The organism is Candidatus Nitrosarchaeum limnium BG20 (assembly GCF_000241145.1).
GTDB lineage: Archaea > Thermoproteota > Nitrososphaeria > Nitrososphaerales > Nitrosopumilaceae > Nitrosarchaeum > Nitrosarchaeum limnae.
The window spans coordinates 1-52,448 of the sequence record NZ_AHJG01000193.1 but is presented as its reverse complement, the minus strand read 5'-3'; the positions used below and the strand labels follow the sequence as shown (position 1 = coordinate 52,448).

The following is a 52,448-nucleotide window of genomic DNA, read 5'->3' as shown; positions in this document are numbered from 1 at the left end:
CGGTTCATCATTACTAACAATTGACAATAATGAGAATCTTTTGAGTGGAATTGGAAAATCAGTTAGAGCATGGATGAGTCATGGTGATGAGGCAGAACAAATTCCACCTGGATTCAAAGTGATAGGACATACGGAGAGTGCAAAAGCAGCAGCAATTGCTTCATATGAAAAGTCAATTTATGGAATCCAGTTTCATCCTGAAGTAGTTCACACAGAACAAGGAACTGAAATTCTCAAAAACTTTGTCCTAAAAGTTTGTGGTGCAAAACAAGACTGGACCATGGAGGGATTTATCGACAGTGCTGTTGAAAAGATCTCAAAAATTCAAGGAAACGTATTGTGTGGTGTGAGTGGAGGCATAGACTCTACAGTTGCTGCTTTATTGATTCATAAAGCAATTGGAGATAGACAAAAATGTGTTTTTGTAAATAACGGTCTTTTACGATTAAATGAGGAAAAAGAAATTGAGGAGATGTTCAAAAAACAACTTTAATGTAAATTTCACATCAGTTGATGCTGTACAAGTATTTTTGTCCAAACTAAAAGGAGTGGAAGATCCTGAGAGAAAAAGAATGATAGTGGGTGAAGAGTTTATTCATGTTTTTACTAAATTTGCAAAAGAAAATGGTCCCTTCAAATGGCTTGCACAAGGAACACTATACCCAGATGTGATAGAGAGTGGAGTTTCAAAAGGTCCAGCTGCTGTAATAAAGTCACATCACAATGTAGGTGGACTCCCAGATTGGCTTGATTTACAAATATTGGAGCCATTACGGGAGTTATACAAAGATGAAGTAAGAAAAATTGCCAAAATTTTAGGTGTTCCAGAAAAACTTTACATGCGCCATCCATTTCCAGGCCCTGGACTTGCTGTAAGAATTATTGGTGAGATAACTCCAACAAAGTTGCAAATAGCAAAAGTTGCAAGCAAAATTGTGGAAGATGAGCTGATTGTATATGGACTTTATGGTAAAGTATGGCAGGCATATGCTGCAGTAGGAGATGATAAGGCAGTAGGAGTGGTAGGTGATGAAAGAAAGTACGGAAATATTGTGATGATCAGAGTGGTTGATTCCATTGATGCGATGACTGCTGATTGGACCAGACTACCTCACGAATTACTAGAGAAGATAAGCAATAGAATTACAAATGAGGTAGAAGATGTAACGTGGGTAACATACGCAATTTCAAGCAAACCCCCAGCAACTATTGAACCGCAATAAAAAGGGAATCCCCTGTTGTGAGTAAAAATATGACGCTATTCAGAGATAATTTATCTAATATAATATTACATTCATAAGGATTGGAAAAATTGATGAATTAAAAAACGAAGATTCAAGATTTTAAAGAAAATTAATAGTGATTCATATGATAATAAATTTACTTCAATGTCTGATTTACAAAAATCTCTTAAATTAAAACATGATGAGATTATATCTGAAACTAGACATTTTGAAGATCTTGATTGTTTAGATAAAACAATTAGAGATGAAGGAAACTGAAGACATAGAAATACTAATTTCAGATTATGTTATGCTCTTCAACTCATACAAAAAATTGGATTATACAACTAGTATATTTTGATTCAGAACATCCAGAAAAACCACATGGGGTAAACCATGTTACAGTATCATAGATATTGGCAAAAAATCATACATCCTAGAATTTACTACAAAAGATGAAAATACCACGAATATTTGGAATGGTGAAACTATCTTTGGAGGGTGAAAAGGTGTATAAATATTTAAAATCTATTTTGATAAAAAGGATATTTGATATAAAGAAATTTAATTTATCATTACGTTAAATGTAATAATAAATTAAATGTTAATGTTCCGTTTTTTTTACCACTCTTGCAGGGTTTCCAACTACAACACAATAATCTGGAACATCTTCAGATACTACACTGCCTGCACCTACTAATGCATTTTCACCAATTGTTACTCCAGCTGTTATAATACACCCTGGAAACAAAACTGCCCCAGATTTTATATGAACAGATTTTACATGTCTTGGGTAAATTTTTTTTAAAAAGAGATTTGCAGTAGGATTTACATGTGCAAAAATCATTGTGTTACTGCCAATTGTTACATTATTATCAATTTTCACTAGTTGAGGGTAAACCAAATCGATAAGAACATAGGGGGATAAATGACAGTTTTTTCCTATTTTGACTCCTCTAGATCGTTGCATTTTAATTGAGAAATTAGAATCTGGTGATGAATATGCAAGAAAATGGAGTATCCAGGTTCTCAAAAACTTGAGGCGTAATCTTAATTTCCCAAATCTTCCATGTAGATGATAATATTCTAAAATCTCTGATTCGTTTGTAGTAAAAGCATCTAATTCGTCTTTCATGAGTATATAATACATCAAAAAGAACTCTTTGTCTAAAACCTTTCTGAAAATTCCTACGAGTCACAATAATTAATTAATACAGAATGAGAAAACATAATACAGCAAATTATGACAACAGAGCAAAAACTATCATATTATATCAATAAATCGAGGGAGCTTTTGGGTAAACCATTAGGAGTAAAAATACGCGTTGGAATCCTTTGTAGTTTTACAATAAACGGTCTTGATGAAACCATACGAGTAAAAGCTGCAGAAAAAAATATTGACTGTACTACATACGTTGGTGGATATAATCAATATAATCAAGAAATTCTAAACAATGAAAGTGCTTTATACAAATTTTCTCCAGACATTACATTTTTAATTATAGATACAAGAAATATTTTAGGAGATTTGTATCATTTTCCATATTCAGTTTCCTCATCAGAAAGAAAAAAATTTGTAGGAAAAAAACTGAAAGAAATACAAGAATTAGCTAATACCTATACTAGTAGAACAAAATCAAAATTAGTTATTGCAAATTTTAATCTTCCAACGTATTCCCCACATGGAATATTTGAGACAAAAACTGAATACGGGTTTCATCAAATGATTAAGGAAATTAATCGTGGATTGATTGACTTATTTGTAAATTCTGATTTTATTTTTGTTTATGATTTTGATAGATTCGTATCACAATTTGGTGAAGATAACGTTTTTGATTATAAACAGTTTTTCTTTGGAGATATGAAAATATCTCTTGAACGAATACCGTATTTGGCAAACGATTTAATGGGGTATATTATTGGCCATCTAGGATTATCAAAAAAATGTATTGTGTTGGATTTAGATAATACGTTATGGGGAGGAATAGTTGGTGAAGATGGATTTAATGGAATTAGATTAGGACCAGAACCTTCCGGAAATACGTATTTTGAATTTCAGAAAATTTTGCTTTCACTTAATCAACGTGGAATTATTCTTGCAATAAACAGTAAGAACAATTATGATGATGCATTAAAAGTAATTAAAGAACATCCGTACATGGTTCTAAGAGAAGAACAATTTGCATCTATGAGAATTAATTGGAATGACAAAGTGTCCAATATGAAAGAGATCATAAATGAACTGAATATAGGTGCAGATAGTGTGGTATTTTTTGACGATGATCCAGTAAATCAAGAATATATGAAACTAAACATGCCAGAAGTTTTGACAGTTAATCTACCGAAGGATTCATCTCAATATGCACAGATTATTAAAAAAATGAATGAGTTTAGTGTTTTGAATATAACAGATGAAGATGTAAAACGAGGAAAAATGTATTTTGAACAACGTCAAAGAAATAATTTTGAGAATTCTATACCAGATTTGAAAAGCTTTCTAAAAAATTTAGAACTAAAAATATTGATTAAAAAAGCTAACGAGTTTACAATTCCAAGAATATCACAACTCACATTAAAGACAAATCAATTTAATCTTACAACAAAGCGTTATCAAGAATCTGAGATTATAAAATTTTCTAATGATGAAAAATATCTCGTTGGATGTGTGCAGGTTGAAGATAAATTTGGTGATAATGGAATTACAGGTGTCTTTATTATATACAAAAATAATCCTAAAGAATGGTTTATTGACACATTTCTTTTAAGTTGTAGGATTATGGGTAGAGAAATAGAAAAAGGAATGCTAGGACATATTATCAATATTGCAAAAGAAAATGGAGTTGAACAAATAACAGCACAATTCATTGCATCAAAAAAAAATAAACCGATTGAAGACTTTTTACAGAATAATGGTTTTCATAAGGATGGCAATAATTGGATTTATTTATTAAAAGAACAATTTACAATTCCAGAATATCTCACAGTTAGTGTTGAATAATGTCCGAACGACTATACAGTGTAATAGCAAAAGTAATGAACATACCAATTTCTTCTATTTATGATGAATCTGGTCCTGAATCAATTGAAAATTGGACGTCCTTTAATGGATATGTTTTACTGTATGAGCTTGAGTCTGAATTTAAAGTTAAATTCACAATTGATGAAGCTATGGATGTGAAAAAAATATCAGATATCAAAAGGCATCTCAGAAATCATGGGATAGTTTTAGATGACTGAATACACATTTGATGAGATCGTAGTTGATATGAAAACAAAATTTACCATAAAAATTGAAGAGTCTATAGTAAATGAATTCGCAAAAATTACAGGAGATTATAATTCACTACATATGGATGAAGAATATGCAGCCAAAACTAAATTTGGTAAAAGAATATGTCATGGAATGTTATTATCTTCATTTTTTTCTAGATTGGTAGGTATGTACATTCCAGGAAAAAATGCCCTGTATTTTTCACAGACACTTAATTTCCAAGCACCTTGTTTCATAGGTGATATAATTACAATTGAAGGAAAAGTCATTGAAAAAAGTCAGTCAACTAAAATAATAACAATCAAAACTACAGCACACAATCAAACAGGCAAATGTTTAGTTGATGGAATTGCTAAAGTTATAGTAAGAGAAAGTATCAAATAAAATAATGATTGAAAAAATTGGAATTGGAATAGACATTACTGACATTGAGCAATTTAAAAAAATATCTTACTTGAAAAAACCAAATTTTTATAAAAAAATATTTCTTCCATCAGAAATAAAATATTGTTTAAAATATAAGAATTCATATGAACATTTTGCGGGTAAATTTGCTATAAAAGAGGCCGTTAAAAAAGCAATTAACAAACATGTATCAATGTTAGACATAGAAACATCTCATTCAAATTCAAAACCTATTGTAAATCTAAAAGGAAAATTGAAAAATAAGTATAAATTTCTTGTCTCAATATCACATGAAAAAAAAATTGCAATAAGCATAATAATTTCAGAAGAGTTAGAATAATTATTATTTTGAATAGTTTACTCCTTAATGGTCAGAAAAAAATTATTCAATCATACTCCATTTTAATTGGGTTTCAAATTTAATTTCTTTTTTCAGTTTTTTTCCTAAAATTTTACATATATTTTGTTCAAGAGGAAGAATACCATAAATATTTCCTCTTTTTGCATTAAGTAGATTAGAGGTAATTGTAGAGCCTTTTTTTGCAGGCTTGATAGTTAAAATTTTTCTCATTGTAAGATTTTGTTTTTCAGAATTTGTAATAAATTTATTTTTACTTCCTAAAATTATTTCCATAGATCTAACATTTTTAATCCAATTTTTAAGTTCGATGGGATCTAATGATGAAGATTGATCAGGACCGCTTAATTTTTTATTTAATGTGAAATGTTTTTCTAAAACACATGCACCCATAGCAACAGCACCTAAACTAGCAAGATAGTCAGGAGTGTGATCAGATAAACCAACAGGTAGATCATAACGTTTAATGTATTCAGGAATTACTCTTAAATTAACATCTTCGTAAGGAGTAGGATAATCTGAAGTGGTTTGTAACAAAATAAGTTTATTTCTCATTTTTAATTTTGTCAACAATGCAACAGCATTATCAACATGTTCAGATGTTGATAGTCCTGTTGATAATATTATTGGTTTTTGTTGTTTTGCAACATATGTTAAAAATAAATGATTAGTAGTATCAGATGCTGAAATTTTAAAAGCTGATATTCCCATATCGACTAAAAAAATTCACACTCTCTTCATCATATGGGGTTGAAAGAAATAATATTTTCTTTTTTTTACAATAGTTAATTAATTTTTTTTGAAAATCAAATGAGCTTTCAGATTTTTTCAATTGTTCATAATAGCTCCAAGGTAATTTGTTTTGATAACGAGGTTTTTTTGATTCTTTCAATTGCATGTTATCGGTAATAAATGATTGAAATTTGATTGCGTCAGATTTACATTTGGCAGCTAAATCAATCATCTTATATGCTAATGAAAGATTATTGTTATGATTTACACCTGCTTCTGCAATTATAAATACAGGATTTAATGGTCCAATTTTCTTTGAACCGATTTTCATATATCAATTGATTTAAACCCATATTATAATTATTACAACAGTAGCAAATAATTTAATTTATAGAGATAGAGTAAAAAATTATGATTTATACCTCAACAAGTTGTTTAAAAAATCCTCAGAACATAATTAAAGTATTAGATGAATATGAAAAAGGAGGAATTCAAAATGTTGAGCTAGGTTCGGTTCATAGTTATTTTCAAACAAAAAATTAAAAAAATACAACTTTAATTATATCGTACATGGTTATTTCCCTCCACCAAAAAGTCCTTTTAATTTCAATTTAGCATCACAGAATAAAATCATTAGAGATAAAAGTATCAAATTGGGAGAAAAGGCAATAGATGTATGCTGTGAAATTGAAAGTCCAATATTTACATTTCATGCTGGATTTACAGTAGATCCAATAGAACTAGGTAAAAGATTTCCTAGAACTGGAGTAGTTGAAAGAAAAATTGCTATTGATACATTTATTGATTCATCTTATAAAATATTAGATTATGCAAGATCCTTTGGAATAAAAATTGCAATGGAATTAAATGTGGTTCAAAAATTTAATTTAGATCATGGAAAAAATAAACTACTACTATTTGCAGAGTATGATGAAACAATGATATTTTTAAAAAATTTCAAAAAAAATGAAATTGGGATACTCCTAGATTTGGGACATACTTCTGTAACGTCTCATTGGTTAAATTTTGATAAAGATGAATTTACAGAAAAAATAAAAAAATTTGTGTCTGTAATACATATAAGTAACAATAATGGATTACAAGATCAACATAAACAATTAACAACAGATTGTTGGCAAGTATCCAAATTAAAGAGATTTAAAAATAAACCAATTACTTTAGAAACAATGAATTTAACTATAGACGAAATCAAAAATAATATCAATATTGCAAATAAAGCTATAAAATGAATAAATTAAAAATATCTTCAAAATGTGAGAAAAAAGATTTTAAAAATATGTTACTTGGATTAAGTCAAAAAACATTGAATGATTTTACATATTTTGGTAAAATTTCGAAAAAAAATGTTGAAAAAATAATTTTCTCAGAATTAAAAGATAATAAAAAAATTAGATTTTTTATTTTTTTAGAAAATGAATTAATTGGATATAGTTTTTTATCAAAATTTATACGAAAATCAAAAAAACATGTTTGTACTTACGGAATTGTTATTGGAGATAAATGGCAAGGTAAAGGGTTTGGTTACCAAATTTGTAAACATATGATAGAGACTGCATGGAAGAAAAAATTTGAAAAAATATGGTTAACCACATATTATGATAATAAAGCTGCATTAAAAGTGTATAAAAAATTAGGATTTATTGTGGAAGGAATTTTTATTAATGAAGAAAAAATTCATGGTAAACCTAGACATGTTATAAGTATGGGATTATTTAAAAATAATAAAAATATTAGAAAAACTCATCAGAAAATTTTTAAGATTTTAAATTAATATTGTTGCAGCATTCTATAACATAATCAGCTTCTTCATCAGTCATACCATTGAATATCGGTAACATTAATGCAGTATCAGAAATAATTCTTGTATTCTCATGAATATTTTTATTTAATTCAGAATTAGCTGGTTGACTATGTAAAGGCGGCCAAGGTAATTTTGCATCAACTCCATTTTCATGTAAAATTTTAAAATTCTTATCTCTAATTGTTTTATTTGGATACACTGTAAAAAACATCATATTACTGTGTTTTATTGAATAAGTTGGATTTTGTTGAAATCCTACATTTTTAATTTTATCTTTATATTTTTTTGAGATAGCGTTTCTTTGTAAAATATATATTTCAATTTTTTTAAGTTGCTCTATTCCAATGCTTGATTGTAAATCAGTTATTCTGAAATTTGAACCTATTATATTATGAATATAGTTTTTTGTATCAATTCTTCCATGATCTCTTAATTGTTTTATTCTTTTGGAAATATTTTCATCATTAGAGGATACACATCCTCCTTCAATTGTGGTGATTTGTTTTGCAATGTGAAAACTAAATGTAGTAGTATGATTAAATGAACCTACTTTCTTATTTTTATATTCAGAACCAAGTGCTTGTGCAGCATCTTCAATCAATGTAAATTTATATTTTTTTGCAAGATCTTCAAAAGCATCAATATCGATAGGTAATCCTGCAATATCTACCACAATAACAAATTTAATGTCATTACTTTTTACAATTTCTTCTACTTGTTCTGGTGAAATATTAAAAGTGGTGGGATCTACATCTGCGGTCATTACTTTTGCACCTAGAAATTTTGGTGCGGACAACGTTGCAAAAAATGTAAAATCTGGAACTAGTACTCTATCACCAGATTTGAAATTATTAGCTAATAGTGCACAAAGAATAGCAGATGTTCCATTATTTACTACTGAGACATTTGAATTTAAATAAGTTGATAAGTCATCTTCAAATTTCTTGGTTAATGGTCCCTGACTGTACCAATCACTTTCCATTACACGAAGAATGGCATTTTTTTCATTATCTGAGATATCAGGTTTACTCCAAGGAATTTGAAATTTTTTAGGCAGAATATCACATAAAATTATTTCCTATAATAAGGATTCAATTTAGTATTTATACAAAATCCATGTGTTAATTTTATGATTGGTTGTATAGTTCAGGCAAGAATGAATTCCACTAGATTATATGGAAAAGTTTTAAAAAAATAGATATAGAAAATACTGTTTTAGATTATGTTGTTAATCAGATAAGTAATTGTAGAAAATTAGAAAAAATTGTAATAGCAACAACAGAACTATTTGAAGACAATGTAATAGAAGAATTTTGTAAAAAAAAAGAGATTTCCTGCTTCAGGGGAAGTGAAAATGATGTTTTGGATAGACATTATCAATGTGCAAAAAAATATTCTTTTGATCCTATTGTTAGAGTTACATCTGATAATCCATTAGTAGATCCAGAGATAATTGATTTAGCTGTTGAAAAATATGAAAAGGGTGGTTTTGATATGGTTACTACATGCAATAAACGTAGTTTTCCTTATGGTATATCAGTTGAAGTTTTTTCTTTTGATGCACTAAAAAAATCTTGGAATAACGCGGTTTTATATTCTGAAAGAGAACATGTAATTCTATATATTCAAAATAAAAAAATAATTTTAAAATATATAATTTGATTAATCCTGTTGATTTAACTCATATTAATTGTACAGTTGATAATGAAAATGATTACAAATTAGTGAAAAATGTAGTCTCTGAAATTAAAGAACGACCAATTTTAATGAGACATATAGTGGAATTATTCAATAGAAAACCAGAATTAATCAATATTAACAAAAATTCAGATCCATATGAAGGTCATAAAAAATCTATTAAACAAGATTCAGTTATTAAAAATAATTTAAAATGATCATTAGTAATTGCCATAAGTTTGTGTATGTAAAATAGAATAACATTTGATCAATTCCTTTATTCCAAAATCTATGGAATATTTTGGTTTAAATCCTGTACTTTCGATCTTTTCATTTGAAACTATATAATCTCTTTTATCTGGATCTTTACCCAAATTCGATTCAATGAAAACGAAATCAGAAATATGTTCTTTTATTTTTTCACATAATTCTAACTTTGATAGATTTGCATCAGAGAGTCCAACATTATAAGATTCATTTTTCATTTCTTCAAAATTTTCAATTCCATGTAGAAAAACTCTTGCTACATCCTGAATATGGATGTAATTTCTTTGAAAATGTCCTTCAAAAAATTCCAATAAATTTTTCATTTAATGCTTTGTAAACAAAATCATTTACTAAAAGATCAATTCTCATTCTTGGCGAAACACCAAATACAGTAGCTAATCTAAAACTTATAGAATTATAATCATTCAGTATTGCTTTTTCAGCATTAACTTTTGTTTGACCATAAAATGAAATTGGTTGTAAAGGAGTTTTTTCAGTACAAAATTTTCCTTTTTGACCAATTCCATATCCACTATTTGTACAAGGATAAAGAATTTTTTGTTCCTTTTTACGAAGTTTTAAAAGAAGTTTAGTGGATTGAAAATTAGTAGATAATGCTTCATCTTTATTTATATTACAAATTGGTGCTCCAACTAAGGCAGCGAGATGAATGATAAAATCCTGGTCATGAATAGATTTTGCCAGAGTGTGTTCATCTCTAACATCTCCTCGAATAACACTAAAGTTTTCATCATAACAACAATTCAATAAACTGTTTTGATTATATCTAAAATTATCTAGTACAGTAACCGAATATCCATTATTTAATAGATATTTAGATAAAACTGAACCTATATAGCCCCCGCCACCTGTAATCAGAATTTTTTTCAAGATAATAGGAATAGGAAGATTACATTTGTTTTAATGTTTAGGTTTAATTAATATTTGAAAAGCATCATAGAATATTATTGATTGGTTGTATAGTTCAGGCAAGAATGAATTCCACTAGATTGTATGGAAAAGTTTTAAAAAAAATAGATAAAAATCCAGTGTTATATTACGTATTAAAACAAATTAATGAGTCAAAATTAATTAAGAAAGTTGTTGTTGCAACAAGTGAATTAGAAATAGATGATGCAATTGAAAAATATGCTAAAAAAATGAATGTTGAAGTTTTTAGAGGAAGTCCAACAGATGTTTTGGATAGACATTATCAATGTGCAAAAAAATATTCTTTTGATCCTATTGTTAGAGTTACAGCTGATAACCCATTAAATGATCCTCAGATAATTGATAAAGCAATTGAAAAAATGAAAAGTGGGAAATTTGATTGTATTACAACTTCATTATTACAGACATTTCCTAAGGGCATACATGTAGATGTTATTTCAATGGACATATTAAGAAAAGCATGGAAGAATTCTTCGATTCCATATGAAAGAGAATATGTAACACCATATATTTTTAATAATAGTAAAAAATTTAAAATTTACAATCTTGTTAATCCAGTGAACCTATCACACATTAATTTTACAATTGATAAAAATAGTGATTTAAAATTTGTTCGCAATATTGCTTTAAAAATTCAAAAACGACCTATATTATTAAAAGACATATTGAAATTAATAGATAAAGAACCAGAATTATTAGAAATTAACAAAAACCATTCTTTTAAAAGGTCATATTTGAAAATAAGAAAATAGATGTTAATTAAAAATGAGAAAATCCACTGTAGAGTACCATTAAGAATTAGCTTTGCAGGTGGAGGTACAGATCTTCCATTTTATTATGAAAAATATGGGGGAGCTGTGATTGGTTCAACTATTGATAAATTTGCATATTCAACATTAACCCCACATAAATTTGATAAAAATAAAATTTTAGTTAGATCAACAGATTATGATATTGAAACAGTTTTAAAAATTAAAGCAAAGTTTTTTGATTTGGAATATGATGGGAAATTAGATCTTGCTAAAGCTGTTCTCAATGTAATGAAACCAAAAAAACTAGGATTTGAGATGGTAACAGCTAGTGATTCTGCACCAGGTAGTGGATTAGGTTCTTCCACATCTATAGTAACATCAATTGTAGGAGCATTGAAATCATACATGAGATTATCATTAACATCATATGAAATAGCTGAATTAGCACATAAAATAGAAAGAGTAAATCTATCAATAAAAGGGGGTATTCAAGATCAATATGCATGTACATTTGGAGGATTTTATTTTATAGAATTTAATAAAAACAAGATTATCGTTAACCCTTTAAAAATTCGAAGTGATATAATTCATGAATTAGAAAGTTGTTTGGTATTAGCAGATACAAATATTTCACGTGATTCATCTGAAATTCATTCAATACAGGCAAAATCAATAAATGATAAGACCATAGAATCTTTACACGATATGAAAAAACATGCATATAATATGAAAACACAATTACTGAAAGGAGATGTTGAAGATTTTGCTAATGAATTACATGAATCATGGTTAACAAAAAAGAAGATTTCAGATATTATTTCAACAAAAAAAATAGAAAAAATTTATAGTAATGCTAGAAAACACGGAGCGATAAGTGGAAAAGTTTTAGGGGCAGGAGGTGGAGGTCATATGCTGTTTTATGTCAATTTAGAAAAAAGAAGGGAATTAGAAAAAAATTTAATACGTTCTGGATGTCAAATAATTCCTTTTTGTTTTGAAAATCATGGACTACAAACTTGGAAAGTAAGTGAAAAAGGAGTTAAACCAGGTTAGCCTTTTAAAATAGATAAAAAAATTATTTATCATAGAATGGAAAAAAAACCAGTATTATTTTTAGATAGAGATGGAGTAATTAATAAAAAGAAAAGTGATTATGTAAAAGATATACATGAATTTGAATTTCTTCCAGATATTTTTAATGCAATTAGAAAAATAAATGAGTTGGGAATAATCATAATAATCATAACTAATCAATCTGTAATAAATCGTCAAATTATTTCTGAAAAGAAATTAAATCAAATTCATGATTATATGTTAGCAATTCTTGCAAAAAATTCATGCAAGATATCAAAAATTTACTATTGTCCACATCATCCAGATGAAAATTGTGATTGCAGAAAACCAAAAACAGGTATGATTAAACAAGCTGTAAAAGATTTTAAAATTGATTTATCTAATGCTTTGTTAATTGGAGATTCTGATTCAGATATACAAGCAGCTAATAGTATGAAAATTAAATCGATAAAAATTAAGACTAATGGAAAATTGAATGAATTGATAAAAGATATAGAACATATATTTTTTAAATAAGTTGATACAACATGAAAAATCAGTGCCCATTATGTAGATCTAAAAAAATAAATTTTAAACTTGTAGACTACAAAATGAATCAATATTGGGAATGTGATGATTGTGAATTTTTATTTCAAAATCCAATTACAGAATATTCATACAATGAAGATTATTGGACAAATGCAATTGATCCTGATGGTAAAGAAAAAGACCAAACAATTATGAGAGAATTTAAAATTAAAAATTGGTATGGAGAAATATCTAAATTTATTAAAGAACAAAAACCAGGGACAATATTTGATGTAGGGTGTGGATTAGGATATTTACTTTCAGATATTCCAAACAGTTGGGAAAAACATGGATGTGATGAATCTGAATTTGCAATATTGTTTATTAAAAATAAATTTAAAGAGATCATTATAAATGAATTAGATTTAAAAAATCCGCCACCAGAAAATTTAAGAAATTTTGACATTGTTGTATGTTATCATGTGATAGAACACATTGAACAACCTGATATTTTTTTCAAACATCTTTCAATGATGGTTAAAAAAAATGGAGTTTTAATAGTAGGGACACCAAATGTTGGATCATTTGTGGCAAGGAGATTTAAAGGGAATTTTAGATTGTTAGGAATTGGTCATCTTAGTTTATTTAACAATAATAATTTGAAAAAATTATTTGAAAAAAATGATTTTAAAATCATTAAAGAAGAATTTCCTTTTTTTAAAACTGATTATTTTAATATTAAAAATTTATTAAAAATATTTAATACAAAAAAAATATCACCTCCATTTTATGGAAATATAATGACATTTTATGGAAGAAAAATGGTTAAAGACACAAAGTAAAAAGATTATTTTTTAAAATTATCTTTTACTTTAACAAATGATTTAGAAGTAATACTAAACGTATCTCCTACCCTAAATAAATTAGGATTATGGGTGTCATTTTTACACATATTACAAATTGTAAATTTAGTCATCTCTTTATTATTAGAAAATTCAGATCTTGCTGAAACATAATATTCATTATTCCATATTTTTTCTAAGCCCTCTTCAAAAATATTCCCAAAATCTGAATCAGAATCATCAACTATACAACATGGAGCAATATCGCCACTCCAATTAACAACAAAACCACTCCATGGCCAATGACATGGTTCAACCGTTCTAGATTTATCATAAGACGCATACCTATACTCAGGGTTATTAGGAAGCCAAGATTTTGCAGTATTGGGGTTAATTTGAATATTATTTAATTCAATTTCATCAACATCTAATTCTTTTGATAATTTTTTAAAATCATCTATCTGATGTTCATTATGTTTCATGACAAGCATTTTAGATGCAATTATTGGAAATTTCAAATTATTTTCTTTTTTAAATTTTACTGCAGTACGTATATTTTTTAAAACGGTTTCAAGTTTTCCACCAATACGATATTTTTCAAAAATTTCTTGTGTTGTTCCATCTACATCTATAACTAATTTACCTAGACCAGATTTTAAAAGATTTTCAAGATATTCATTTGAGTAATCAATTGAAAAATTAGTAGAAAGGTTAACAAAAATTTTATTGTCTGAAGCATATTTTATCATATCAGGTAAAAGTTTCACAAGTGTCGATTCTCCCCAATTTTGTAAATAAAGTTCTAATGCAACATCTTTAATTTGATCAATTAAAATTTTAAATTTTTCTAATGTTAATGTTCCTTTAGATCTTGTTTCTGCATTAATTCCAGTAGAGCATAATGGACAATGAAGATTACAAATGTTAGTTGGTTCAATTACATAATGGTATGGTTTAGATTTTAATCGAATTTTTCTTTCTTCTTCTTCTTTTCGTGCAAGAAGAAAATTTTCATATTTTTTTTTAGATAAAAATTCTTGTGGAATTTCATTAAATATGAAACCCCATTTTTCATTAATAGCCCCCCATAACTCATTTTCTTTTTTAGTTACAACAGAAATAGAATCAGACAACGAAATAATTTTAGTTCCCTGTAGAATAGACGATTTTTCTGAAATCTCAACCATAATGAATCATTTTTTAATACAACCTAATATCTTTAATCGTTTTATGAATCTAAGTTTGCTTCTAAAGTAATAAAAGGAATAAATTTACTTATCTATAAAAAAATCTACCACAGTATATTAATAATGATTAAAAAATTATCAATATGTTAAAAAAATCAATATTTTTGTTAACTGAAAATGATTTCAATTCGGAAAATCTACAATTAATTCATGATACTAAGAATGCCATTATTATCCCTCTCACGTTTAAAACCATTAAATTTCTTAAAGAAAATAAAATAGAATTTGAATTATTTGATGATCTGATAAGTCCAAAAGATTATGAAGATATAGACAATACAATCTACAACATTGGAAGAAATTGGTGGAATCATGATAATCTAAAACAAATTTTTGATTATAAAGGATTGAACATTGCTTTGATGATAGAATCAGAACTAATTGTTTCATTATTAAAATTTGGGCATAGAATTTGGATAGTAGAAAAAATAATTTGTAAGATTAAACCAGATGTGATTTACTATTCAAATTCTAAAAATAGTATTTCTAGAATTCCAGAATTATTTGTAAATGATTATAAATTTCAAATCAAGCATATTATTTCAAATATAGATGAAAAAAATTTTAGAAATGAAAATTATACGATTGGTTTCGATTTTATGGGGAAAAATTTGGATATTGTATTTTCTAGAAACAAATTTTTCAAAATAAAAAATACTATAATATTTTATGGAATATGATCTATAAAATAACAACTAAACAAAAAACACAAAAAAAAGGAAAGAAAATATTACTTCTAGATTTTAATTTAGTTACAAACAAATCAACATTAGAGAGTTTATCAGATTCAGAGTTTAATTTGTTAATTTCTAATACTAGAAGACCAGTCATATGGAATAGAGAGTCTCTTAAAATTGCTAAAAAATTAAATTTTAAAGAAATTAAACTTGAATACAATACAAAAGATAATCATATAAAATTAAATGAAATTATGAAAAAATTTATTGAGTTTATTAGATCCAATGATTTTCTTGTAAATATTTTCACTATAAATAACAAATCGTTTTGGAGTATTTTTGAATCTGATTTCATAGTATTTTGTGAAAAGAGATTTTCAGAAATTCTTTTTTTTATAGATTCATTAGAGGAATTATCAAATAAAGAAGACATTAAATTATTGATTACATTAGATGATTCTCAACAAATAGGTAGAACAGCAACTATGTTTTATAATAAAATAGGAATTCCAACTATTTTATCATTAAATACAGATATCAATATCTTTTATGATCAAAAAAGAAATTGGGAAGTGTTCACTTTGTATAAAATTTATGCAGATAAATTTGCAATTTATGGGAATCTTTCTAAACAAATATGTTTAGACCATAAAGTTGATTCAAATAAATTAGTTATTACAGGAAACCCGAGGTATGATGAACTTTTTAATAGAAAAGTGAGGACAACCGACAATTATATTTTAATCACTTTAAGTGGAATAGCTAGTACTGCATGGTCGACATTTTTTTCATCATTATTAATTTTAAAGTATGAAAATATGTTTAAAGAAGTTTTAAACTCACTTTCAAAATATAAAAAAAATGTTGTTATTAAATTACATCCCACTCAAGATTCTGTGATAGATGTCAAAGGTATAGTTAATGAAATTTTACCTCATGCACAAATTTATAAAAATGCTAATACATATGACTTGATATCAAATGCGGAGTTAGTCATTAGTCCATCATCTTCAGTAATTACTGAAGCATTAATTTTAGATAAACCAGTATTTTTGTTTAAATTTTTGGCTAATGATTCAGGAATACCATACGAAAAATATAATGCTGTACTAGCTACAGAATCGATAAATGAGATTGGTTCAAAAATTGAACATATATTATTTGATAAAAACATAAGACGAGATTTGGAAGTTGGTAGGAAAAGATTTTTAGAGCACGTTTTAGAATATCAAGGAAACTCTTCAGAAGAGATAATTAAATTAGTAAAAAGTTTGACTAATTCTATATAGAAGTAATTTTTTGAAAATGAGCTATAGGATTTTCAGTGAATTGTACTTTATGTTCTCGTACATATTCATCTGTGGCTTTGATAATACCCCAATCATATTTTGGTCGATTTAAAAAATTTGAATAATCATGAAGAAATACTATCCCATCTTTTTCAAGATGGTTATCAATATACTCTAAAGCAAATTTAGCACTTTTGTAAAGGTCACAATCTATGAAAACAAATGAAAAAACCTTATCATTCAATTTTTCATAGAGAGTTTCTTCAAATAAACCATCGACAACAATAATTTTATCATCAACATTAAATTGTTTAAATTTACTTTCTACAAATTCTTTACTTGTATCATTTAATCTTCCTTTTGCTTTTTTCTTTTCATCAGTATTTCCAAATTCATCAGAATATGGAAGTCCTTTGAACCAATCTACGGCATAAATTTTTCGTGGATCATTGATATTTTGTAGATATTTAGCAAATAAAATGGTACTACCACCTTTATGTGTACCTAATTCTAACACATCTCCTTTCAAATTTTTTAGATTCATCTAGTTTCTTAAGCATGAATTCGATTTCATAAGGAGCTAAACCTGTAACTAATTGCCTAGAATATTTCATTCTAAAATTTACAATGTCAGTAATTTCTCTAGAATAGTTTTTTAAGTATTTTGAAAATTTTCTTTTTATATAAAATTCATCTAGATGAAAAAAATGCATAAAAACGAAAATTGGTGACGTTGGAAGAAATTTTAATCTCTGTCCTAACTTAAAGTAAATTTTTGATATCATAAATAAAAAAATTATATTTCAGGTTATTAAATCAAATGCATTCATAATAAAAAATAGAATTACAGATTATTTAAAACAATGATAAAGTAAAAAGGAATATTAATTTTAGAAATTATACTCTTACAGCCAAAATGTTTGTCACTTTTCGAGTATTTCCGTATCGTTCTATGAAATGTTTGATATTTACAGATGTATAATAATCATATTCTAAATCAAATAAATTGAATCTATGTTCAATTAAACTTTCAAGCAATTTTTTTGGTTCATATCCATAAAATTGTAAAAGGGTAGGATTGTATTCAAGTAAAATTTTTATCCTTGGATTTTTTTTAAAATTTCTTTCATTCCAGATAAAACTTTTGGCTCCAATCCTTCAACATCAATTTTAATAAAAAAAATCTTTTCTTGAAATTCTGAGAAATAATCATCAAGACTCACACAGTTTACTTGAATGCCATTAACACAATTATTATTTATTCGGTTATTTCCATTAAATTTACACAATTCTAATAATTCAATATTTGTTTTATCGGTAACAGCTTTTTCTTCAATTGTTAGATTTTTAAGATGATTTATCTGTTTATTTTTTTGTAATATTTCAAAGCTTTCCGGAGTAGGTTCAAAAGAAAAAACATTTCCTGTATCACCTACAAATTTACAGAATGCTAAAGAGTATATCCCAATTTTTGCTCCTATATCTATTACATTATCACCTTTAGAGATTTCATTTTCCAACAAATCAAAATAGTAATCTTTGTAAAAATTTTCTGAAGAATAATTTCCTTCATCATTTTTACCCAAATAAAATTTTAAACCATATAGATCTACGTATTCAGATTTTAATTGTCTAGTTAAAAATACGTGAATTTTTAACAAAGTCGTATGTTTTGAAAGGCCAGTGCCTTTAAGAGAATTGAATAAATTAAGATATATTTTGCCACATGTTTTCTTTAATGTCATATCAATATCAATTTGAAGATTCTTTCACTAATAGTCTTATTTTGGTCTTGAATTATAATTTTTCTAAAAGTTTTTCAATAAATTTAGAATAATGAATTCTACAAGTTTAAATCATGAGATCTAAATTTTAATTTAATGGTACATCAAAACACAATACGATATATTATAAAATTTGGTGGGCCAAAAAAGATTATTAAAGCATTAATTTTCTACGTATATGATTCATTTAAAAAAAGAAATTTAGATTTAAAACAGTCAAAAATAATTCAAGTTAATGATTATAAAATGAAAATCATTCCAAATGATAAAGGAATTTCATCAGAACTGTTGATCTATGGAAATCATGAACCACTTTCAACTGAAATTATTTTAAATGAATTGAGTGAGGGAATGAATTGTTTAGATATTGGAAGTAATATAGGATATTACGTATTATTAGAAAGTAAAAAAGTCGGTTTAACTGGAAATGTATGGGCAATTGAACCATCACCTGAAAATTATTCAGTATTATTAGATAATATCAAATTACAAAATAATAAAAATATTATAGCATTTAATTTTGCTATTGGGGATAAAAATGAAGAAATTGAATTTATTATCAGTAAAAAATCAAATTGGAGTAAGATAAAGGAAGAGAACGATAAAATATTATCGGAAGATAAAATTATTAAAGTTCCTCTAAAAACACTAGATTTATTTGTAGAGGAAAATAATTTAAGGAAAATTGATCTTTTAAGAATGGATGTAGAAGGATTTGAGAGTAGGATTATTTTTGGTGGATTAGAATTTTTAAGGAAATTTAAACCCATTATTATGATTGAAGTACATAAAATGATTATGGGCAAAAATGAAACTAAAAAAATACTTGAAAAAATAAAAGAAATAAATTATGAATGTGTTTTCTTTATTCCAAGAATTTTTGATGTACAAATAATCGGAGAGAGAAAAGATATAAAAAATATTTCAATAAATGACTTATTAAAAAAATTAGATAATAATACTTTACCAGATGTTTTCCAATTAACATTAAAGCAAAAATAGAATATACAGGAATAGTGGAAATAATCAAATGAAAATATTTGATAAATACAAAGAAAAAATTTTGAAAATAAAAAATATTACTTCTGTAGGAATTTCGAATCTAACTTCTAATGCAATTTCAGGATTATTTTGGATTTACTTAGCATCATTATTAGGTACGGAGAAATATGGTGAGCTAGGTTATCTTTTAGCAATTATAGGAATACTTGGCGGTATTGCATCTTTTGGTGCAGCAAATACATTATTAGTGTATGTTCCAAAGGGGGAAAAAATACAGGCAGTGATATTTTTTGTTGTATTAATATCAGGAACAATAGTTGGAATTACATCATATTTTATTTTTCAAAATGAATCAATTTTACTTTATCCATTGGGTTATGTGATTTTTTCTGTTGTTATATTTGATCTTGCTGGAAAAAAATGTTTTGCAAATTATGGAAAATACATGGTATTACAAAGAACACTAATGGTAGTCCTATCACTTGTATTGTATAAATATCAGGGTATTGATGGAATTATTTTTGGATATTCTTTGTCATTCTTTCCATTTGGAATATTAATGTATAAAAGTTTTAGAGAATCAAAAATAGATTTTTCTATTTTAAAAGGAAAAATGGGTTTTATTATAAATAATTATGTAAAACAGATTTTAACAATAGTTAATTTCAATGTAGATAAATTGATCATATTTCCTTTTTTTGGTTCCTCAGTTTTAGGTCCATATCAATTAGGTTTTCAAATTTTTGTTTTAGCAATGTTGGTACCAAATGTTGTAATTCAGTACACTCTGCCTCATGATGCAAGCGGTATAAAAAACTTAAAATTAAAAAAATATACGGTATTAACAAGTATAATTATAACCATAATAACCATATCACTTTCTCCAATAATTATTCCTCAATTCTTACCAAAATTTGATGAATCAATTCAAGTAATACAAATTATGAGTTTATCATTTGTTCCTCAATCATTATCAATTCTTTATAGTTCCGAATTATTAGGTTCGGGACGTACTAAGATTATTTTAATAGCAACAATAATTTCAATTTCTACTTTATCAGTTGGAATAATACTATTTGGAGAAAAATATGGACTTTTTGGAATCACTGTATCATTTGTGATTGGAAAAATTGCAGAATTTCTATTCATTCATATCAAAAAAGATAATTTAAAGCATGATTTTAGAACGCTCTCCTAAAAGATAAGTAGATTCTTTAGATTCGCTACTGTTTATTTCAGTTTCATCAGCTATAATACTATTTATGATTTTGATTGGTGTATCAATTATACAGTTATCCATAATTATAGAATTTTTAATTTGACAGTTTTTTAAAAATGAATTTTTTCCAATACTAACATATGGTCCAATAATTGATGAACTAATAACACAGTTATCATCAATAATTACTGGACCAATAATTTTTGATTCTGAATCAATGATGCAATTCTTCCCAATAAAAATGCCATCAGTGTTTTTAATTTCAATAGACATACTTTCAAGAATTAATTTATTTGCATGCAGTATGTCATTAGGAGTTCCAGTGTCTTTCCACCATCCAGTTACATAATCATGATCAAGTTCAAATCCACTATCCATTAGTAATTGTAGGGCTTCAGTAATTTCTAACTCACCTCTCCAAGAAGGTTTTAATTGTTTTATAATTTTAAAAATTTTTGGAGTTAAAAAATAAACTCCTATAACAGCAAAGTTACTTGGCGGTTCCTTTGGTTTTTCAATTATATGTAAAATTTTGTTATCTTTAATTTTTACAACACCGAATGCGGATGGATTTTCAACTTCTGCCAAAAGAATTTGTGCTTCTTTTGACGAGGATTCAAATTTTTGAACATATGATAATAATCCTGTTCTTAAAATATTATCTCCGAGATATACTACAAATTTATTTTCGCCAATGAAATCTTTGCATAAACTTATGGCATGTGCAATTCCATGAGGTTTATTTTGATAAATATATGTTAAATTTACACCAAATTTTTTACCGTTACCATAAAATTCTTTAACTTTTTCAGGATACACATCGCCAATAATTATTGCAATATCAATAATTCCTGCGTCACGAAGATCTTCTAAAACATATTGAGACATGGGTTTATTTGCAATTTTGATGAGTTGTTTTGGTCCAGTATGAGTAAGTGGTCTTAATCTCGTACCATGACCACCATGTAAGATAATCCCTTTCATTCTTGTAATAGAAATTAAAATAAATCTTAGTTATAAATAAAGAGAATCTGTAAATTGAGACAAATATTCATCTAAACTTTGCTCAATTGGTAAAGGTTTTTGAGTTAAAATTGAATTTGCTTTTGAAACATTTAAAGATGAATCAGATGGTCTTTTTGCTTTCCATTGCATCATATCCATTTTTACTGGTTTTAGAAAAGACTTATCAAGGTTAAGTTTATCTGCAATCATTTTTGCGAAAGAATATCTAGAGATACGTGTTGAACCAGACAAATGGAAATATCCAACTAAGTTATTTGTGGTTACATCTATAATCATTTTAGTTAAATTTGGAACATAGGTAGGAGTAGTGAATTGATCTTCAATCAAATTCAGCATATTATTTTTTTTAATATTTTCAATTATCCATAAAGGGAAAGTTTGTTTAATCAAATGATTTCCAAATGGAGTACTAGTTCTTATGATTGACCAATGAGAAATACAATGTTCTACAGCTTTTTCTCCTTCCAACTTTGTTTTACCATATTGGTTAAGCGGGTTGGGAAAATCATCTTCATAATATAGACCTTTTTTCCCATCAAAAACATAATCAGTTGAAAGATAAGTGAGGAAGCATCCAATTTGGTTGGTTTCTTTAACAATATGCTCTGTTGCTTTTGTGTTAATTAAATATGCTAAATTAGGTTCAGATTCACATTTTTCAACATCAGTGAGGGCAGCCAAGTGTATTATCACATCAGGTTGAAGTTTTCGTAAAACATTAGAAATTTCTTTCAGATTTAATAAATCTAGTTTGGTTGGAATTCCATGTAACGGTTTATGTTTGTTATAACAAGAATAAACAGTTTGACCAGATTGCTCAAGATCAGAAACTAATTGATTTCCTATTAATCCAGCAGAACCAGTTACTACATATTTCATTTTGACCAATCAAGTGTCCATGGTTGAGGATGAAGAACCTTTTCATCAATTAATGGTTCCCACCATTGCTTATTTTTAAGATACCATTTTACAGTTTCCTTTAAAGCATGATTAAAATCATATTTTGGTTTCCAATTAATTTTATTTTCAATTTTTGATGAATCAATTGAATATCTTTTATCATGTCCAGGTCTATCCGGTACATATTCTATCATATCATATGGTTTATTCATTATATTCAATATTTTTTCAACAATAGTTTTGTTAGAAATTTCTTCATAAGAAGTTATATTGTAAACTTCACCCATTTTACCATTTAAAATTAAAGATTGGATCGCATCTACATGATCATTTACATAAATCCAACTTCTAATTTGTTCGCCATCACCATAAATTGGAACTTTAAGATTTTTTATTGTACGAATAATAGTTTTAGGAATTAGTTTTTCGGGGAATTGGTTGGGACCAAAATTATTAGAACATCGTGTTGTAATACACTTTATTCCATATGTTCTATAGTATGATGCAACTAAATGATCTGCTGATGCTTTCGTAGCAGAATAAGGATTACTAGGATTAATTTGGGATTTTTCATTAAAAGATTGTTTGGTTTCAGCGTCACCATAAACTTCATCAGTAGAAATATGAATGAATAATTTATCATGTTTTCTTATTCCTTCGAGTAAGCAATAAGTTCCAAAAATATTTGTTTCTATGAAAGGTTTTGGATTAGATATGCTTCTATCAACATGAGATTCTGCTGCAAAATTTATCACAACATCATAATTTTTAATCAAATCTACTATTACAATTTCATTTCTAATGTCATCCTTAATGAATTGATAATGAATATCAGTTGGTAAGTCATTCAAATTTTCTTGATTTGAACCAATTGAAAGATTATCAAGATTTGTTACAGACGATTTAGGGTTATTTAAAAAATAATTTCGTATAAATGTACTACCGATAAATCCAGATCCGCCACAAACTAGTATTTTCATGTTAAGAGATTTCAAGTTAATTATTTAACTTTAGTTAAAAAATAATCTTATAAATCAAAATCATAGTCTAAATTTTTTAATAAAGGAAGATTCTGGTCTTTTTTTGACAATATTGGATTAGATATAGGCCATGAAATATTTAATTTCGGATCATTCCACAATATACCTCCATCATGTTCAGGAGAATATTCTTGATTTGTTTTGTAAAGCACAATAGCCTCATTACTCAAAACACAAAAACCATGTGCAAATCCTTCAGGAATAAACAGTGATTTATGATTATTTTCAGAAAGGATTTCACTTATCCATTGTCCATATGTTGATGAATTCTTTCGTAAATCTACTGCAACATCAAAAATTTCTCCTAAAGATACAGTAATTAATTTTGATTGAGCTTTCGGTAGTTTTTGAAAATGTAATCCACGGATTACATTTTTTTTTGAGAAAGAAAAATTTTCTTGGGCAAAATTTTCACATACACCATTTTTTTTGAAATCAGAATTATGAAAATTTTCAAAAAAGTAACCTCGTTCATCATAAAAAAGATTAGGTGTAATTAATACGAGATCAGGTATTTCAAGTCTAGTAAAATTAAATGTCATAAATTTACAAACATGATTAAGTTAAATAAGATTAAGAGATCAAATAAATACACATGTTTGATTCATTTTTATTTATATCATTTTACAATAGAATGAATGAAAGAAAATCCGCTTGTCAGCATAATTATATTAAACTACAATGCTGGAAAACTTCTTTTAGACTGTATTGAATCTCTTTTGAAATTATCATATGAGAATGTGGAATTAATAGTTGTTGATAATGTATCAAATGATGATAGTCAAAATGAATGTAAAAAAAAATATCCACATATTAAATTAGTTCAAAATCAAATAAATTCTGGATATTGTGGAGGCAATAATATTGGAATAAAAGAAGCAAACGGTGAGTTTCTAGTTATATTAAATCCAGACACAATAGTAGAATCAGATTTGATAGATGAGCTTATGAAAGCATATTATATTCATGGGGATGGATTATATCAACCAAAAATTTTATCACTTGAAAATAAAAGAGTACTTCAGAGTACAGGAAATATGATTCATATTTTTGGTTTTGGATTTGCAAGAAACAAAGGTACTGTGGATAATAATGAAATTAATAAAGTAATGAAAATTGGATATGCTGCAGGAACTTGCTTATTTTCATCAAGGAGTACATTTTTTAAATTAAATTTATTTGATGAATTTTTATTTTTATATCATGACGACTTAGATTTAGGTTGGAGGGCATTACAAGTAGGAATTTCATCATATATAGTACCGCAAACAAAAATTTATCATGCTGAAAGTTATTCTTTAAAATGGAGTAAAAAAAAATTTTTTTGGCTGGAAAGAAATAGAAGATATTGTTTAATGACGCATTATTCAAGAAGTACTCTACAAAAAAATTCAAAAGGAATTACTAATTACAGAATTATTAATTTGGTTAGTATATTTTTCAAAAGGATTTCTTACTGCAAAAATTAAAGCAGAGTTAGATCTAAGAAAGAATAGGTACACCATAATTAAAAAACAAATCGAGATTGAAAACAACAAAACAATATCAGATTTAGAATTGATTAAAACATTTCCTGATAGAATTGAAATTCCTAGATTTGTTTCAGATAATTTTCAAAGTAGATGGTTTCTTAATACGATAGAGAAATTAAGTAAAAAAGCTAAGAAAAAACTATTAGAAATATGAACTATTAGAAATTTATCTCAATATAGGATATATTATTTATGATTACTTTAAGTTAAAAATAAAACCTCATGAAAAAATAAAATCAGGTAAAATCAAATTATAAAAGCTCCTTTAAATTCCCATATTCCAATAGAATATGTTGGCATTACCTGTGTATAATGGAAAAAATTTATTAGGAATTGATTTTGAGGAATGGTTTCATCCTCAGTTAATTCAAAAATACCTTCCAAAAAAAAATCATGAATTAAAAATTATTTATGGTATTGATAAAATGCTTGATTGGTTACGAAAAAATGAAACATTTGCAACATTTTTTATGGTTGGGGAACTTTTAGAAAAAAAACCTGAATTATTAGATAAAATTATTGAAAATGGACACGAAATCGCATTTCATACAATGCAACATAATAGATTAGACGATAACAATTTTAAAGAAAAATTTGAAAAGGAGTTAGATTTATTTGATAAATTAACATCAGGGAAATCAAAAGGATTCAGGGCACCAACATTTTCACTTAATAAAAATACATCATGGGCAATTGATCATTTGATTGAAAAAAAATATTTGTATGATAGTAGTATAGTTCCAGCAAAAACAAAGTTGTATGGGTTTAATGATGCTGATGTTGCTCCATATAATATTTCAAGTGATTTTTTGATGGGTGATAATAAGAGTTCTTTAATAGAATTTCCATTATTAATAACTAAAGTTTTTGGTAAAAAAATTCCAGCCGGTGGAGGATTTTTTTTGAGATTTTTACCATTAAAAATTATTGACAGTGCAATTAAATCATATCAAAAATTGCATATTCCTGCCACATTTTACATTCATTCTTGGGAATTGACTCCTGAATTAATGCCGTCACTTCCATTATCAATATCGGATAAATTTATCACATATCATAATCTTAGAAATGCATTACCAAAAATGACCAAATTAATTAAAAAATATCAATTTACATCATTTGAGCGATATTTATAATATTGATGAATTAGTTATAAATTTAATTAATAAAGAATTCGATACATAAGAAACTATTTTTAAAAGCCTTTAATTCTAATCAAGTTAGAAGGATGACAAAAATAGCTATTGGATTACCATCATTTAATGAAGAAAAAAATATTGCAAGTATAATTTTACAATTAAAAAAGAATTATGAATTAATTCTTGTTTGTGATGATGGTTCTTCTGATTTAACAGCAGCAATATCAGAAAAAATGGGAGCCATAGTTATAAAACATAAAAAAAATCTTGGTTATGGAGCAGCAATTAGAAGTTTATTTCTAAAAGCACATGAGTTAGAATGTGACATTCTTGTTACTTTTGATTCAGATGGTCAACATAGAGTCTTAGATATAGAAACTGTAGTAGCACCAATTTTAAAAAATGATGCAGATATTGTAATTGGATCTAGATTTCTTGGCAGTATTAAAGGAGAAATTCCCAGTTATAGAAAATTTGGAATGAATACAATTACAAATCTTGTAAATGCCAATACCGAAAAAAAGATTACAGATTCTCAAAGTGGATTTAGAGCATATAACAAGACAGTGCTAGAGAAGATAATCCCATCAGAATCAGGAATGGGGGTATCAACTGAAATTTTGATTAAAGCTAATAAATACAAATTCAGAATTATTGAGGTACCAATTACAATTCATTATGAAGGTGATACATCATCACAAAATGCGTTATCGCATGGAACTTCAGTAATTCTAAGCACCATGAAATTCATATCAATTGAACATCCTCTAAAATTTTATGGTATTCCTGGAATTGCATTTTTAGTATTAGGTTTATTTTTTATAGTATGGACATTACAAGAATTTACAGCAACAGGAAGAATAATCACAAATATTTCATTAATAGCAACAGGCTCTACAATTTTTGGGATGATATTAACAATGAATTCAGTTTTACTATATTCTTTAGTTAGTGTTGTGAGAGAAAGAAGATAGAAAGTGTTAAGAATTATTTTGAATTTGAGATTAATTAACTAATGTTCTCAAAAAATACTCTTACAAAAGATAGGTACAGGCATTTTTTACCGCTTATCATAATTTTTTTTATAGGATTAGAATTTCGTATTTACTATTTTCCTTATGGATTACCACTTGTGGCAGATAGTTTAACTTATTTTTCATATGCAACCGAAATAATTTTTCTTGGTCATTTACCAACAACATGGACTCCGATAAATAATGGGTGGTCAATGTTTATGTCATTTTGGTTCTCAATTGTAAATCTAGAAAATACTTTACAGTATATGGAACTTCAAAGATTCACATCCATAATCTTATCATCTTTAACTATAGTTCCAATTTATTTTCTCTGTAAAAAATTTTTTAACAATAAATTATCTTTAATTGGAGCATCAATATTTGCTTTTGAACCAAGAATTATTTTAAATTCATTATTAGGTATTACAGAACCTTTGTTTATTTTAATCAGTACAATTACACTGGTATTTTTCTTAAAATATGAAAGAAAAGAGATTGTTATTTCTTTTATTCTAGTATCATTATGTACAATAATTAGATCTGAGGGAATTTTTCTTTTTTTTACTTTAACAATATTATTTTTTATAAAATTTAGATTTCACAAAAAATATTTAAAAACATATTTAGTCGGATTAATAATATTTTGTTTGATTTTAATTCCAGTGATAAATTATAGAATAGAAGTAACAGGTACTGATGGCATATTTCTTCGTGCAACACAGGGAACAACTCAAACATTATCTACTTTAAATCAAGATGAGGGGGTAAAGATTTTTGAAGGTATAAAACTTTTTATTTCATATTTAAGTTGGATAATGATACCTTCTTTTATAATATTTGTACCTTATGGGATAATACAATTTTTTAAGAAAAGAAATAAAGATACAAAATTTATTTTTGTCATTTTAATTATTAATTCAATTCCAATTTTTTATGCATATATCATGCAGGCACACGATACACGTTATATTTATGTGCTATATCCAATTTTTTGTTTAATATCATTATTTGCAATTGAAAAATATATTTCAAAATTTAATCAAAAAAATTTAATTTTAATATTAATGATTATAGGAATATTAGCTAGTTCAATAATTTTTTATGAATATAAAAAAATGGATTATGAAAAAGAAAAAGAAATGTACGAAATTGGAAAAATCACAGTACAGATTACATCTGGAATAAATTCTCATCCTATGGAATCAAAATACATAAGAGCTGCACAAATACCTGATGATTGGCCATTTATTTTTCATGATGACATGTATAAAATTAAAATCATATCAACAAATGGTTATGATGATTTAGAAAAATATATTTTCAATACAAAAAATAAACTAACTCATATTATTGTGGATGATGATCCAAATTTGCCAGAATTTTTAAAAGATGTGTATAAAAATGAAGAAAAATACGTGTATTTGAAAAAAGTTTTTGATTCAAAAAATAATGGATTTAAATATAAAATGAAAATTTTTGAGATAGATTATGAAAAACTAGATTCTATAAATAAGGATGAGTTTGCTTTTTTACATCACTAGAACATAAGATTAATTTACAGAAATTATTAGATTGTTAAACTTATCTAGTATATCAAGAAATCAAAAAATGATATATATGAAAAAAGGACAAATATCTAAATCAATAGAAAAATCAATTTTAGAAAGCTCCAAAGTTATCAAAAATTCAAATTCCCAGATTAAAGAAATTGAAAAATCTATCAAGGTGATCATAGAATGTCTAAAAAATGGTAAAAAAATTGTGATATTTGGAAATGGGGGTAGTGCAGCAGATGCACAACATATTGTGGCTGAATTTATTGGTAGATTTAAGCTTGAAAGAAAATGTTTACCGGCTATTGCTTTGACGTCAAATACTTCAATTCTAACTGCATTGGCGAATGATTATTCGTTTGATTCAATTTTTAGTCGTCAATGTGAAGGATTAGTCGAAAAAGGAGATGTGGTGATTGGAATTTCAACCAGTGGTAATTCAACAAATGTGAAAAAAGGTTTGGTTGCATCTAAAAAAATAGGGGCTTTAACTATAGGACTTTTAGGATCAAAGGGTGGAACGATTGGAAAAATTTGCAATATTTCAATAATCGTAAAGTCATCATCTACTCCAAGAATTCAAGAAGCTCATAGAACAATTTATCACATTATTTGTGAAGAAGTGGAAAAAGAGTTTAAAAGATTATGAACAAAAAAAACTTAGATAATAAAAATTGTTTAATTACTGGAGCAACAGGAGGATTAGGAAGTCAACTAGCAGAAATTCTTTTACAAAATAACTGTAATATTTTTTAACATCAAGAAATAACTCAAAATTAAAAAATTACAAGATAATTTAGAAAAAAAGAATAATAATAAATGTAAAATAATATTTCAATCTGGCGATTTAACAAAAATTTCAGACGTAAAAAAAATTATTAATAGTGTACGAAAAAATTTTAAAACAATCGATATATTAATCAATAATGCTGGAATATTTTTATCAAAACCAATTTTAAAATCAGATATAAATGAATTTCAAAATATTTTTGATGTAAATGTAAAAGCTCCTTTTTTATTTTGTAAAGAATTTTCAAGAGATATGAAAGAAAAAAAATGGGGGAGAATTATCAACATTGGATCATCATCATCTTATCAAGGATTTTCTGAAGGAACAATTTACTGTTCATCAAAACATGCGCTTTTAGGATTAAGTAGAAGTCTTTTTGCAGAATTAAAAGAATCAAAGATCAGAGTATTTAGTATTTCTCCAGGCTCAATTAAAACAAAAATGGGAAAACAGGATAAAAAACAAAATTACAAAACTTTTTTGGATCCTAAAGAAGTTGCAGAGTATATCGTATATTCTATAAATTTTGACAAAGAATTAGTTTCAGAAGAGATTCGATTAAATCGTTTTACAATGTAATTTAATATTTAATTGGGATTTTTTTAGACATCAAAATAAGTTCCGCCACTTCTCGAAATACACCTTTTCCCCCATTTGTTTCACAAACATAATTACATGATTTTTTTGCTATTTTAGTACCATCTTTTGGTACTGCTGCAAGTCCTACTAATTTTAAAAGATTGATATCATTAACATCATCTCCAATGTAAGCAATTTGAGATGGAGAAACATTATATTGTTTGCAGACTTTTTTGCAATATCTTCTCTTTACACAATACACCATCAAATAATTCAGCTTTCATATTCTTGGACCATTTTTTTACCATCATTGTATTTTCTTTAGTAATAATAATTGTTGGGATTTTATTTTTACGCAATAATGAAATACCCATTCCATCTCTAGCATGAAATTTTTTCATCACATCACCTTTACTTGAATAATACATTCCACCATTAGTCAATACTCCATCTACATCAGTAAGAACGACTTTGATTTTTTTTGCTATTAAAGTGAGTTTCAACATCATATCTAAAATAACACTATTTATTATAATTACATCTTAAGAAAATACCAATCATGTCAATAGAAATAGGAATAATGCAGGGTAGATTATCATATCCTATTCACAATACTATTCAAGCATTCCCAGAAGATTCCTGGGATAAAGAATTTGAATTAGCACATAAAATTGGTTTAGATTCAATTGAGTGGATTTTTGATACTTTTGATAAAAATCCAGTTATGGAAAAAAAATTCCATGAGATAAACAATCTTATTTCAAAATTTCAAATAAATATTAATTCAGTTTGTGCAGATTATTTTATGGTTAACAAACTTTTTAATGAATCAGAGTTCAATATAAGAAAAAATCTAGATACTTTAAAGCAATTAGCAATAAATTGCAAAAATATAGGTGTTAAGATTATAGAGATTCCTCTTGTGGATAATTCATCATTAAAATCTGAAAAGCACAAAAATGAACTAGTTAAAAATTTAGATAGTATTTTACCAGAAATAAATGATTTAGGATTGATAATAGCTCTAGAAACAGATTTACCTCCAATAGAGTTTTTAAATTTATTAAATAGATTTGAAAAAAATATAGTTTTTGCAAATTATGATACTGGGAATAGTGCATCATTAGGATTTAATGTAAATGAAGAACTCGAAATTTTAAAGCATAAAATTAAAAATATACATCTCAAAGATAGATTGTTTAATGGTAAAACTGTACCATTTGGTAGCGGGAGTACAAACTTTGATGACTTTTTTTTTATGCTAAAAAAAATTGAATATTCTGGTGATTTGATCATTCAAGGCGCTCGCGAACAAGAAATTTCCCCAGAACAGAATTGTATTAAATATCTAAATTTTATAAAACAATATCTTGATAAATATTGATAATAAGTGATAGTGAAAGAAGATGAGAATAATTGTTACAGGTTCAGAGGGGTTTTTAGGTAGTGAAATATCTCAATATTTAGAAAAAAATAATGAAGTAATTAGATTAGATATAAAGTTAGGACATGATTTAACTAATGAGGAATTTGTAATAGATTTTTTTAGAAATAATAAAGCAGATTGTCTTGTTAATTGTTTTGCTTTCAATGACCATGTTAAAAAGGGCAAAAAAAGAGGAACCATCTTTGACATAACATTAGAATCATTTAATGAATTTCTAGAAATTAATCTTACTGCATTATTTTCGGTTTGTCGTCAATTTGCAAAAAATAATCACAATGGTATCATTGTAAATTTTTCTGCTACCACTGGAATAGTTTCAGCAAGACCTGACATTTATGATGGAGCTCACAAACATCCAGCATATAGCATATCAAAAGCAGGTGTTATTAATCTGACAAAATTTTTAGCAACTCATTTAGCGCCAAATATTCGTGTTAATTGTATTGCTCCAGGAGGAGCAAGATTTGATCAAGATGAAAATTTTATTGAGAAATATTCTAAACTTACTCCAATGAAGAGAATGATGGAAAAAAATGAGCTTAATGAATTAGTTGAATTTTTGTGTTCTTCTGGTTCATCATACATAACAGGAGCTACAATAGTAGTAGATGGTGGATGGACAAGTTGGTAAAAACGATATAAAATGAAAAGAAAAATTAGATTTGGAATAATAGGATGTTCCAGAATTTCAGATTCATCAACAATTCCAGCTATTATAGAATCTCAATATGCAGAACTAGAATTCATAGGAAGTAGAACAACTGCAAAAGCCAAGAGATTTGCTAAAAAGTTTGATTGTAAGAAATATGGAACCTATGAAGAGGTATTAAAGGACAATCAAGTAGATGCGGTTTACATTTCAGTTCCAATAGGACTTCATGAAAAATGGTCTATTCGTGCTGCAAGAGCTGGAAAACACATTTTGTGTGAAAAATCATCGACAAGTTCCTATGAATCAGCAAAAAAGATGGTCTCTGAATCAAAAAAAAATAACGTTAGAATTATGGAAGGTTTTATGTTTAGATTTCACCCATCTATTCTAAAAATATCATATTTAGTAAATAAGAAAACTATTGGTAAAATTTTTTCATTTCAAAGCAGATATGGATTTCCATCCATTTCAAAAAAAGATATTAGATATCAAAAAAAACTTGGTGGTGGAATTTTAAATGATGCAGGTTGTTATCCTATATGTGCAAGTAGAATTCTCTTTAATGAAGAACCAAAATCAATTTATTGTAATTTAATTACAGATAAAAAATATAAAATTGATGAATTTGCAAATATTTTATTAATATTCAAAGATGGAAAAGTTGCAGAAATGAATGTTGGTTATGGGTTATTTTATCAGTCAATTTATGAAATTTGGGGTTCAAAAGGAATGATTAGTTTATCCAGAGCATACAATATTCCTCCAAACATGTCAGCATCGTTAAAGATCAATACAGAGAAAATCATGGAAATTAAAATAAAACCAGAGAATCATTTTAAATTAATGATTGATAGTTTTTCAAAAGAAATTCAAGGACAAAGAAAACATAGTTTTAATTTTGAGAGAGACTTACTTAATCAGGCAAGAATAATGGAAGCAGGAAGAAGATCAAGTCAACAAAAACGAATGATAAATATTTCTGAAATTATCTAAAACTAGAGAAATGGAATCAAATAAAAAATATAATGTAGATATTTTTATTCTAGCTAGATTAGACAGTAAACGTTTACCAAAGAAGCAATTGAGTCTAATTGGAGGAGTTCCTGTACTTAAACTACTAATTAATAGAATTAAATTTGCTAAAAAATTTCGTAAAATTATAGTTTGTACAACTACTAGAAATACAGATGATCCATTAATAGAATTTCTTGAAAAAGAAAAAATTGAATATTTTAGAGGTAATGAAAAAGATATTTTAGATAGATTACTAAATGCAGCCAAATTTTTTCAAACAGATATTATAATAGATGTTCAAGGAGATAAGATCTACACAGATCCAAAATACATAGACAAAGTCATTGATAAACTAAAAGAATCAAATGTAGATTTCATTTCTGGTTCAGACAATTCAAGAACATTTAATCCATCAGATCATTTTATTCATGGAATTATCCCATGTGGTTATAAGACATCAATTTTAGAAAAAATTTGTAATTTAAAAAAACAATTGATACAGAAACAGGATATTTGGAAATGTTTTTTGCAAAAAATTTGGCAAGTATAAGTTATTTACAATTAGAAGAAAAATCACAAATTGCAGAAAAAATTAGACTGACATTAGACTATAAAGAAGATTTGAATCTAGCGAGGGAGATATTCTCAAGACTAAAGATTGATTTTTCAGTTAATGAGTTATTAGATTTATTTGAAAAAAATCCCAAATTATTGGAAATTACTGAGCCATTAATAGAAAAATGGAATACAAATTATAATAAAAATATCATGGATTTTTCTATGAAAAATGATTAAAACAAAAAATATTTGTAATACTAAAGAATACTAATTATATGAAAACTAATTTTAAAAAATCTAAAGAACATACTCATCCTAAAATTGAAGAAGTTGAGAAAAAATTTACCCAAAAAGAATTTGAAGAATATATTCTAAAATCAGGCGCTATAGGCTCATATATGATTTTCAGATCAGATAAAAAAGAAGATGAATTAGGAATAGATGACCTATAATATGTTTTAATTAGAAGTTATATAGATTTAAGAAAATAATGGTAGAAATTTCAGAGCAGGAAGAAATTGAAAAAATCTGGAAACATGCTTTTTATGAATTAGATACTGTAGTGTCATATAAAATTTGGGTAAAAAATTTTGCTTTAAATTTACAAAAAATATGGACAGGTTATTCTTCCAAAATCCTTAATGAAGTAGGAGTAAATAAAACAGCAATTGTAATTGGAAGGGGACCGTCGCTACAAAAATTTAATCATTTAAAAAAATTATCTGAATCAAAATTTAATGAGGTAATCATTTGTTGTGATGGAGCTTTAATTACAGCATTGAAAGCTGGAGTTACTCCGAAAAAATTTAAAAAATTTTTTGTAGTCACAATCGATCCAAGAGAAGACACAAGAAAATTTTATGATGATGAGATTGTAGATTTGTATGGAAATGAAATAAAAGGAATTTTTTCTACAGTTTCTAATCCAACTACCATAGAAAGGGCTGAAAAAGCAGGCATTAAAATACATTGGATGCATAGTCTTGTTGATTATAATGAAGGGGAAAAATCATTTAATCAAATTTCTGCACTTATGACAAGGGCAAAAAATCATACAAATGGATTACCAGCAATTCAAACTGGTGGGAATGTAGGAACATCATCATGGTTTGTTGGTTGGAAGATTTTGAAATGCTCAAAAATTGTCTTAATTGGAATAAATCACGGGTGGGAAGAATCAGATAATTTAGAAAAAATTTTAACACATAATAATACATGTAAAAAAATAGATATTCAAGAAAACAGCCCTTCCTTTAAAAAATTATTTCCAAAAATTTACAATCCTGATTTTCAGTCTTATTGTATCTTGGATCCTATTTTTCAGTATTATAGTTCAGGATTTAAGGAATTCATAAAAAGATCACCTGTAGAAATAACCACAATTAATGCTACTCAAGGAGGATCAATTTTTGGAGAAAGAATTCAATGTGTTAAATTCGAAGATTTTCTCAAAGAATTTATTAAAATATAGTTAGATTTTATATGCTATAACATATAGAGTGGAATAGATGAAAGTATTATTTGTTGTACCAGAAATTAGGCTTGATGGAAAACCATATAGTAATCCACTATGGGCAGGTATTTTAGCCTCAATTGTTGAAAAAAAGAATGGACATGTAGGAATTTTAGATCTTAATGCATTAAGAATGAATTATGGTGGTGGATATGTTCCATCCAAGGTAATAGAAGAAGAAATCTCAAGCGAAAAATGGGATCTTATAGGTATTGGTGGATTAACTTCAACATATTCCAGAATGAAGCAGATAATTCCAATGATTAGAAAACATGCTAAGGACTCTATAATCATTGCAGGGGGTGGGTGGATTACCTATAATCCGGATGAAATAATGCAACTAATTCCAGAAATTGATTTGGCGTGTATTGGTGAAGGCGAAATAACTTTTGAGGAAGTTTATGATCAAATTGAAAAAGGTAGTAAGGATTTTGATAGTGTTGGAGGATTATGTATTAGAAAGAATAATGAATTCTTTTTTACAAAACCAAGAGCGTTAATTTCTAATTTAGACGATGTACCATATCCTAGTTACGATCTTTATGAATTAGATATTTATTTTAGATATTCATCAATGCCATATTCTGTTGATGCTATTAACTCTAAAAGAAGACTTACAGTTGTTTGGGAAAGAGGATGTCCAAGAGGTTGTACATTTTGTTCACATAATGGAATGTCAAGAATTGATATGCAGAATATTTTAGGGAGGGGGGATAGAAAAGCTGGTGAATTATTAGTTAGAGAAATTGATAAAGATAACGATACATTTCAATTACCTGCAAGATGGCCTACTCCCAGATATGCTGTAGATAATGTAAGTCTATTATATGAAAAATACAATATTGATTTTTTAACAATCAGTGATGAAAATATGACCAGTAATGCTAAGTGGACAAATGAATTTTGTAAATTATATGTTGAAGAAGGATTAGATAAGAAAGTAAAATGGGGTACATTAGGGGATGCACCTAGTGTTGCTACAAAACCAGAATTAATTAAAGTAATGAAAGATGCGGGTTGTTCATATATTTCATTTGGTTTTGAGTCTGCATCAGATAAGGTTTTATCTCAAGATATTCAAAAAGGACAAACACAAGAACATTTGCAAAAAACGATCAATGCTATTCAAAATTCAGGATTGCAGCCAATTGCAACATTTATGATTGGGAATCCACATGAAGATATTAATGATCTTATGGAAACAGTCACATTTTGGATGAAAAATGGAATTGTGGTAAATCCATTTATTTGTACCCCATATGTTGGTAGTCCATTATTTTATAACAACAAAGACAAAATTTTAGAACAGTATGATGAAAAAATTAAAATTTTAAATCAAAACAAGAGTAAAAATCAAAATTACCTAAAAAAGCTCAATTTACAAGCATTAGACGCTTTTATGAGTGAATGTGGGGATGCAACTGATTATACTGCTACTGTAAGTCAATACTTTACAATTCCAGAACTATATGCGTTGAAACAATTTATGTATAAACACGATGTAGTGCGAATGCTCCAAATGGCACATCAAAGATATCAACAAACAGGGGAAAATCAATGGAAACATGATGAAAAGTGGTCAAAATATTGTCAAATATGTAAATCAGAACAAGAAATATACCAAAAAATTGAAACTAAACAATAATTAACCAATTAATGATTATGAAATTACTTATCAAAGTAAATAGATTTTAGAAAAAGGAAGTTTAAGAAAAATGGTTTTCATAATTGCTGAAATTGGAATAAATCATAATGGAAGTTTAGATATTGCAAAAAATTTGATTGATGTAGCTATTTCTGCAGGTTGCGATGCTGTAAAATTCCAAAAAAGAACCATAGAAAAAGTATACTCCAAAGAAATATTAGATTCGCCTAGAGATAGTCCATGGGGAACAACCCAAAGAGATCAAAAAAAAGGATTAGAGTTCACTGTTTCAGATTATAAGAAAATTAATCAATATTGTAAATCTAAAAAAATCCCATGGTATTTATCATGTTGGGATGTTGACAGTCAAATACTCATGAGACAGTTTAAAACAAAATACAATAAAGTAGCTTCAGCAATGTTAGTAAATGAAAAATTATTAAAAATTATTGCGGAGGAAAAAAAATACACATTCATTTCTACAGGAATGAGCACTATGGGACAAATTAGTGATGCAATAAGAATTTTTAAAAAATATGATTGTCCATTTGAATTAATGCATTCACATAGTGCATACCCTATGAAAATAGAAGAAGCCAATCTAAAAGTAATTCAAACCTTAAAAAAGAAATTCAAATGTGATGTAGGTTATAGTGGACATGAATCATCGGCATATCTTGTATGTGTTACTGCAGTTGTTTTAGGTGCGACATCAATTGAGAGACATATTACTTTGGATAGATCCATGTATGGTTCAGATCAGGCAGCTTCATTAGAACCAATTGGATTAATGAGAATGGTAAAAGATATTAGAACTTTAGATAAAATATTAGGTGATGGGAGAAAAAGAATTTGGGAGTCAGAAATTCCTGCAATGAAAAAACTGAGAGAAATTCTTGCTTAATTATTTAGTTCCCACTACAAGAATTGTATCAGAAATAAATTTTTTAGATAAATATGACTTGTAATAATCTTCCAACCATGCATAGTTTTTATTTATTTGAAATGATGGACTTTGAATTTGAGGTTTTTTCAAAAGAGACCAATTAAACATATTTTCTAAACTATATCTTTGAACAGCAATAATTTTCATATTTTTCATTCCAGATCTTAAGAATATATTTTTTAGAATGTTGGGGGAAAAGTAGTGTAAATGAGCCCTTTGCCAATACCAATTTCTATAATACTCATTTTGATCTAATTGAAGATCATTAATGTTCGGTACTTCAACTATTATTTTTCCATTTTTGGAAAGAAGTTTTCTAGCCTTTTTAAGAAATATAATAGGATCAACAATGTGTTCTAAGACATGAAACATCACAATAGAATCCAAATTGGAGATCTTGGGAATATTGCCATTCACATCCATATCTAATACTTGTACATTAGGAGCTACTTTTTTAGAAATTATTCTTCGATCTTTTGATACTTCAATCCCAGTCACAGAAAATTTTAATTCTTGTAATTTTTTTAATAAAAATCCATGACCAGAACCAATTTCTAAAATCCTACCATTTTTAGGAGTGATTTTTTTAATTAGATTAATCCTTCTTGTTAAATCAACGGAGCTCCTATTTTCAATATTTTTAATACTAAAGGAAAATTTGATATTCTCAGTAGGTTGATCATTATTATAATAAATCTCATCGGATATTGATTTTGGAAATGGGGATAGTTGTATATGATTACAATTTAAACATTTTACAATTTTATGAATAGGTGAATCTCGAACAAAATTAGAAATAACTTTAAGATTCTTATATTTACATAAACAGCATGATTCTACCATATTTCTGGAGTAAATTAAGAACATAATGAATTTAACTAAATGAAAAAACAATAAAGTGTAGAATTAATGCAAAAAGTTTCAATAATAACTGTACATAACTGTAAAGTAGTAAATGGAAGCACGGTTAGACCAAAATGGCAAATTAATGCATTAGAAAAAGTTGGATTTAAAGATGCAAAAATGATTGATAGTTTTACTAAATTAAAATTAAATGATGTAAAAAATTCTTTAGTTCATGCTCATCAGTTCTCTGGAAGATTATTAGAAAATGAGAAATTTTTTGTTGATATACATGGTTTAGAATATATCCAATCAAAAAATTTATCAAAAGGATTTCCAATTACATCTTGGAAAAAATATGGTTACATTGCTAAATCTATTTTTTATAAAAGAGTTGAAACAAAATTATTCAAAAATGCAGTTCATTTAATTTGTTCTAGTGAAGATATTCAAGAAAAAGTTCAAAAAATACAAAATTCTACATTAATAAGAAATGCAGTTTTTGTAGATGAGTTTATGCCTACTGAAAACACTACTTTAAAGATTGCATTAGTTGGGCCATTTCTTCCAGGAACTATCAATTATGAAGGATTAGACATTATTTCAAAAATTGTCACAAGATTTCCAAAAATTAAATTTGTGTTTATTGGAAAAACTAATCAATTTTTTCGAAGTCAGTTAAATAATAAAAATACTGAATTTTTGGGGGTAGTAAATGATTACAAGAACACATTAAGAAAATGTAGTGTATTATTTGCACCATATCCAAATTATGCCAGATATTTAGGTTCAAAAAATAAATTTTTAGAAGCTGCAGCTTGCAAAATGCCAATTATCACTACATCTGCTGGAGCAGTAGATTTTAGAAATGATCTTTTATCAATTGGGGATACTATTGAAGAAATTTCTAATTTAATAGAAGTACTAATGGATGAAAATACTAGAAAAGAAATTGGTAGAAAACTAAGAAATGAAATTGAAAAAAAATATAATGCAATAATAGAAATAAATAAACTTGTAAAACTATACAATGAATATGGTTAATAATTTAAAATTATTAATTAAATAATTTTTTTTTAAATTCTTTTCCAAGTAACTCAAAATTATTTTTATATTTTTTATAGAAATTATTGAATTCTTTTTCTGTCAATATAGAATTTTTTTCATGACGTTGTAATAAAGAAACTGTTAAAGCATCCTTCATTATTTGAAAATAAGGTAATGGGATAGATTGTGAAAGAGTTGAATTCATTAATGCATTGAATTCTTTATTATTAAATTCAAATGATGTGAGATTTTTAGAAATCAGATTTGGTAAATCAGTAAGATTTTTTACTTTAGATACCATAGATAAACAATCATAGTATTCATCAGCAAATAATATTACTGGTTTTTTATAGAACAAAGCCTCAAACCCAGTAGAACCTGTAATAGATACTACACAAGAACATTTGGATATCAAATCTTGAGAATTTATTGAGGGGTGAATTAGCTTGACATTAGGTAATTCATGAATTTTTTTATAAAATTCAGTAGATCTCCATTGTTTCAAGCCTTGTCCAGGATGCTCCTTTACATAAAGAATAAAATCAATAGGAATAGAACGTGCAATGTTTTCAACCACAGCCAATTGATTACTAAAAAATGGAGAAATTGCTAGAATTTTTGCTTCTGGTTCTGTATGTAAAGGAAAATAAATGAATTTTTCATCTTCTATTTCATAAAGAGCAATTTTATCTAAAAATGTTTTTCTTTTTTAGTTTCAATTTTTGATGCAAATTTTGATTTAATCATTTTTAATTTTGTTTTTCCAGTATTTTGGTAGATATGCTCTGGGTCATTAGAAATTCGATGAATATAGTGAGAAATTTTTTGTGCAATACTAGAATTATCAAAATTAAATGTATGTTGAACTTTAACTGTTTCAACCAGACTTTGATTTTTAATGTAATCAGGTCCATAATTTTGTAATTTTTCATTTAAACTCAAAATTATTTTTTGAAATTCATTTGAAATTTCCTCATTTATAAGATTATTAGAAACAACAATTCTATTATGAATATGAGTGGGATTTATCATTAAAGTTTTAATTTTTAATTTTTTTGCAATTTTATAAAGTAAAGTATTAGCTATGTTTTCACCAGCTGTTTGCATTATGATTAATTTTGGGTTTATTCGGTTTAATAGTTCTAAAAAAAATCTAATTGAATTTTCAACAATTACTAATATTTCAGATTGTGAAAAGTTATGAAAATTAGTTCTATGTTTATGAAAAAATCTTTCACCATAAACATCTAACCATAAATTTAAATCAAATTCTTTTTCAAAAATTTTTAAATAATCAATATCAAAAAATGATTTGTTTATATAACAATCTGGATAATAGAGTATTTCATTAAATTGGATGATTTTTTGTTCTTTAAAAAAACTAACATCTTGACGAGTTGCTACAATTCCAAAAAAATTATACACTCCAAACTCTGATAATGATTTTGCAATGGCTAGATTAATAAAAGAATATGGCCCCTGATCTAACCATACTAGAACATTAGCTGATTTATTTTCAGACATATTAATATTAATTTGTGGTACTTAATTTTTTTTTAATCAAAATATCAATTTGTTCCTGTGGACTTGTTAATGTTTCCATATTCAAAAAATTTTTAACTTTTGATACATCTAATTCAATATTGTCTTTGTCAGTTGATGATCCTACTTCATCAAGTCCTTGATCAATGATAGATACTTCAGGTTTGATTTTTCCATTAGTATATTTATTTACAGAATTGGAAATAATATGTGCAAGATCTAAAATAGAAATGGGGTGAGGGTATGCAATATTCATAACATGTTCAATACTATTATTAGATGTCTTTTTCTGTTCAATGATTAGATTAACAAAATTTTTGGTTGCCTTACAAATATCAGTGATTGATGCATAAAGCATGGGTCTATTCATACTGTGTTTAAATGGAGTTAGTTTTTCACCAGAAATTGCTTTTTCAATAAATAGATTAGCTGCCGTACCCTTTGGCATTCCTTCACCCAGAACTGTTCCTATTTTTAATGCACCAAAAATTTTGTTTGGAGTTTTTTCATCATAAAATCTTATCAAACATTCCTGAATTGTTTTAGATAATGCATAAAGTCTTGCTCTATCCTCAACCATGTCAGGCCTATATCCAATGTTTTCTTGTAAAAGTCCTTTTAATTGTTGTTCACCATATGTGTGCCAAGAACTTATCAAAAGCATTCCTTGGATAGATGAGTTTTGAGATACTATTTCACAGATATTTTGAGTTCCTTTAACATTAACATTGTATCCCAAATTTTTGTCTTCATTTATTTTGGGAATTTGAATTATTGCAGAATGAATAATTACTTTAGGATTACCAATTTTTTGTAATGAATTAAAATCAGTAATATCAATTAATTCGTGAGGAATTTTTGAATTGGTCAATAATGATGATTGAGAAACAATATCAAATGTTTTTACAGAAAAGTAATTTTGTAAAAAGTGTGCTAACGAAGTACCGACAAAACCTGAACCAATAATAGCTACATCATAATTATTCATGATTTATAATTAAAATACCATTATATTAAGAAACATATTAGTAAGAAAAATTTTTGTCAAAATATTAAAAATATAATTAATCATTAAACTATATTATTATGATTAAATCTCTTAAATTATGAAGATTCCATTAGTTTCAGCATTTTTAGAAGATGATGTTTATGAAACTAGATTGAATGATAAATTTATGGAAGAAGTGATTTGTAATGAAGATCATTTTTATCATAGAATTGCAAAAGCATTATCAAGTAAACAATTTGAGCCTATTGTATATTATATGTCTCAAGAAAAAATTGAGAAAAAATTTATACACAAATATGGTCATACCATAATTAGAATACCAGCTAAAAAAATCAACTTCTTACATGAACCAATAATATATTCTCCACAGCTTATCAAAAATATTAAAAAAAACTATGAAATTTGTAATTTTGTATCAGGATATTATGTAATGTATAAGGTTCCAGATATGTTTGATTATTCAGTTTTCAAATTATATAAAAAAATGCCAATTGTAGCTAGATGGGCAGGTGGAAATAATAAATGGTTGATTCCAATTAGAAAATCTATCAAAAAAGCTGCACTACAGAAATGTGATAAAATTTTAGTATCAAGTATAGAAGAAATCAATGTTCTTCAGGAAGTATTTTGTATTAAAAGAGAAAACATATCACAAATAGTTAATCCAATAGATTTAACATTGTTTAAAAAACGTGAAAGAAATAAAGTAGCTGAAAAAATCTCTTTGGATGTAAATTTTAGATATTTGTTATATGTAGGAAGACTAACAAAAAATAAAGGACTTGAATTATTATTAGAAATTTTTAATGAGTTGAATTTTAAATTTGAAAATATTAAATTAATAATTATTGGAGATGGGCCATTATTAGAATTTATTAAAAATTTTATAAAAAATCATGATCTTGAAAAAAAGATTATTTTAACAGGTAGGTTGAATCATGAAAAAGCTTGTTATTATTACAACATTGCAACAGTATTAGTAAATACTGGATTATCCGCAGGATTACCAAATGTAATAATAGAATCTCTAGCATCAGGAACTCCAACAATTACAACAAATGTTGGTGCTTCAAAAGAATACATAGATGAAGAAAAAAATAACGGTATAGTGATAAAACCATCAAATAAAGATGAATTAAAAAATGCGATAATAACAATATTAGAAAATGAAAAGAAATTTAAAAATTGGGATACAGATTTTTTGGAAAAATTTTCCTATCAAGAATTTGGGAATAAACTAACAACGATTTATTCAGAATTACTATAAAAAAATAGTATAAAAATTGAGTTTAGAAATTGGAATATATTTGTAAAAAGAACACGAATAAAATTACATAAAATAATCTTTAACATTTAAACATGTGTATGAAAGTGTTATCTCATGCGAGAAGGTTGGATGAGGAGTAGATGGTGGGAATTCAGAATGGGGCATAGTACATATTTAATATTTATTTTAACATTTGTAAATTTTGTTTTAATTTCATATAGATTACTTATTGAAAAGATTCCATTTTTGAAAGAAATTGTTCCTGAATTATGGATTTTTGTTGTTGTATTTTTAGCATTATATATTCCGGTATCAATAATTATTGGGTTTTGGCATAGAAGAACTCAGTTAAGAGTAGAAACAACACTAAGTATGGAACAAAATCCATTTGTTGCAAAGATGTTTAGAACAATGTTAGATGTGCAAACAGGTAAAGCGACAAAAGAAGAGATAGAAAAATTTAGAGAAGTGCTTGTGAAAATTGAGAAGAAATTTGAATTTGGTGGAATATGAATAGTTATTGGACTAGAAGAAGATGGGTAGATGGTAGAACAGGACATGCAATATATCTTATGTTTCCATTAACTATGATAAATTTTATTATAGTCACATACAGATTTTTGATAGAAGGGGAATCTGAATTAAAAGACTTAATTTCAAATTTATGGTTATTTGGATTGATTTTTATAATTACATATATTCCGATATCAATAATTATTGGGTTTTGGCATAGAAGAACTCAATTAAGTGTAGAAAATAATATCAAATATCTTGAAAATCCACTATATTCAAAAATGTTCAGAGTTTTATTAGATGTACAAACAGGTAAAATAAATAAAGAAGAGATAGAAAAATTTAGAAAGGTTTTAACTGATATTGAAAAAAAATAAATTATTTTAAATTATAAAAAAATCAAAGGATAAATTTTTACAATCTAAGATTTATCATTAATACATAAAAATTAAAAATTTTATTTTATCGTTAATTTTTCTGCAGCTGCCATATTCTTGGAAATGAATAATCTATGCCATATTTCTAAAGCTAGAAGACCATAGAATTTATTTACATGTCTAATATCTAGTTCTTTATCAATATTATCATCAATCCAATTTTTATTAATTAATTTATCTTTGATAATTTCGCCATCCACTAGAAAAGTCTCACATAATTTTTTTCCGTAATTTTTCCAAAGGCTTTTTGTATCTACAGAAAATCCTTGCTTTTTAGGAATTACAAATTTTTCTACATTAAATTCTTTTAATATATTTCTCAAGATTAATTTTCCAAGTTTTTTTGTGGGATCATATTTCATTTCATTTGGAATGTGTGAAGTAAAATTAATTAATTTTGGATCTAAAAATGGAGAAATGGATTGCAGATTAAAAAATGAGTTTATTTTAGGATTTAATTGTAACCAATTATATAACAATTTTCCATTAAAATCTGCTAAAAATACCTGATCTAACGCATTTAGAGAATTATCAAAATATTCATCAATTATAGTGTAAATTTTTTCCCAATTGAAGTGCAGTTTTTCTCCAAAAAGTTGCTCTTGTTCTGGAATCCAATCCCTATTATGACAATTTAAATATGAAACGGTCTTTTCTCTCTTGGTAGACTTAGAATTAATCAAGGCTAAAAACGAATTATATCTGAAAGTATACCCACCAAATAATTCATCGCCACCATCTCCAGAAATTATAGCATTTGAATATGAGCTAGCATATTTTGCTAAGTAATACCAGTGAATGTCCCAAAATGGTAATTTTGTGATGGAAATTGCTTTTGGGAGTTCTTCAAAATAATTTTCAACTTCAATTATATGATGTGCTGTGTTTAAATTATCTGCAATTTTTTTTGGCATTTTTTGTTTCGTCAAGACTATCACTAAAACGAATGGAAAATGAATTTACATCTAATTTAGGAATTGCTTGTTTCAAAAGAGCTAATAACAAAGTAGAGTCCACACCGCTGCTTAAAGATATTCCAACATTTGATTTTTTTTCCAAATTTTCAAGATAATAATTTGAAATCATATCTTGAACTGTTTTTTCGGGATTAGACACTTTTTTTTGAGAAAAATCAGTCCAATTTAGTTTTTGAATAGGTGATGTAGTAGTTAGGTCATAACGTAAAGTCAGAATGGAAATAATTGAAAGTGGATTTACTTGTAAACTCAATATGGCCTACCAATTCCTCTATAGATAATTTTTAATCTATTTAATTCTGTAATATCAAATATACCTCTTGTATCAATAACTATAGGTTTTTTCATTAATTTATTAAAAATTTCAGGATTAATTGAAAAGAAATTTTGATGAGCTGTTAATATCAATATTGCATCAGAATTTGAAATCATATCTTCAATTTTTTGTTCAGTTCTAATTGAAAAAACATCTGTTGAAATAAAATAGGGATCAAATATTTTTATATTACATTCTAATGATTTTAATTCAGAAATAATTTTTTCTGCAGGTGCTAATTGAATATCCTTGACATTTGGTTTGTATGAAACTCCAAGAATTCCTATTGTACTTTTTATAATTTTTTTATCAATACTATCTAGAGCATCTTTCAATAATTGTAAGGTATGGATAGGCATTCGTTCATTAATTTCTCTGGAGACAGAAATTAGCTTAGGTATAGGTAAGGAGTTTGATAATGCAGAATTAATGATTTGGTATGAATTTACAGGAAGACACGGACCACCTACACCTGATCCTGGATAATGTACTTGAAAATTATATTTTCTCTTTGCAGCATCTAAAACAGTAAAAATATCTATTCCCAACTTTTCAAAAAGTAATGCTAATTCATTTACAAATGCAATGTTAACATCTCTAAATACATTAGTAGTTAATTTTACTGCATTTGCAGTTTTACAATTAGGCATTTGAATTAAATCAACTGAAAAAACATGAGAATAAATCAAAGAAATTAATTCGGACGACTTATTGTTAATTCCTCCTACTAACCTAGGTAATGTTTTGAAATCTTTTAGAATCTCCCCAGGGTTTGCAGTTTCAGGACATACACCAATACTAAAAGATTTACCTGCTTCAAATTTTTTATCTTGTCCTTCAATAATTGGTATCAAAATATTTTCTATAAAACCTGGTTCAACTGTGCTTTCTACAATAACAAGAGAGTTGGGGCAAAGAAAATCATGAATTTGTTTTCCAACAGATTCTAATGATGAATAGTCTGGAATATTATTATCAGTCATGGGAGTAGGCAAAGATAGAATAACAACATTTACTTGAGAAAGAGCATGTTTTATATCAACAGTAGCAATAAGCTTTTTATTTTTTATTACATCATTAAAAATTTCTTTCATTCCTGGTTCATCGTCTAAAGGAAAAATACTGTGATTGATTTTCTCAACTAAGTTTTGATTAATGTCTACTCCAATGGTTGTCAATCCAGATTTTGCAAATAATATTGCAGTGGGGAGTCCAATACGACCAATTCCAACAACTGCAACTTTAATTGAATCTAAATTTAGTTGAGAATTAATTTGATCTGATTGTAAAGTTATAATTTTTGATAGTTCCAAATTCATCAACTACTTTAAATTAGAACCTTAAATAGCCATCTTTATAATTTTGGCAAATAATTTATGATTAATACTTAAACAACCAAGAAAAATAGAAAAAATATGAAATATGTAGTTACTGGGGGGGCAGGATTTATTGGAAGCAGAATTGTGAGAGAATTAGTAAATGAAGGAAATTCTGTAACAGTAATTGATAATTTGCATACAGGAAAAATACAGAATATACAAGATGTTTATAATGAAATTGAATTTGTAAAAATGGATATTCGTAATTATGAAGAGATGAAAAAAATCATCTATGATTTTGATGGAATTTTTCATGAAGCAGCTTTAACAATAGTACAAGAGTCATTTACAAATCAAAATGAGTACAATGAGGTGAATGTGATTGGAACAGAAAATATATTTAAAATTGCTCAAGAAAAAAATATTAAAGTAGTTTTTGCTAGCAGTTCCAGCGTTTATGGAAATGTTGTAAAAATTCCAATCAAAGAATCATTTCCAAAAAATCCGATTAATCCTTATGGAATTACAAAATTAAAGGATGAAATTCTTGCAGAAAAATATTCTAAAATGAATTTGGATGTAATTGGATTACGATATTTTAATGTTTATGGTATTGGACAAACGGGTTCCTATGCAGGAGTCATAACAAAATTTCTAACTAAATTAAAAGAAAAAAAACATCTCCAAATTAACGGTAATGGTGAACAGATTAGAGATTTTATTTTTGTGGATGATATTGCGAAAGCTAACATTGTATCAATGAAAAGTAAAATTAAAGAGGGATTTTTTAATATTGGGACTGGAATAGGTACTACAATAAACCACTTGGCAGAAATTTTAATAGAAATATCTGGCGAAGATATTACATCAGTTCATTCAGAAGAATTAGAAGGAGATATAAAGTTTAGTCAAGCAGACACTTCATTAACTGAACAAGTGTTTGGTTGGAAATTTCAAACTGTATTAAATGAAGGTTTAAGAAAAATTTATTCAGATTTTTAATTATTTAGTAAATCTTGATAAAAATGAATATATTTTGGAATAATTTTTTTCCAACTCATTTCATTAGTTACAAATTCATAAGCTGCTTGTATCATTTCAGAATTTTCTTTATTTTTTAGAATTTTATTAATTTCAGATGATAATTTAGTTGAATCTCCAGAAGGAACTAATATTCCAGTTTTAGTATGTTGAATTAATTCTGGAATACCACCTACATTTGTTCCAACGACTGGAATTTTTAAAAAAAATGCTTCTTTGATATTTGTAGGTAGACTTTCCATTCTAGATGGAACTGCTAAAACACTTGAAGATTTTAGTAATTTCATTGCATCAAACCATGGTAGATTTGTACAATAGATAACTTTTCCTTCTATAGATTTTTCCGCATGTTTTAGAATATCTATTCCTTTTTCAAAACTATCTCTTCCAAGATAAAGTACTTGGTATGGAATTTTTTTAACATCAGGAATAGTTTCTAATTTTTCTGTATCTATTGCAGAAGGTAAATATTCAAAATCTAGATTTAATTTTTTTTATATTCATTTTTTGATATTTTTGAATCAGTAGTTAATTTATCTGCCCATTTTACTACTTTAGATTCTGTAAATGATGCAATAGAACTAACTGAGTTTGAATGTAGTTTTTTTACCTGTTCACTGAATACGCCATGTATTGATAAAACCTTCTTTGTACCTTTTGAATATCGCATTGCAAATGCTGATGGTACATTAAAAGCATGAACTATGTCATATTTTTCTCGGTTTAGTAAGCCTTTGATTGTCCCAAATATTGCAAAACTTGGATTTTTTTAGATTTTTTATTGGGATGTGGGGAGTTTCCATTTTTGTAACTTCATGCCCTTTTTGTATTAATTGATCTGCTAACATTGCAGCATGTCCACCTATACCACCACTAAATCGAGGGGAAATGAAAAGGAACTTCACTAGCCAAAATAATTGAATCGTCTTAAAATATGTTAGATTTGTATGTTATTTTACATTGTAGCTTGAGCAGCATCATGGAACATCTGGCTTTTTGCACAGCCAGCAGCAAGTTCATCGCCTGCTCCACGTCTCATTAATCCTCTATACAGACCATCTTCTAGTTTAACTCCTTCTCTTTGTTCCCATTCCTCTACTGTGATGGAATATTTCTTTTGAATTCTGTCTCTATACCATTCTGGAATTACATTAAATGCACAAAATGGAACAATTCTAAGGTCTGGGGTTAAGTAATGAATATCACATCTTTGTAGTCTTTCCAAGTCTTCGTTGTATTTGTCTTGGAAGTGCATCATACCTAAGAATAATCCTTTGACGTGCCATGAGCCAATGGACTCAAATGATCTCTTCATCAAGATATTACCAAACATCTTTGCTAGGTCTAATCCAGCTGGTTGCTTCTTTGTATCAACAAATCCTTTGAGTTTTCTTACAACTTCAAGCATTGTAAAGTATTTGTTTTTACCAGAACGAATCTCTTCTGCTTTGTCCTCAAATAGTTCAAGCATTCCTTGAATGTCACAGAATTTAGTTAGTGGAACGAATTTCTTTGTCTCTGCATCCTCAAAGATGTATGTACCTGCCCCACAAGCAAAGTGGATAGATAACTCATACTTTGGTTTACTAGAGAATGCTTCAATTACATTGGTTAGTGGCATGCAACTTGGTACTGGGAACCAGTCATCAACTGTTACCTCACCATTTGTTTGTTCTTCAATTCTTTGAATGCAATCTGGAACTGTGATTCTATATTTTTCACGTTCTCCCTTACCCATTCTTCCAGTTAGTGATACTGGTTGGAAGTTTACAGCGTGAACTACATCCATGTTCTTTTGTGCATATCTGATAATTCCACCTAATTCATGATCATTAATTGATTTGATTACAGTTGGAACAAATACTACAGTTGTACCTGTTTTTCTGCAACTGTCAAGGGCATAAGGAATTTCCCAGTGATTCTTTGGATTTGTTCTTGCAGTTACACCATCAAATGATAGATACAAGTTGTTACATCCAGCCAGTCTGACTTCTCTTGCTGCTTCTGGATCCATTGCATGTCTGATACCGTTTGTATTCATCTGGACATGGTCAACACCTTCTTCTTTCATTATTTTAATAACATCAGCAATGTCTTCTCTTAGCATTGGTTCACCACCAGTAATTTGGATAGAGTTACCTGGAATTGGTCTTTCAGCCTTTAGTGTTTTCATCATACCTCGTACTTGTGTATGATCTGGCTCGTACATGTAAGCGCCTTCAAGACCTTTCTTTACATAGAAAAAGCAATACCAGCATGTTAAATCACATCTGTTAGTTACGATCATGTTTGCCAATCCACTATGAGATAGGTGGTTTGAGCACAATCCACAGTTATTTGGACATGAACATTTGTCAATCATTACGTTTGGAGAATGAGCACCTTTGCCATCCATCCAATATGTACTGAATTTTTTGTACATTTGATAAGAACCAAAGTATAACTCTTCACATTCACCGTGAGTTGGGCAAATCTTTGACATGTAGACTTTATCGTCTCTCTCAAATACCTCAGCATCCAAGATCATGTTACAGTCAGGACATATGCTTTGAGTGAATCTAATGGTGGATTTTTTTCCTAGACTTTTAGTTGATTGATTGGAAATCTGAATTAATGCCATGCCTGTATTGGAAATTCTTCCGAGATGCTATATAACCCATTTCACACCCACCCCCGTATGGAATTTAGTAATTAGGCATGTCTGATTTAAATAACAAAACTGAACGAGTAGATCGCATGAACATATCAGATAAGACAAGAAAGTCTCTAGAAAAGATAGGTCTTACTAGCTACGAAATTAGAACATTTACTTCATTGCTTCAATCTGGAGAATTGACAGCAGCTGATCTTAGTCAAAAATCAGGAGTTCCATATTCAAAAATTTATGAGGTGCTGGGAACGCTAGAAGAAAAAGGATGGATAGGCTCTGATGACTCAAGACCAACAAAATATTTTGCAAAATCGCCATCTACAGGATTAGAAACGACTAAACAAAAGATGCAAAATGAATTTTTACAAAATCAAAATATTATTTTAAAAGAACTAGTACCATTATATGAAAAAAGTGGAACTAGTGAGAAACCAGATATATGGGTATTATCAGGTGCAATAAATATCGCCTCAAAAATTTTAGAGATGGTTGAATCTTGCAGAAATGAGGTAATGATTGCATTGCCTGAAGCAGGACAAGAACTAGTAAGACAGGCTTTACCAAAATTAAGATCACTTCATGATAAAGGGGTAAAAATTACAATATTGACATCAGATAAAATGGATAAAGATTCCATCAAAGCAATAAGCAGAGTTGCGACAGTAAAAATCAAAAAAGGACTCTTTGGTGGTGGAATAATTTCAGATAACCGATATGTCGTGATTTTACTTGGACCTGAAATGAAAGAGATGAACACATCAGACATAGTAGCAATATGGGCAGATCATACCGGATTGGCCGGATTTGCACGATCATACTTTGAATATTTATTAAAAGATTCAAAGATGGTATAGTATGGAGGCAATAAATGATGATAACGATGAAACTCTTTTTGTAGGGACTGCAGAAGCAGAGCATGTTGAAATGTATCTAAAGGCAATTTGGCACATTAAAGAAAGAGGAGAAGATGTCAAAATCAGTACCATTGCAAAAATGCTCAATGTTAGACAACCAAGTGTTGTACAAATGCTCAAAAAA

The 52,448-nt window shown here is 27.2% G+C and carries 66 protein-coding genes and 1 pseudogene; 41 read left to right on the top strand and 26 right to left on the bottom strand.

Translation table 11 applies throughout. The features are described 5' to 3' along the window. Both BG20_RS13310 and guaA read left to right on the top strand, forming a co-directional pair. The coding region (locus BG20_RS13310) for a glutamine amidotransferase-related protein (RefSeq protein WP_420805935.1) at positions 1-493 on the top strand (493 nt) is incomplete at its 5' end. Continuing rightward, positions 465-1,223 carry a glutamine-hydrolyzing GMP synthase gene (gene guaA, locus BG20_RS13305; RefSeq protein WP_238527542.1) on the top strand — a complete coding sequence of 253 codons (759 nt, stop codon included), beginning with the start codon at positions 465-467 and terminating at the stop codon, positions 1,221-1,223. The genes BG20_RS13310 and guaA, both read left to right, overlap by 29 nt. A 604-nt stretch (positions 1,224-1,827) precedes the next feature. Here the strand turns inward: guaA and BG20_RS13845 are convergent. Then, on the bottom strand, positions 1,828-2,373 hold the full coding sequence (locus tag BG20_RS13845) for an acyltransferase (RefSeq protein ID WP_269464901.1): 546 nt from the start codon (positions 2,371-2,373) through the stop codon (positions 1,828-1,830). Positions 2,374-2,466: 93 nt separating this feature from the next. Between BG20_RS13845 and BG20_RS06875 the strand changes: the two genes are divergently transcribed. From BG20_RS06875 to BG20_RS06860, 4 genes are read left to right on the top strand one after another with little or no spacing between them, the layout of a single operon-like run. Then, positions 2,467-4,221 carry an HAD-IIIC family phosphatase gene (locus BG20_RS06875; RefSeq protein ID WP_010192683.1) on the top strand — a complete coding sequence of 585 codons (1,755 nt, stop codon included), beginning with the start codon at positions 2,467-2,469 and terminating at the stop codon, positions 4,219-4,221. Beyond that, on the top strand, positions 4,221-4,460 hold the full coding sequence (locus tag BG20_RS06870) for a hypothetical protein (protein WP_010192676.1): 240 nt from the start codon (positions 4,221-4,223) through the stop codon (positions 4,458-4,460). The genes BG20_RS06875 and BG20_RS06870 overlap by 1 nt, the downstream gene beginning before the upstream one ends. Next, positions 4,453-4,878, top strand: a complete 426-nt coding sequence (locus tag BG20_RS06865; protein ID WP_010192674.1) for a MaoC family dehydratase — start codon at positions 4,453-4,455, stop codon at positions 4,876-4,878. The genes BG20_RS06870 and BG20_RS06865 overlap by 8 nt, the downstream gene beginning before the upstream one ends. Positions 4,879-4,882: 4 nt before the next feature. Then, on the top strand, positions 4,883-5,239 hold the full coding sequence (locus tag BG20_RS06860; protein ID WP_010192672.1) for a holo-ACP synthase: 357 nt from the start codon (positions 4,883-4,885) through the stop codon (positions 5,237-5,239). Positions 5,240-5,281: 42 nt separating this feature from the next. Here the strand turns inward: BG20_RS06860 and BG20_RS06855 are convergent, their stop codons facing one another. Both BG20_RS06855 and BG20_RS13655 read right to left on the bottom strand, forming a co-directional pair. Further along, positions 5,282-5,968, bottom strand: coding sequence for an N-acetylneuraminate synthase family protein (locus tag BG20_RS06855; protein ID WP_052304771.1), 687 nt, complete (start codon positions 5,966-5,968; stop codon positions 5,282-5,284). Then, positions 5,949-6,320, bottom strand: coding sequence for an N-acetylneuraminate synthase family protein (locus BG20_RS13655; protein ID WP_052304770.1), 372 nt, complete (start codon positions 6,318-6,320; stop codon positions 5,949-5,951). Before BG20_RS13655 ends, BG20_RS06855 begins: the two co-directional genes overlap by 20 nt. Before the next feature lie 80 nt (positions 6,321-6,400). Here BG20_RS13655 and BG20_RS13775 point away from each other — a divergent pair, with 80 nt between their 5' ends. Genes BG20_RS13775 through BG20_RS06845 form a run of 3 tightly spaced genes read left to right on the top strand, consistent with a single transcriptional unit; the run spans position 6,401 to position 7,781 of the window. Then, complete coding sequence (locus tag BG20_RS13775; RefSeq protein WP_010192670.1) at positions 6,401-6,532, top strand: hypothetical protein; 132 nt, start codon at positions 6,401-6,403, stop codon at positions 6,530-6,532. A 20-nt stretch (positions 6,533-6,552) separates the two neighbouring features. Further along, complete coding sequence (locus tag BG20_RS06850; protein ID WP_081477544.1) at positions 6,553-7,239, top strand: TIM barrel protein; 687 nt, start codon at positions 6,553-6,555, stop codon at positions 7,237-7,239. Then, on the top strand, positions 7,236-7,781 hold the full coding sequence (locus BG20_RS06845) for a GNAT family N-acetyltransferase (RefSeq protein ID WP_010192665.1): 546 nt from the start codon (positions 7,236-7,238) through the stop codon (positions 7,779-7,781). The genes BG20_RS06850 and BG20_RS06845 overlap by 4 nt, the downstream gene beginning before the upstream one ends. Here the strand turns inward: BG20_RS06845 and BG20_RS06840 are convergent. Then, entirely contained in the window at positions 7,765-8,829 is a 1,065-nt protein-coding gene (locus tag BG20_RS06840; protein ID WP_256359092.1) for a DegT/DnrJ/EryC1/StrS family aminotransferase, read from the bottom strand. The two genes, BG20_RS06845 and BG20_RS06840, sit on opposite strands and share 17 nt — an antisense overlap. 152 nt (positions 8,830-8,981) lie before the next feature. Here BG20_RS06840 and BG20_RS13290 point away from each other — a divergent pair, with 152 nt between their 5' ends. After that, the gene (locus BG20_RS13290; protein ID WP_338032799.1) at positions 8,982-9,473 is read left to right on the top strand and encodes a cytidylyltransferase domain-containing protein; all 492 of its coding nucleotides are present in this window, start codon (positions 8,982-8,984) and stop codon (positions 9,471-9,473) included. Beyond that, a complete protein-coding gene (locus BG20_RS13285; RefSeq protein ID WP_010192656.1) occupies positions 9,470-9,706 on the top strand; it encodes a hypothetical protein in 237 nt (78 codons plus the stop codon). The genes BG20_RS13290 and BG20_RS13285 overlap by 4 nt, the downstream gene beginning before the upstream one ends. 3 nt (positions 9,707-9,709) lie before the next feature. Here the strand turns inward: BG20_RS13285 and BG20_RS12865 are convergent, their stop codons facing one another. Beyond that, positions 9,710-10,066 (bottom strand): NAD-dependent epimerase/dehydratase family protein, encoded by a 357-nt coding sequence (locus tag BG20_RS12865; RefSeq protein WP_202945523.1) that lies wholly within the window; start codon positions 10,064-10,066, stop codon positions 9,710-9,712. Further along, positions 10,053-10,646: an NAD-dependent epimerase/dehydratase gene (locus BG20_RS12860; protein ID WP_010192649.1), complete on the bottom strand. Its 594-nt coding sequence runs from the start codon at positions 10,644-10,646 to the stop codon at positions 10,053-10,055. Before BG20_RS12860 ends, BG20_RS12865 begins: the two co-directional genes overlap by 14 nt. Positions 10,647-10,723: 77 nt before the next feature. Here BG20_RS12860 and BG20_RS06825 point away from each other — a divergent pair, with 77 nt between their 5' ends. The 4 genes from BG20_RS06825 (at position 10,724) to BG20_RS06810 (ending at position 13,881) form a co-directional block, all read left to right on the top strand. Continuing rightward, complete coding sequence (locus tag BG20_RS06825; RefSeq protein ID WP_010192647.1) at positions 10,724-11,458, top strand: cytidylyltransferase domain-containing protein; 735 nt, start codon at positions 10,724-10,726, stop codon at positions 11,456-11,458. Further along, positions 11,459-12,511 (top strand): GHMP family kinase ATP-binding protein, encoded by a 1,053-nt coding sequence (locus BG20_RS06820; protein WP_010192644.1) that lies wholly within the window; start codon positions 11,459-11,461, stop codon positions 12,509-12,511. A 36-nt stretch (positions 12,512-12,547) separates the two neighbouring features. Then, on the top strand, positions 12,548-13,048 hold the full coding sequence (gene gmhB / locus BG20_RS06815) for a D-glycero-beta-D-manno-heptose 1,7-bisphosphate 7-phosphatase (protein ID WP_010192641.1): 501 nt from the start codon (positions 12,548-12,550) through the stop codon (positions 13,046-13,048). Between the two features lie 74 nt (positions 13,049-13,122). Continuing rightward, a complete protein-coding gene (locus BG20_RS06810; RefSeq protein ID WP_157999284.1) occupies positions 13,123-13,881 on the top strand; it encodes a class I SAM-dependent methyltransferase in 759 nt (252 codons plus the stop codon). Positions 13,882-13,886: 5 nt separating this feature from the next. Here BG20_RS06810 and BG20_RS11650 read toward each other — a convergent pair whose 3' ends face one another. Next, on the bottom strand, positions 13,887-15,068 hold the full coding sequence (locus tag BG20_RS11650) for a radical SAM/SPASM domain-containing protein (protein WP_010192636.1): 1,182 nt from the start codon (positions 15,066-15,068) through the stop codon (positions 13,887-13,889). A 143-nt stretch (positions 15,069-15,211) separates the two neighbouring features. On the opposite strand from BG20_RS11650, the gene BG20_RS06800 reads away from it, so the two are divergent. Both BG20_RS06800 and BG20_RS06795 read left to right on the top strand, forming a co-directional pair. Next, positions 15,212-15,808, top strand: a complete 597-nt coding sequence (locus tag BG20_RS06800) for a hypothetical protein (protein WP_010192635.1) — start codon at positions 15,212-15,214, stop codon at positions 15,806-15,808. Further along, on the top strand, positions 15,805-17,094 hold the full coding sequence (locus tag BG20_RS06795; RefSeq protein ID WP_010192633.1) for a hypothetical protein: 1,290 nt from the start codon (positions 15,805-15,807) through the stop codon (positions 17,092-17,094). Before BG20_RS06800 ends, BG20_RS06795 begins: the two co-directional genes overlap by 4 nt. Here BG20_RS06795 and BG20_RS06790 read toward each other — a convergent pair. Next, the gene (locus BG20_RS06790) at positions 17,087-17,638 is read right to left on the bottom strand and encodes a class I SAM-dependent methyltransferase (protein ID WP_010192630.1); all 552 of its coding nucleotides are present in this window, start codon (positions 17,636-17,638) and stop codon (positions 17,087-17,089) included. The genes BG20_RS06795 and BG20_RS06790 overlap by 8 nt on opposite strands. A 553-nt stretch (positions 17,639-18,191) precedes the next feature. Further along, positions 18,192-18,839 carry an FkbM family methyltransferase gene (locus BG20_RS06780; protein WP_010192625.1) on the bottom strand — a complete coding sequence of 216 codons (648 nt, stop codon included), beginning with the start codon at positions 18,837-18,839 and terminating at the stop codon, positions 18,192-18,194. Between the two features lie 135 nt (positions 18,840-18,974). On the opposite strand from BG20_RS06780, the gene BG20_RS06775 reads away from it, so the two are divergent. After that, a complete protein-coding gene (locus tag BG20_RS06775; RefSeq protein WP_010192622.1) occupies positions 18,975-19,880 on the top strand; it encodes an FkbM family methyltransferase in 906 nt (301 codons plus the stop codon). 28 nt (positions 19,881-19,908) lie between these two features. Further along, positions 19,909-21,078, top strand: a complete 1,170-nt coding sequence (locus BG20_RS06770) for a lipopolysaccharide biosynthesis protein (protein ID WP_010192620.1) — start codon at positions 19,909-19,911, stop codon at positions 21,076-21,078. Here the strand turns inward: BG20_RS06770 and BG20_RS06765 are convergent. Genes BG20_RS06765 through rfbC form a run of 4 tightly spaced genes read right to left on the bottom strand, consistent with a single transcriptional unit; the run spans position 21,049 to position 24,607 of the window. Then, entirely contained in the window at positions 21,049-22,083 is a 1,035-nt protein-coding gene (locus BG20_RS06765) for a glucose-1-phosphate thymidylyltransferase (RefSeq protein ID WP_010192617.1), read from the bottom strand. The genes BG20_RS06770 and BG20_RS06765 overlap by 30 nt on opposite strands. Before the next feature lie 30 nt (positions 22,084-22,113). Continuing rightward, entirely contained in the window at positions 22,114-23,004 is an 891-nt protein-coding gene (gene rfbD / locus BG20_RS06760) for a dTDP-4-dehydrorhamnose reductase (protein WP_010192615.1), read from the bottom strand. Continuing rightward, positions 23,001-24,005, bottom strand: coding sequence for a dTDP-glucose 4,6-dehydratase (gene rfbB, locus BG20_RS06755; protein ID WP_010192612.1), 1,005 nt, complete (start codon positions 24,003-24,005; stop codon positions 23,001-23,003). Before rfbB ends, rfbD begins: the two co-directional genes overlap by 4 nt. A gap of 47 nt (positions 24,006-24,052) precedes the next feature. Next, positions 24,053-24,607 (bottom strand): dTDP-4-dehydrorhamnose 3,5-epimerase, encoded by a 555-nt coding sequence (gene rfbC, locus BG20_RS06750; RefSeq protein ID WP_010192609.1) that lies wholly within the window; start codon positions 24,605-24,607, stop codon positions 24,053-24,055. 96 nt (positions 24,608-24,703) lie between these two features. On the opposite strand from rfbC, the gene BG20_RS06745 reads away from it, so the two are divergent. The 6 genes from BG20_RS06745 to BG20_RS11925 all read left to right on the top strand — a co-directional run bounded on the left by BG20_RS06745 (position 24,704) and on the right by BG20_RS11925 (position 30,674). Next, entirely contained in the window at positions 24,704-25,534 is an 831-nt protein-coding gene (locus tag BG20_RS06745; RefSeq protein ID WP_010192607.1) for a glycosyltransferase family 2 protein, read from the top strand. 353 nt (positions 25,535-25,887) lie between these two features. Beyond that, on the top strand, positions 25,888-26,733 hold the full coding sequence (locus tag BG20_RS06740) for a polysaccharide deacetylase family protein (RefSeq protein ID WP_010192604.1): 846 nt from the start codon (positions 25,888-25,890) through the stop codon (positions 26,731-26,733). Positions 26,734-26,825: 92 nt separating this feature from the next. Further along, on the top strand, positions 26,826-27,710 hold the full coding sequence (locus BG20_RS06735) for a glycosyltransferase family 2 protein (protein WP_010192602.1): 885 nt from the start codon (positions 26,826-26,828) through the stop codon (positions 27,708-27,710). A gap of 158 nt (positions 27,711-27,868) precedes the next feature. Further along, positions 27,869-29,293, top strand: a complete 1,425-nt coding sequence (locus BG20_RS06730) for an ArnT family glycosyltransferase (protein WP_238527541.1) — start codon at positions 27,869-27,871, stop codon at positions 29,291-29,293. A gap of 76 nt (positions 29,294-29,369) precedes the next feature. Beyond that, positions 29,370-29,954: a D-sedoheptulose-7-phosphate isomerase gene (locus tag BG20_RS06725; protein ID WP_010192592.1), complete on the top strand. Its 585-nt coding sequence runs from the start codon at positions 29,370-29,372 to the stop codon at positions 29,952-29,954. A gap of 126 nt (positions 29,955-30,080) precedes the next feature. Beyond that, the gene (locus tag BG20_RS11925) at positions 30,081-30,674 is read left to right on the top strand and encodes an SDR family NAD(P)-dependent oxidoreductase (RefSeq protein WP_081477543.1); all 594 of its coding nucleotides are present in this window, start codon (positions 30,081-30,083) and stop codon (positions 30,672-30,674) included. Between the two features lies 1 nt (position 30,675). Here BG20_RS11925 and BG20_RS14005 read toward each other — a convergent pair whose 3' ends face one another. Both BG20_RS14005 and BG20_RS12850 read right to left on the bottom strand, forming a co-directional pair. Next, positions 30,676-30,939, bottom strand: a complete 264-nt coding sequence (locus tag BG20_RS14005; protein ID WP_202945522.1) for an HAD hydrolase family protein — start codon at positions 30,937-30,939, stop codon at positions 30,676-30,678. Then, positions 30,887-31,183 carry a hypothetical protein gene (locus BG20_RS12850; RefSeq protein WP_202945521.1) on the bottom strand — a complete coding sequence of 99 codons (297 nt, stop codon included), beginning with the start codon at positions 31,181-31,183 and terminating at the stop codon, positions 30,887-30,889. The genes BG20_RS14005 and BG20_RS12850 overlap by 53 nt, the downstream gene beginning before the upstream one ends. A 50-nt stretch (positions 31,184-31,233) precedes the next feature. Between BG20_RS12850 and BG20_RS06710 the strand changes: the two genes are divergently transcribed. From BG20_RS06710 to BG20_RS06675, 9 genes are all read left to right on the top strand, one after another. Further along, entirely contained in the window at positions 31,234-32,058 is an 825-nt protein-coding gene (locus BG20_RS06710) for a sugar phosphate isomerase/epimerase family protein (protein WP_010192583.1), read from the top strand. Positions 32,059-32,080: 22 nt separating this feature from the next. After that, on the top strand, positions 32,081-32,752 hold the full coding sequence (locus BG20_RS06705; RefSeq protein ID WP_010192581.1) for an SDR family oxidoreductase: 672 nt from the start codon (positions 32,081-32,083) through the stop codon (positions 32,750-32,752). Positions 32,753-32,764: 12 nt separating this feature from the next. Further along, complete coding sequence (locus BG20_RS06700) at positions 32,765-33,766, top strand: Gfo/Idh/MocA family protein (RefSeq protein WP_010192579.1); 1,002 nt, start codon at positions 32,765-32,767, stop codon at positions 33,764-33,766. A gap of 10 nt (positions 33,767-33,776) precedes the next feature. Beyond that, on the top strand, positions 33,777-34,337 hold the full coding sequence (locus BG20_RS06695) for a cytidylyltransferase domain-containing protein (protein WP_010192574.1): 561 nt from the start codon (positions 33,777-33,779) through the stop codon (positions 34,335-34,337). Then, positions 34,307-34,582, top strand: coding sequence for a glycosyltransferase family protein (locus BG20_RS06690; protein ID WP_010192572.1), 276 nt, complete (start codon positions 34,307-34,309; stop codon positions 34,580-34,582). The genes BG20_RS06695 and BG20_RS06690 overlap by 31 nt, the downstream gene beginning before the upstream one ends. A gap of 38 nt (positions 34,583-34,620) precedes the next feature. Next, positions 34,621-34,797 carry a hypothetical protein gene (locus tag BG20_RS12715; RefSeq protein WP_193353033.1) on the top strand — a complete coding sequence of 59 codons (177 nt, stop codon included), beginning with the start codon at positions 34,621-34,623 and terminating at the stop codon, positions 34,795-34,797. 38 nt (positions 34,798-34,835) lie between these two features. Further along, positions 34,836-35,816 (top strand): 6-hydroxymethylpterin diphosphokinase MptE-like protein, encoded by a 981-nt coding sequence (locus BG20_RS06685; protein WP_010192571.1) that lies wholly within the window; start codon positions 34,836-34,838, stop codon positions 35,814-35,816. Positions 35,817-35,853: 37 nt separating this feature from the next. Further along, complete coding sequence (locus BG20_RS06680) at positions 35,854-37,503, top strand: B12-binding domain-containing radical SAM protein (RefSeq protein ID WP_010192569.1); 1,650 nt, start codon at positions 35,854-35,856, stop codon at positions 37,501-37,503. Between the two features lie 70 nt (positions 37,504-37,573). Then, positions 37,574-38,407: an N-acetylneuraminate synthase family protein gene (locus tag BG20_RS06675; protein WP_010192567.1), complete on the top strand. Its 834-nt coding sequence runs from the start codon at positions 37,574-37,576 to the stop codon at positions 38,405-38,407. Here BG20_RS06675 and BG20_RS06670 read toward each other — a convergent pair whose 3' ends face one another. Next, complete coding sequence (locus tag BG20_RS06670; protein WP_010192566.1) at positions 38,408-39,292, bottom strand: class I SAM-dependent methyltransferase; 885 nt, start codon at positions 39,290-39,292, stop codon at positions 38,408-38,410. 66 nt (positions 39,293-39,358) lie between these two features. Here BG20_RS06670 and BG20_RS06665 point away from each other — a divergent pair, with 66 nt between their 5' ends. Then, positions 39,359-40,336 carry a glycosyltransferase family 4 protein gene (locus BG20_RS06665; RefSeq protein WP_010192562.1) on the top strand — a complete coding sequence of 326 codons (978 nt, stop codon included), beginning with the start codon at positions 39,359-39,361 and terminating at the stop codon, positions 40,334-40,336. A gap of 13 nt (positions 40,337-40,349) precedes the next feature. Here the strand turns inward: BG20_RS06665 and BG20_RS06660 are convergent, their stop codons facing one another. Genes BG20_RS06660 through BG20_RS06650 form a run of 3 tightly spaced genes read right to left on the bottom strand, consistent with a single transcriptional unit; the run spans position 40,350 to position 42,869 of the window. Then, positions 40,350-41,009: a capsular polysaccharide export protein, LipB/KpsS family gene (locus BG20_RS06660; RefSeq protein WP_338032798.1), complete on the bottom strand. Its 660-nt coding sequence runs from the start codon at positions 41,007-41,009 to the stop codon at positions 40,350-40,352. A 20-nt stretch (positions 41,010-41,029) separates the two neighbouring features. Next, positions 41,030-41,863 carry a hypothetical protein gene (locus BG20_RS06655; protein WP_010192558.1) on the bottom strand — a complete coding sequence of 278 codons (834 nt, stop codon included), beginning with the start codon at positions 41,861-41,863 and terminating at the stop codon, positions 41,030-41,032. Between the two features lie 7 nt (positions 41,864-41,870). Beyond that, positions 41,871-42,869 (bottom strand): NAD-dependent epimerase/dehydratase family protein, encoded by a 999-nt coding sequence (locus tag BG20_RS06650; protein ID WP_010192557.1) that lies wholly within the window; start codon positions 42,867-42,869, stop codon positions 41,871-41,873. A 277-nt stretch (positions 42,870-43,146) separates the two neighbouring features. Here BG20_RS06650 and BG20_RS06645 point away from each other — a divergent pair, with 277 nt between their 5' ends. The 3 genes from BG20_RS06645 (at position 43,147) to BG20_RS06635 (ending at position 45,047) form a co-directional block, all read left to right on the top strand. Then, positions 43,147-44,157, top strand: coding sequence for a glycosyltransferase family 4 protein (locus BG20_RS06645; RefSeq protein WP_157999283.1), 1,011 nt, complete (start codon positions 43,147-43,149; stop codon positions 44,155-44,157). Positions 44,158-44,271: 114 nt separating this feature from the next. Continuing rightward, positions 44,272-44,670, top strand: coding sequence for a hypothetical protein (locus BG20_RS06640; RefSeq protein ID WP_010192554.1), 399 nt, complete (start codon positions 44,272-44,274; stop codon positions 44,668-44,670). Continuing rightward, entirely contained in the window at positions 44,667-45,047 is a 381-nt protein-coding gene (locus tag BG20_RS06635; RefSeq protein ID WP_010192553.1) for a hypothetical protein, read from the top strand. The genes BG20_RS06640 and BG20_RS06635 overlap by 4 nt, the downstream gene beginning before the upstream one ends. Positions 45,048-45,127: 80 nt before the next feature. On the opposite strand, the gene BG20_RS06630 is transcribed toward BG20_RS06635, so the two are convergent. From BG20_RS06630 to BG20_RS06625, 3 genes are read right to left on the bottom strand one after another with little or no spacing between them, the layout of a single operon-like run. Next, a complete protein-coding gene (locus tag BG20_RS06630; RefSeq protein WP_010192551.1) occupies positions 45,128-46,021 on the bottom strand; it encodes an asparagine synthase-related protein in 894 nt (297 codons plus the stop codon). Next, positions 45,999-46,337 (bottom strand): asparagine synthase-related protein, encoded by a 339-nt coding sequence (locus tag BG20_RS13650; RefSeq protein ID WP_010192550.1) that lies wholly within the window; start codon positions 46,335-46,337, stop codon positions 45,999-46,001. Before BG20_RS13650 ends, BG20_RS06630 begins: the two co-directional genes overlap by 23 nt. Then, a complete protein-coding gene (locus tag BG20_RS06625) occupies positions 46,334-47,719 on the bottom strand; it encodes a nucleotide sugar dehydrogenase (protein WP_010192549.1) in 1,386 nt (461 codons plus the stop codon). Before BG20_RS06625 ends, BG20_RS13650 begins: the two co-directional genes overlap by 4 nt. A gap of 96 nt (positions 47,720-47,815) precedes the next feature. Between BG20_RS06625 and BG20_RS06620 the strand changes: the two genes are divergently transcribed. Continuing rightward, the gene (locus BG20_RS06620; protein WP_010192547.1) at positions 47,816-48,721 is read left to right on the top strand and encodes an SDR family NAD(P)-dependent oxidoreductase; all 906 of its coding nucleotides are present in this window, start codon (positions 47,816-47,818) and stop codon (positions 48,719-48,721) included. Here the strand turns inward: BG20_RS06620 and BG20_RS13280 are convergent. From BG20_RS13280 to tes, 4 genes are read right to left on the bottom strand one after another with little or no spacing between them, the layout of a single operon-like run. Then, the gene (locus BG20_RS13280) at positions 48,718-49,191 is read right to left on the bottom strand and encodes a glycosyltransferase (protein ID WP_256359090.1); all 474 of its coding nucleotides are present in this window, start codon (positions 49,189-49,191) and stop codon (positions 48,718-48,720) included. The two genes, BG20_RS06620 and BG20_RS13280, sit on opposite strands and share 4 nt — an antisense overlap. Before the next feature lie 53 nt (positions 49,192-49,244). After that, complete coding sequence (locus tag BG20_RS13275; RefSeq protein WP_238527543.1) at positions 49,245-49,466, bottom strand: hypothetical protein; 222 nt, start codon at positions 49,464-49,466, stop codon at positions 49,245-49,247. A 1-nt stretch (position 49,467) separates the two neighbouring features. Continuing rightward, complete coding sequence (locus BG20_RS13270; RefSeq protein WP_010192538.1) at positions 49,468-49,665, bottom strand: glycosyl transferase; 198 nt, start codon at positions 49,663-49,665, stop codon at positions 49,468-49,470. Between the two features lie 50 nt (positions 49,666-49,715). Then, a complete protein-coding gene (gene tes / locus BG20_RS06610; RefSeq protein WP_007403146.1) occupies positions 49,716-51,380 on the bottom strand; it encodes a tetraether lipid synthase Tes in 1,665 nt (554 codons plus the stop codon). A gap of 116 nt (positions 51,381-51,496) precedes the next feature. On the opposite strand from tes, the gene BG20_RS06605 reads away from it, so the two are divergent. Both BG20_RS06605 and BG20_RS06600 read left to right on the top strand, forming a co-directional pair. Beyond that, on the top strand, positions 51,497-52,264 hold the full coding sequence (locus tag BG20_RS06605; protein WP_048097125.1) for a helix-turn-helix domain-containing protein: 768 nt from the start codon (positions 51,497-51,499) through the stop codon (positions 52,262-52,264). A 1-nt stretch (position 52,265) separates the two neighbouring features. Continuing rightward, positions 52,266-52,448: pseudogene (locus tag BG20_RS06600) on the top strand (metal-dependent transcriptional regulator); the annotation flags it as partial.

Excerpts from the sequence above, each read along its gene's own strand:
- BG20_RS13845 (WP_269464901.1), bottom strand. The coding sequence starts at position 2,373 with ATGTATTATATACTCATGAAAGACGAATTAGATGCTTTTACTACAAAC.
- BG20_RS06875 (WP_010192683.1), top strand. The coding sequence starts at position 2,467 with ATGACAACAGAGCAAAAACTATCATATTATATCAATAAATCGAGGGAG.
- BG20_RS06870 (WP_010192676.1), top strand. The coding sequence starts at position 4,221 with ATGTCCGAACGACTATACAGTGTAATAGCAAAAGTAATGAACATACCA.
- BG20_RS06865 (WP_010192674.1), top strand. The coding sequence starts at position 4,453 with ATGACTGAATACACATTTGATGAGATCGTAGTTGATATGAAAACAAAA.
- BG20_RS06860 (WP_010192672.1), top strand. The coding sequence starts at position 4,883 with ATGATTGAAAAAATTGGAATTGGAATAGACATTACTGACATTGAGCAA.
- BG20_RS06855 (WP_052304771.1), bottom strand. The coding sequence starts at position 5,968 with ATGGGAATATCAGCTTTTAAAATTTCAGCATCTGATACTACTAATCAT.
- BG20_RS13655 (WP_052304770.1), bottom strand. The coding sequence starts at position 6,320 with ATGAAAATCGGTTCAAAGAAAATTGGACCATTAAATCCTGTATTTATA.
- BG20_RS13775 (WP_010192670.1), top strand. The coding sequence starts at position 6,401 with ATGATTTATACCTCAACAAGTTGTTTAAAAAATCCTCAGAACATAATT.
- BG20_RS06845 (WP_010192665.1), top strand. The coding sequence starts at position 7,236 with ATGAATAAATTAAAAATATCTTCAAAATGTGAGAAAAAAGATTTTAAA.
- BG20_RS06820 (WP_010192644.1), top strand. The coding sequence starts at position 11,459 with ATGTTAATTAAAAATGAGAAAATCCACTGTAGAGTACCATTAAGAATT.
- gmhB (WP_010192641.1), top strand. The coding sequence starts at position 12,548 with ATGGAAAAAAAACCAGTATTATTTTTAGATAGAGATGGAGTAATTAAT.
- BG20_RS06810 (WP_157999284.1), top strand. The coding sequence starts at position 13,123 with ATGAATCAATATTGGGAATGTGATGATTGTGAATTTTTATTTCAAAAT.
- BG20_RS11650 (WP_010192636.1), bottom strand. The coding sequence starts at position 15,068 with ATGGTTGAGATTTCAGAAAAATCGTCTATTCTACAGGGAACTAAAATT.
- BG20_RS06800 (WP_010192635.1), top strand. The coding sequence starts at position 15,212 with ATGTTAAAAAAATCAATATTTTTGTTAACTGAAAATGATTTCAATTCG.
- BG20_RS06795 (WP_010192633.1), top strand. The coding sequence starts at position 15,805 with ATGATCTATAAAATAACAACTAAACAAAAAACACAAAAAAAAGGAAAG.
- BG20_RS06790 (WP_010192630.1), bottom strand. The coding sequence starts at position 17,638 with ATGAATCTAAAAAATTTGAAAGGAGATGTGTTAGAATTAGGTACACAT.
- BG20_RS06780 (WP_010192625.1), bottom strand. The coding sequence starts at position 18,839 with ATGACATTAAAGAAAACATGTGGCAAAATATATCTTAATTTATTCAAT.
- BG20_RS06775 (WP_010192622.1), top strand. The coding sequence starts at position 18,975 with ATGGTACATCAAAACACAATACGATATATTATAAAATTTGGTGGGCCA.
- BG20_RS06770 (WP_010192620.1), top strand. The coding sequence starts at position 19,909 with ATGAAAATATTTGATAAATACAAAGAAAAAATTTTGAAAATAAAAAAT.
- BG20_RS06765 (WP_010192617.1), bottom strand. The coding sequence starts at position 22,083 with ATGAAAGGGATTATCTTACATGGTGGTCATGGTACGAGATTAAGACCA.
- rfbD (WP_010192615.1), bottom strand. The coding sequence starts at position 23,004 with ATGAAATATGTAGTAACTGGTTCTGCTGGATTAATAGGAAATCAATTA.
- rfbB (WP_010192612.1), bottom strand. The coding sequence starts at position 24,005 with ATGAAAATACTAGTTTGTGGCGGATCTGGATTTATCGGTAGTACATTT.
- rfbC (WP_010192609.1), bottom strand. The coding sequence starts at position 24,607 with ATGACATTTAATTTTACTAGACTTGAAATACCTGATCTCGTATTAATT.
- BG20_RS06745 (WP_010192607.1), top strand. The coding sequence starts at position 24,704 with ATGAAAGAAAATCCGCTTGTCAGCATAATTATATTAAACTACAATGCT.
- BG20_RS06740 (WP_010192604.1), top strand. The coding sequence starts at position 25,888 with ATGTTGGCATTACCTGTGTATAATGGAAAAAATTTATTAGGAATTGAT.
- BG20_RS06735 (WP_010192602.1), top strand. The coding sequence starts at position 26,826 with ATGACAAAAATAGCTATTGGATTACCATCATTTAATGAAGAAAAAAAT.
- BG20_RS06725 (WP_010192592.1), top strand. The coding sequence starts at position 29,370 with ATGAAAAAAGGACAAATATCTAAATCAATAGAAAAATCAATTTTAGAA.
- BG20_RS14005 (WP_202945522.1), bottom strand. The coding sequence starts at position 30,939 with ATGGTGTATTGTGTAAAGAGAAGATATTGCAAAAAAGTCTGCAAACAA.
- BG20_RS12850 (WP_202945521.1), bottom strand. The coding sequence starts at position 31,183 with ATGATGTTGAAACTCACTTTAATAGCAAAAAAAATCAAAGTCGTTCTT.
- BG20_RS06710 (WP_010192583.1), top strand. The coding sequence starts at position 31,234 with ATGTCAATAGAAATAGGAATAATGCAGGGTAGATTATCATATCCTATT.
- BG20_RS06705 (WP_010192581.1), top strand. The coding sequence starts at position 32,081 with ATGAGAATAATTGTTACAGGTTCAGAGGGGTTTTTAGGTAGTGAAATA.
- BG20_RS06700 (WP_010192579.1), top strand. The coding sequence starts at position 32,765 with ATGAAAAGAAAAATTAGATTTGGAATAATAGGATGTTCCAGAATTTCA.
- BG20_RS06695 (WP_010192574.1), top strand. The coding sequence starts at position 33,777 with ATGGAATCAAATAAAAAATATAATGTAGATATTTTTATTCTAGCTAGA.
- BG20_RS06690 (WP_010192572.1), top strand. The coding sequence starts at position 34,307 with ATGTTTTTTGCAAAAAATTTGGCAAGTATAAGTTATTTACAATTAGAA.
- BG20_RS12715 (WP_193353033.1), top strand. The coding sequence starts at position 34,621 with ATGAAAACTAATTTTAAAAAATCTAAAGAACATACTCATCCTAAAATT.
- BG20_RS06685 (WP_010192571.1), top strand. The coding sequence starts at position 34,836 with ATGGTAGAAATTTCAGAGCAGGAAGAAATTGAAAAAATCTGGAAACAT.
- BG20_RS06680 (WP_010192569.1), top strand. The coding sequence starts at position 35,854 with ATGAAAGTATTATTTGTTGTACCAGAAATTAGGCTTGATGGAAAACCA.
- BG20_RS06675 (WP_010192567.1), top strand. The coding sequence starts at position 37,574 with ATGGTTTTCATAATTGCTGAAATTGGAATAAATCATAATGGAAGTTTA.
- BG20_RS06670 (WP_010192566.1), bottom strand. The coding sequence starts at position 39,292 with ATGGTAGAATCATGCTGTTTATGTAAATATAAGAATCTTAAAGTTATT.
- BG20_RS06665 (WP_010192562.1), top strand. The coding sequence starts at position 39,359 with ATGCAAAAAGTTTCAATAATAACTGTACATAACTGTAAAGTAGTAAAT.
- BG20_RS06655 (WP_010192558.1), bottom strand. The coding sequence starts at position 41,863 with ATGTCTGAAAATAAATCAGCTAATGTTCTAGTATGGTTAGATCAGGGG.
- BG20_RS06650 (WP_010192557.1), bottom strand. The coding sequence starts at position 42,869 with ATGAATAATTATGATGTAGCTATTATTGGTTCAGGTTTTGTCGGTACT.
- BG20_RS06645 (WP_157999283.1), top strand. The coding sequence starts at position 43,147 with ATGTCTCAAGAAAAAATTGAGAAAAAATTTATACACAAATATGGTCAT.
- BG20_RS06640 (WP_010192554.1), top strand. The coding sequence starts at position 44,272 with ATGCGAGAAGGTTGGATGAGGAGTAGATGGTGGGAATTCAGAATGGGG.
- BG20_RS06635 (WP_010192553.1), top strand. The coding sequence starts at position 44,667 with ATGAATAGTTATTGGACTAGAAGAAGATGGGTAGATGGTAGAACAGGA.
- BG20_RS06630 (WP_010192551.1), bottom strand. The coding sequence starts at position 46,021 with ATGCCAAAAAAAATTGCAGATAATTTAAACACAGCACATCATATAATT.
- BG20_RS06625 (WP_010192549.1), bottom strand. The coding sequence starts at position 47,719 with ATGAATTTGGAACTATCAAAAATTATAACTTTACAATCAGATCAAATT.
- BG20_RS06620 (WP_010192547.1), top strand. The coding sequence starts at position 47,816 with ATGAAATATGTAGTTACTGGGGGGGCAGGATTTATTGGAAGCAGAATT.
- tes (WP_007403146.1), bottom strand. The coding sequence starts at position 51,380 with ATGGCATTAATTCAGATTTCCAATCAATCAACTAAAAGTCTAGGAAAA.
- BG20_RS06605 (WP_048097125.1), top strand. The coding sequence starts at position 51,497 with ATGAACATATCAGATAAGACAAGAAAGTCTCTAGAAAAGATAGGTCTT.